Below are 57,261 nucleotides of genomic sequence, written 5' to 3' on the forward strand. Positions count from 1 at the left end.
TCCTCGTAGAGTTCGACCGGCTTCTCACGCGCAACGGCGTCGAAGTGGTCGTCAGGAACGTAGACGTCGTTTCCGTCGGGCGAGAGCGGGATATCCTCCCAATGGAGTGCATTCAGCAGCGTCTCATCGATTTGCTTGGTGACCGCGTGACGATCGGTCCACGCCCACGCCTCGCGGTCGTTCATCTTCTTGTTCACCAGCACCTCGACTTTCGGGTGATACGACGGGTGATCCTTTGAGACCGCGTCGGGATCCCTAAGCTGGTAGATTTCGAACTTTCGGCCGTAGGTGTGGCCAGGAAGCAACTCGCCGGCGGAAGCCGGATCCAGAAAGAGACGATTCTGGTGGTTCATCACCTCCTTGTTGTTGATGTGCAGCTCGGCTTTGACTCCCTCCTGGTCGGAGAGGAAGTGCGCAACCTTCTGGAGCACACCAGCTGACGAGAGTTTCCGTGCCCAGTTGCGCGTAATCCGAACGTAGCGCTCGTACGCCCACATTCGGCTTGCCTCGTGGGGTTCAGTCCGGAAATACTCGCGATGCACTCGCTCGTTAGCCTCCGCGAAAACGGCGGCGTAGAACTCCGGCAGTAACTCGAGAGCACGCTCGGGTTCGATGTTGCTGGTGTGAAACTCGACGTCGACACCGTCGACCTCGCCGACCTGATTTTCCCAGGGGAGCTGTAATTGTTCGCCGGTTTCCCAGTGGCGCATGTTCTGAAACCGCGGCGAAATGTTGTACGACGCCTTCTTCTCGCCGGGTCCGCGCCCGACCAGGTCCCACTCGTACAGCCGTTCGGCGTTGATCCCATCCGATAGGCGGGGAGCGAATCCGGACTTGCTGTACGTGACCTTCACGACCCATGGCTCGCCGTCGACGTCGACGTTCAACTCGAGGTAGCCCTCGAACGGCGGGCCGAGCATGATCGAGGAGAGCGCGTCGTACGGACCACGACCCCAGTCGGGCCACTTCCAGCGGCCCTCAACCTCGTGCGGGGTCGTCGCGACCTGGGTCATCGCAATCCCTCCCAGTCAGCAAAGCAGTCGGGACAGAGCGGAATGCCGTCCGCACCGCGGCACTTCACCTCGTAGCCGCCGTATTCGCAGTCGACACACTCGGACCAGACCGCGTCCGTCTCGGCTTCCTTGTCGTCAGTATCCGGGTCCTGCGGCTCGAGTCCGGGGGCGGTCAAATCCGCCATCAGGCACCTCCAGGGGCGAAGTCCGCAAGCGTCGCATCTGGTTCCCCTTCGGATTCATCGTCGAGCGGAATCGTCGATGGATCGGGATGGTGAACGACCTCGACGTCATCAAGTTCGGCGACGACGGCGTTCGCGAGCAACCGCCGGTGACACCACCGAGCGTCCTTCTCCCAGCAGACAAGCCAAATATCCTGCTCTCGAGCGCGTTCGGCCAGCTCACCAACGACTGTTTGCGGCCCTGCTTGCTCGAGGTGAGCGAGATACCGGCGTTCGTAATCGACCGAATCCCACGCGATCGCGGCAGGGTTCGGATCGCCGTTCTGCTCAGCGGTGTCCTCGACGGTCTTGAACGCCTCGAGTAGGTCCGCAGGCGGCGCGACAGCCGGGATGTTCCGATCCGTGAGTCGGGCCACGAAATCCTGCGGGAAGCGGACCACACCGAACACGGCGTCTTTCTCGGCTGGTTCGTAACTCGAGTTCAACCCGCCGAAGTAGGTCGTGCGGACGGTCATCGCGAATCGCCCTCCCAGCGGTCAGCGTCCGCGTGTAGTGACCGAAGGTCCGGCTCCAGAATTATGACCTTGACCTTAGTCGTCTCGTCGATTACGTCGTCGTAGTAGGCGTTCAGACGCTTCACGAGTTCGCCGGGCGTCTGAATACCGTACTCGGCCCACCATCCACGAACAACGTCGATTGCTCGACAAACCTCGACCGTATCCGTGTGCTTGACCGTCGCAGTGCCGATTCTATCGTCGGTGAGGGCAGACAGTAGGTCTACCTCGTCGCCTGCTTCGATCCCCTTCTCGTCGTCGTAGCGCACCGTCGCGGCGTTCTTGCTAGCACGTTGAGCAACAGCGAGCGTCGTTGACGGCCCGGAATCGAACTTGAGTGCCTTCCGATCAGTACTCCGCTCAGACATGCTGACCACCCACCGTTTCCGTCGGATCGACACCCGCTGGATCGATTACGTGCGACCAGGCGAGTTTTGCGACCTCGTTCTCCGAGCGTTTTCCGCCGACCTCGTACCATCGATCGGAGAGCAACTCATCGACGATCGTCGCCGGGACGATCGCGCGGGCGACCTGTGGGAGCCCCGGTCGGGGAAGGTAGACGACGAGCAGATACATCCCGCCAGCCTCGAGCAACCGGTCGTGGGCTCCACGTTTGACGTAGAACCGCCCGCGTGTCGACCGATTCCCGTTGCTCGTCTCGATCTGACAACCCTTGATTTCGATCGGGATATCCGGCTCAACCAGGACGATCCCGAAGAACGGCAACGACGTCGTCGGCTCGAGAAGCGTCGTCGTCCGGGCGTCGTGCCAGGTCGCCGTCCGATCACCGACGTACTCGAGTTCCTCGATCGACTGGATCAGGTGCGCCTCGAGCGCGTCTCCGCTCGCTTTCGAACTCTCAAGCGCGGACGTACGGGAACTCACAGCGGACCACCTCGAGCCCGCCGAACCTCTCGAGCGCACTCCGGACAAAGTCGCCGCGTTGCGGGAACCGACGCATCACACCGTTCGCACTCGTCGGATTCGACGAGACGGCTCACGCCGATTCACCTCGCTTCTCGAGTGCACAATGAACGTCGGTGTCGTCAGCCTGATGGGCTGGGTGGGCGATGGGCGTCCGACTCTCGACGTCGTACAGCCGACTCGCCGGGACGAACTCTCTCATCGTTCACCTCCCGAACTGTGAGCCGTTAGCGACTCTTTCGCACTCTGGATCCGCTGGAATCCATCCGTACTTCCGCCGTTGTCGGGGTGGGCTTCTTTGACCTTCTCGCGAAACGCACGCCGGACTTCAGAATCGCTCGCGTTGGGATCGACGTCAAGAATTTCGTGCGGTGGGACCTCGGCAGCGATCGGTTCCTCGTCCGCTGGCGGGAGCCTCGCGTTCGCGAACTCGGATTCCCCGGTGACGACCGGGCGCTGTTCCATCTTGCGCTTCTCGCGAACGTATAGCCCGACGGTGCGCACGTTATCACGGAGTCGCGAAAACTGGTCGCAGGCTACCGCATACTGCTCCCCGTCCATGCTCCAGCGCAGGACGAAACCAGGATCGTCCGGATTCGCACGCGCGTACGGCCGACGATCACGCTTCCGCTTCCGGGCGTCGAACGAGTATCGGAAATCGTCGACATCGAGTCTCGACAGTTCTCCCTCGAGATCGTCGAACGCCTTCGAAAGCGAGACGTCGAAGTTGTTGTTTCGGCTTCGTTCATCAGCCGGTGTCCGCTCGAATTCGTGCGGCCACTCGAGCCGGTTAGACATCCGCCTCACCCCCGTGCCTGCCCGGAGAGTTCTCAGGATCGGGAATTTGGATCTCTTTCCCAGCCGCGGACCCCCGACTCAGGCGGGCATAACTGTCGCACTCGCCGCAACGATGTGCGCGGTCGAGATCGTCGCCGAATACCCGGCAGAATTGGTCCGTGACGTGGGACCCACAGTGACGGCACGTCGAATTATCAACTGACGGCCACAGGGTGGCAGTCACGCAGACCACCCTCTACGAGAACTATGTCGAGAAGGCGAAAGGAGGCGATTCCCGCCTTTTATTTCAAATGGGGTCGGAGGGATTTGAACCCCCGATCGACTGATATCTCCGGTGCGCCTCGGAACTCCAGAGGGTCATCACACGGACACTGATCAGGTGTCCGATCAGTATATCAGTCTGGAGTGTCGTCCCGGGCGCGGTGCCTCTGGAGTCAGTCGCCATCCCTGGCTTGGCCACGACCCCTCGAGCGTTCGTAGGTGCATCCTGCCTAAAGTGGTTTCGATTCGAGCTACAGCCAGGGGGCACGGCCCTCGGTGTCGGTCGAATCGTCGCCGGGATAGGTTCCCTCTTCGTCGGGCTCGTCTTCGGAATCACTCGAGTCAGCCTCTCGGCCGGTAAGCCCGCCGTCGGGAAGCGGGCCCGTACCGACGGCCGGGAAGGTCCAGTCGTCGTCCGCATCATCACCGCGGTCGAACGAGAACTCGAGAGCGAACAGTGCGGCGACGGCGAGGGCGGCCAGTGGTGCCTGTCCGAAGGCGAAGCCAAGCAACGAGAGCGGCAGGAGGCCGAGTGCGACCGCGCTCCCGAACCGGAACCGGTCGATGTCCATATACTCACGGAGGTAGGGGCCGCTCAGGGCGACCGCCAGTGCGAAGGCGACGCCAACGACAGCCGCGAGGGTCGCGTTGGCGACGAGCGCCGGATTCTCCATCAGGGCAAACGAGGCGCCCTCGAGGTCGATGCTCGCTACCAGCCCCAGTCCGATGATGATCGCGGGGTTCGGGAGGTAGTCGCCAATGGTCGCGCTGGCGGTCCTGGCGGCGATGGCGAGGATCACGAGCGCGGCGAATCGTTCGATGATCGCGTCGTCGAGGACGCTTCCAATGGCGGGCGCGAGCGCCGCCTGCAAAGCGGCGAGTGCAATGAGCGGAATACCGACCAGCAGGACGATCTTCGCCTGCTCGCGTGGCGTTCCCGACATTTCGGCGAGGATCACCGCGACGGTGGCGCTCCCGCCGAAGATGAGCAGGCCAACCTGAATCGCGTTCACCGGGCTGTCGAGCGCACCGGCGAGAATCAACGCCGGGAAGACGCCGTCGATGAGCGGCAACATCATAACTAGCGCGAGCAGTCTGGTATCACCGCCGACGATCCGCTCTAAGCGGAGCGCGACAGGGTGTTGTGACGTACTCATCGGTCACGGACGATGGCCATGACCCGGGGCCGGTGGGCAACAGGGTGGACGATACCGTACCGACTCCTGAGGGAGCCGTTTCGCCCAATTGTGGCCTCGCGCTGTGAGTGTGAATTTCGGATTCCCGAATGTAAAGCTGGAGGCGGAGTCGAACGTCATCCGGCCACCGGTTCGGGAGTCGCTGGAACTCACAGCGTACATACTCCAATGGAAGGTCGGGATTGTCAATAAACGTTGTGTGAGAAGGCATTTCACGATCGGCTGAAATCCCGACACGCGTGTTCGAATCGATGCGTCGATGTACGGATCCGGTCGTTACCTCGACGAGAATAGCGTCATCCAGGTCGTCCCCACGGGCGAGTCAGAGCGGTCCTTCAGGCGAGAACTGTATTTCGTCGTTGTCTCTCACGCCGGGTTCCGTCTGGGCGAGCACGTAGCTGATTCGAAAGTCGGTTCTGAACGAAAACCCGGAGATATCCAGTTTCCGGTGGTTAGTGTGTATAATCGTGTTGCCAACGGGGTGGGCGTCGGCCTCGTAGTACGGGCCGATTCTCACGGTCGCGGTTTCACCGGGTTTGATACTCGCTTCGGTGTCTTTGGCGACGAGCATGACGTAAGCGCCGTTCGCGAAGGTATCGGACACCCTGCTCGTGTGGCCCCCATTCGACGGTGTGATTACGACCGTATCGTCGCCGTCCAGATTGTCGAGAGCGATCGTGTGGTAGTCGAGTTCCGCCAGTCGAAGGTACTGGATGATCGCCGTTCTGTCGTGGGTATTCGTTACTGAGAACTGATAGGAGTGTGCAGAATCCGTGAGTTCGGTATCCTCGTTGTACTCGAGGGTGCCGGTCTCGAGGGCACTCACGCCGGTTCCAAACAGCGAAAGCGCGCCGACGGTGGCGATTCCGGCCTTGAGCGCGGTTCGCCTGCTCGTCGTTTTTGCGGACGGACGGTCGGTCGTCGTTCGCCGTGACGTCGTCTCAGCTGTGGATCGGTCGTCGTGTGTCGGTGAATCGTTCATTGTCGGGTATTCGTCGTGGGTGGTGTTCGTTCGTCGGGTTCGCAGACCGGCTGATCGATGGGGACATCGGCGTCGTGGGGGCTCTTCAGGTCGTTCACAGTACCTCCTCGAGAAACGCCGTCGCGACCGTGGATGGATCCTCGCCCTCGTCGTCGACCCGTGCGATCAGTTCGCGCATAGTCTCCGTGGAGTCGAGATGGCTCGCGAGATCGTTCAGCGTCGCTTCGATCTCCGGGACGGCCTCGAGCGTCGGGCGATGAACGAGTGCAACCGGGTTGTAAGCGGGGAAGAACGAACGGTCGTCCTCGAGGGCGATTACATCGGCTCCGCCGAGTTCGGGATCTGTCGAAAATCCCATGACTACGTCGACCTCTCCCTCCTCGAGGAGACCGTACGTGTCTCCCGCGGGGACGACCACGGCTTCCGACGTGACCTCGTTTGCACGGTCGGCGTCGACGTCGTAAGCGTCGACGAACCCACGCCAGCCGTCGATACGGTGGACGAACTCGTCGCCGAGGCCGAGTCGGACATCACTGTTCTCGAGTTTATCGGCGAGATCGGTCAGCGTCTCGAGACCGTGCGTCGTCGCGAACGAGTCGGTCGTGACGAGTTCGTACGTGTTGTCGAAGCCGCCCGGTTCGAGGACGGCGACGTCGTCGTCCGCGGCGAGTTCTCGCACCTCCTCGAGCGTTTCCGGCGACTCGTGAGCGTAGTGGGACCGAAAGAGGGTTCCGGTGTACTCCCAGTAGTGGTCGAGACCACCGTACTCGGTGTCGACGAAGCTCTGGACGGTCGTTCGCTCCCCGATCGAATCGTCGAGGATCGACGCGACGCCGTCGACCTCGGAGAGGAGCGACGCCGACATCTCTCCGAGGAGGACGTTCTCGGTGAACCGTTTCGATCCGACTGCGACGTCGCGACCGTCGGAATCGACACCAATGTCGGCGGTCGTCGGTTCTTCGTCGGTTGCAGTCTGTTCTTCGTCGGAATGGGTCGCGTCGTCGTCCCCGTCCACCGGTTCAGACTCGGACGTCTCGTCGTCCGAACACCCGGCCACTGTGCCCAGCACGGCCACGCCGGCAGTCGTCAACACCCGTCGTCGCGTCTGTCCTCGTTCCATACGTTATCGTTCACTTTCGACGCAATCAGCAATCACAGATACCGCCCGTCTCGACGTGAGTTGGCGCGGATTGCGCGATAGTCGTGTTAAAAATGATTTGTAGAATATAAATAGCTTCCTACCGGTCCTCGTCGCTCGGACGGGGACACCGCCTCGAATCGGACGATTTAACCCGATGAGGTCGCAAGGTCAGGGTGCGTGCGAGGGTAGCCAAGCGGCCAACGGCGGCGGACTCAAGATCCGCTCGTGTAGACGTTCGTGGGTTCGATTCCCTCCCCTCGCATTGCAACGAGGCACACACCGTGCCGAGTGAAATGCAGGAGGTCCTACGCGGGATCTTCCCTCGCAAAGATTCTGACGGACTCTCTCGAGGAGTACCATCTCGAGTCGGGACAGTCGCGATCCTCTGTCACCGGGCGGAGCGCAAACGATCATCGGGTATCCGACAGCTTTTCACGACGGAGCGCGGACGAGAGGCAATGAGCGAACGCGAATCTATCGATCGGCGAGCCGAGGTGGCTCTGCAGGCGGCGAACGCGGGCGCGGACGTCGCGGCCGAATCGTTTCGGGCCGATCTCGAGGTCGAGTTCAAAGACGGGAAGACGGACGTCGTGACCCAGGCCGACAAGGACGCACAGGTGGCGGTCGTCGACGTCGTCTGCGAGGCGTTTCCGGACGATGCGATCGTCGGCGAGGAAAACGACGCGCTAAAACGGGTTCCCGAGGAGGGCCCCGCCTGGATCGTCGATCCGATCGACGGCACGAACAACTACGTCGACGGAAGCCGCGCGTTCGGAACTGCGGTCGCCGCGGTCGTCGACGGCGAACCGGTCGGCGCGGCGACGGTCTGCCCGGCGCTCTCCGATACGTACCGCGTCGGCCCCGACGGCCCGTTTCTGAACGGTGAGTCGCTGTCGGTCAGCGACCGAACGGACCCGGAGGCGTCGACGGTGTGTCCCACATTCTGGTGGGACTATCACCAGCGAGATCAGTACGCGGCGGCGGCCAAAGCGCTGGTGACTCGATTCGGGGACATCCGACGCCACGGCTGTGCCCAACTCGAGCTCGGGATGGTCGCCTCGGGTGCGCTCGAGGGCGTGGTGACGAACCTGCGGGCAAACCCCTGGGATACGGTCGCCGGCGTCGCCCTCGTTCGCGAGGCAGGTGGGGTCGTCACCGACCTCGAGGGCGACCGGTGGCGCCACGACAGCGAGGGGTTGGTCGCGTCGAACGGCGGGGTTCACGACGAGTTGCTCGAGGCCGCCGGGGAGATCACCGAGTGAGGAACCGAAACACGCGGCCGACAAAAGCAGGGGTGAACCGTCGCGGGAAATGCGAAAACCGGAAACGGTAAGCGCCCACCGCAACGGATATCGGATATGAACGAGTTCATCGAGCGGTACGGCCCGTTCAGGGTCTGGGCTGCGACCGTCTTCGTACTCGCCGCGGCGATTGTGGCGGCGGCGGTTGCCTTCCCCCAGCGGGTGTACGTCGACCTCATCTGGCAGTACTACTGGGGTCCCGTCGTGGCGGACGCTCACGGCTGGAACTGTATCGCGTGGGCCGGTGGGGAACAGGTCCACTGCAACGACGTTGGGCCGGATGCCGGACCGACCGCATCACCCGGTTACACGTTCGTCTCGTATGCCGGCTACATCCCGACGCTTATTCTGTTTCTGGTCGGGATCGTCCTGCTGGTCAGACGGTTGCATATCGAGCGCTACCGGGCGGGCTTTTACGCGCTGTTCCCGTTCATGCTCTTCGGCGGCGCCCTGCGGGTCGTCGAGGATGCGAACGTCGCCGCCTTCCGCGATACCGGCGACCTCGCGATCGAACTGCCGTGGTCGGGCTTTTTAATCAGTCCGCTGATCTACTTCACCGTCTTTCTCGTCACGCTCGCCGCGGTCGTGATCTCGGTCTGGTTGGACCGCAACGATTACGTCTCGGGCTACGAGTATCCGCTCGCTGGGATCGGGACAGTGTTGCTCACGGTCACCGTCGGTTACCTCGGGTGGCTCGCGGCGACGGAGCCGTACGCGACGTTTTACCCGCTGTTGCTCCTGACGACGCTCGTCGGGGCGACCGTCGCGACGGCCGTCGTCTGGTTCGCGATCGACCGATTCGCTCCCGAGATCAACAGCGGGACGATGTTCATGGGATTCGTCGTCATCTGGGCACACGCCGTCGACGGCGTCGCGAACGTCATCGGCTTAGACTGGGCAGTAGCGTTTGGCCACAGTCATAATCTGGTTCCGAAACACCCGGTCAACGAGGCGATCGTCAACGTAACCGGATCGATGCTCCCCGCGACGGTGGTCGACGTTACCGGCGCCGCGTGGCCGTTCTTGCTGGTCAAACTCGCGGCCGCGGTCGTCGTCATCTGGGTGTTCAACGAGGAGGTGTTCGAGGAGAGTCCGCGCTACGCGGTGTTGTTGATGATCACCGTCGTCGCGGTGGGGCTCGGTCCGGGTACTCGAGACATGCTCCGTGCGACCTTCGGCGTCTAGTGGCGTCCCAAGCCTGAACTGATGGTCGAAATCATGCGGGGTGTCGATCTCGTTTATCAATCGACGTGTGAGGGGGACTAGAAACGAACCACTAACCGCTAACAAATAGTTTAAGGGGAGTGTCCGACGTGGGTTACTGTACCGTCGACGAGAACACAACTATGAATGTGAAAATGATATATGGTCTATCTTCGCTTCCACTAATTACTGGGGTGTGTTATGGCTGATACCGAAGAAGAGCTCGCCAAGGACCTCGGGCTGATTTCGGCGCTGGCGATCGGGATCGGGACGATGATCGGCGCCGGGATCTTCGTTCTACCGGGGGTCGCCGCACAGGAAGCGGGGCCGGTCGTCGTCATCTCGTTTATCATCGGCGGCTGTATCGCGATGGTGAACGCCTTCTCGGTGAGTGAACTCGGGACGGCGATGCCGAAAGCCGGCGGAGCCTACTACTACATCAATCGCGCGCTCGGACCACTGGCTGGCTCGATCTCCGGAATGGGCGACTGGATCGGCCTCGCCTTCGCGAGCGCCTTTTACTGTATTGGCTTCGGTGGCTACCTCGCAGACTTACTCGACGGAACGACGATTTCGATTCCCCTCCTCGGAACGTTCACCCTCCTGCCGGTGATCGATCTGGGGACCATCGCACTCGGGACGATCGAAATCGGTCTCACGCTGAACGAGATCCAGATCGGCGCGATCATCGCGGGCCTCGTCTTCGTCGGCGTCAACTACATGGGCGCCAAAGAGACCGGCGGTATTCAGACCGCTATCGTCACGATCCTGCTCGGTATCCTCACGATCTTCGCCATCGTCGGCTTCTTCTCGTTCGACTGGGGGACCGTCGCCGTCGACGGCAGTTACACCCCCGAGGGAACGGCGGCGATCCTCCCCGGCGCCGCGCTCGTCTTCGTCTCCTACCTCGGCTACGCGAAGATCGCGACCGTCGGCGAGGAACTCAAAAACCCAGGTCGGAACCTTCCGATCGCCATCATCGGTAGCGTTGGAATCGTGATGGTGATTTACACCATCCTCGTCGGTCTCCTGATGGGACTGATCCCACACCAGGAGTTCTTCCTCGAGGAGGTCGAGAACGCGCCGATGTCTTATGCGGCCGAAGTCGTCTTCGACTACCAGCTTCCGGTCGCCGGCTTCGAGATACCCATCCTCGGTATCGGCGTCACCTCGATCACGCTCGCGGCGCTTCTCGCGACCGCCTCGAGCGCGAACGCCTCGATCCTCGCCTCCGCCCGGATCAACTTCGCGATGGGCCGAGACAAGATCGTCTCCGACAAACTCAACGAGATCCACCCCCGCTTTGCGACCCCCTACCGGTCGATCGCCGTCACCGGCTTCCTGATCATCGTCTTCATCATCGGTCTCGGCGAGACCGTCGAGATCCTCTCGAGTGCGGCGAGCGTCCTCCACCTCGTCGTCTACGCGCTGATCAACGCCTCGTTGATCGTCTTCCGCGAGACGAATCCGCCCGAGTACGATCCGGACTTCGAGGTGCCGTTCTATCCGTTCTTGCCGATCGCCGGCTTCGTCCTCTCGCTCGGGCTGATCTGGTTTATGGACCCGATTGCGACGTTGATCAGTATGGTGTTCGTCGTCTTCGCGATCGTCTGGTACTTCGGGTACGCGCGAACGAAGACGAGCCTCGAGGGACTGCTCGGGACGTACATTCTGGATCGATCCGCCGAAATGCCGGACGCCGCGGTGACCGCGGCGAGTGCGGTCCAGCCGTCCGGCGACGACGACGAGTACACCGTCGTCGTTCCGGTATCGAACCCCCGAACCGAGTCGAACCTACTCGAGTTGGCGAGCATCGTCGCGAAAGCCAACGACGGCGTCGTCCAGGCCGTCCACGTCGTTCAGGTGCCGGACCAGACACCACTCGAGGAAGGGTCCGAACACGTCAGACGGATCGACGAGGAGTCAGAGCAGTTGATGACCCAGGTGCGACAGAGCACGGAGACGCTCGACGTGCCGGTCGACGCCCGGACGGTCGTCTCTCACCGCTCGCTCGAGGAGGTGTTCGACGTCGCCCGACGCGAACGCGCGGATACGGTCGTGATGGGGTGGGGTCCCGGCCGGCCGTGGGCCGCGGGTCGAGCGGAGCGTCCGCTCGACGAACTCACACACGACCTTCCGTGTGATTTCCTCGTCTTCGACGATAGTTCGTCGGGCCTCGACCGGGTGTTGGTGCCGACTGCCGGCGGTCCGGACTCCGAACTGAGCGCAGAGATCGCTCGCTACCTCCGCGAACAGGTCGGCGCCGAGATCACGCTGTTGCACGTCGTCGACGACTCGGACCAACTGGCCGACGGCGAAGCGTTCCTCGAGGGGTGGGCGGTCGACCACGGTCTCGAGGACGCGACGACCAGGGTCGATACGTCCGGACGCGTCGAGGAGGCGATCGCGACGGCGGCACGCGATCACTCGGTGATCGTCCTCGGGGCGACCGGACGCGGCCTCTTCTCGCGTCTGCTTCGCGGCTCCGTCGCCTACGACGTCGTCACCGAGGTCGACTGTTCGGTGGTGCTCGCAGAGCGCCCGACTCCGCGCTCGCTCCGAGAACGGCTGTTCGGGAAGTAACCGTTTCTAGGGGGCTACACGCACAGTTTCTCCGTCGTTTTCCCGATCGAGCGGATGACGGGATCGAGCGATCGAGCGGATGACGGGAGCCCGTTTCGGGAACGCATATACGACGGCGGCGGCTACGACGAGGTATGAACGACAGCGCCCCCGACGACGGCGGATGGTTCTCCGGGGCTAACCCGGGAGAGCCCGAGTCGGCCGCCGCGGCGGTTCGGGACGGCTCGAGTGCGGCCCCTCGTGACTGGCCCGCCCTCGCCGTCGAGTCCGGGTTCGCCGATGATCGAGCGGAGTACTACGACGCGCTGAAGGAGGCGACGACGGCGGCGGCGCGATCGGCGATCGAGTCCCGCGAGCGGGCGGACGATCGCCAACTCGTCCACGCAATTCGAGCGATGGACGACTGTGAGCGGACGGCGAACGAACTCGCCGAACGGCTCGCAGAGTGGGCCGGAACCGTCGATCCCGACGCCGGAACCGGCCTCGAGTACGCCCGCGAACTGGCGAGCGGGGAACGTGAGGCGCTGGCGGACGAACCCGCGATCCGGTCGCTCGCCGAACGCGTGGCCGACCTCGGAGACGAGGCCGACGACCTCCGGGAGTTCGTCGAGCGCCGAGCGCCGACCGCCGCGCCGAACCTCTCTTCGCTCGCGGGTCCGATCCTCGCGGCCCGACTGGTCTCGCTCGCCGGCGGACTCGAGAGCCTGGCGAAAAAACCGAGCGGGACGATCCAGATCCTCGGCGCGGAGGACGCGCTGTTCGCCCACCTTCGCGGGCACGCCCCGTCGCCGAAACACGGGATCATCTACGTCCACGACGCGGTTCGTGGAACCCACCCCGACGACCGCGGATCGGCGGCGCGGGCACTCGCCGGGAAACTCGCCATCGCCGCCCGCGTCGATCACTACTCGGGCGAACGCAAACCCGAACTCGAGGCCGAGCTCGCCGAACGCATCGAGACGATTCAGGCGCGAAGCAACGACGCTGATGGCGAGAACGGTGCAACGGAAGCCGACGCTGACGGCCAGAGCGATGAAACGGAGGCCGACGCCGACAGCCAGCACGGAGGCACCCATGAGTGAGGACCTCCCCGCGGGTGTCGAACGCCACGCGTTCGACGGGACCGAGCGGCTGGCGACTCGCGGCGAGTCAGTCTACGGCGAGCCGACCGACGGCGAGTGGCGAGCCTGGAACCCGGCCCGGTCGAAACTCGGCGCGATGCTCGAACTCGAGGTGGAGACCGGCCTCGAGGGCGGGGAGACGGTGCTCTACCTGGGCGCCGCCAGCGGGACGACGGTGAGCCACGTCGCCGACTTCTCGGGGCCGACGTACGCCGTCGAGTTCGCCCCGCGACCGGCACGGGACTTACTCGAGGCGGCGGGCTCCCGTTCTCGTCTCTTTCCCCTCCTTGCGGACGCCCGGAAACCGGAGACGTACGCCCACGTCGTGGAAGGGGGCGTCGACGCCGTCGTCCAGGACGTCGCAACGCGTGGCCAGGCGCGAGTCGCCCTCGAGAATCGGCGGTTTCTCGCCGACGACGGTCGGCTCCTCCTGGCCGTCAAGGCCCGAAGCGAGGACGTCACCCGGGAGCCAGCCGACGTCTTCGCGGAGGTGTGTTCTGAACTCGAGGCGGGGTACGAGTTGCTCGAGCGACGTCGACTCGACGCCTACCACGACGATCACCTGGGCGTCGTCGCGCGACCACGGTGACGATGGACGTCACGTCGGGCGGCTCATCACCCAGCGTGACCCCGGGGTGTCGACGACCGCTCGAGAGCGATTACGGGAAACCTATATGGCTCCCTTACCGATAGTTCTGTATCCGAAATGAGACGTGTACGTGACCGACGTGGATTCCTTCGCGCCGGCGCGGTGGCCTGTCTCGCCGGTCTCGCCGGCTGTCTCGGTGGCTCCGACGACGAACCGACGGAGACGGAGGTCGACGTGGCGGCGGGCGACCCCGACGAGCGCGCGGACTGGCCGACGTTCCAGTTCGACGCCCGAAACACGGGCCACGCACCCGGACAGGGACCCACCGACGACGTCGAGGCCCGCTGGACGTTTTCGACCGGCGAGATGGTGTACAGCAGTCCGGCAGTCGTCGACGGGGTCGTCTACGTCGGCAGTCAGGACGGGAACCTCTACGCGGTCGGCGCGGACGACGGCGAGGAACGCTGGCGTTTCAGGACCGGTGACGCGGTGACGAGTTCCCCCGCAGTCGTCGACGGGGTCGTCTACGTCGGCAGTCAAGATGGGAACGTCTACGCGGTCGGGGCCGACGACGGCGAGGAACGTTGGCACTTCGAGACCGGCGAAATGGTCCCCGGGAGTCCGACGGTCGTCGACGGGGTCGTCTACGTCGGCAGTTCCGACAACCACCTCTACGCGCTCGACGCGGAGGAAGGGGACGAACGCGGGGCGTTCGAAACCGGCGGCACCATCCAGCGGGCGCCCGCCGTCGCCGACGGGACCGTCTACGTCGCGAGCGGCGACCAGTCGGTGTACGCCGTCGACGTCGAGGATCTCGAGGCCGAGGGTGACGACGAAGACGAGGGCGACGACGGCGACGACGAAGACGAGGCAGGTGTCGAGGCACGCTGGGAGGTCGCGACCGGCGACATGATTCAGAGCCGGCCGACGGTCGTCGACGGCGTCGTCTACGTCGGAAGCAACGACGACACCGTCTACGCGATCGACGCCGACTCGGGCGACGTTCGCTGGACGTTCCTGACGGAGGGATCGGTCGTCTCGAGTCCGGCGGTCGCCGACGGCGTCGTCTACGTCGGGAGCTTCGACACCAACCTCTATGCGCTCTCGACCGACCTCGAAGAAGCCGAAGCGGCGGACGAACCGGGTAATCCGGAGACGCACTACTGGTCCTCGAGCGGGTTCGGGCAGGTAAGATCCAGTCCGGCTCTCGTCGGCGATACGATCTACGTCGGCAACGAGGACAGCTACGTCTACGGCCTCTCGGCTCGAGACGGCGAGGTTCGGTGGCGGTACTCGACCGACGGCGGGGTCGCCAGTTCGCCCGCGGTCGTCGACGGCGTCGTCTACGTCGGCAGTACGGACGGGACTCTCTACGCACTCGAGGAGTCCTGACGGTGAAATCTGGCGCTTCAGAAATCCGGCCTCGCCCGTTCTCCGGCCGATAGCGCCGCCGGCCGGAGCGAACAAGTAGCCGTCACAACAACCGGCTACTCGAGATGGTATTCGGTCCCGCGATTCGGGAGCTGTCGGCGTCGGAGCGTTCGACGTTCGGTCCGACGTCGTTTCGCGACTACGTCGTCCGCCACGACGTCGACGCGGGTCCCCGGACGCCGCGGTACATTTCGGTCGATTCGCTCGAGGACCTTCCGCCGTCGCTCGCCGAAGCGGGCGCCATGGTGCTTCGAGTCGGATCGGCACCCGACGGGACGGGAACGGCGTTCGTGCTCGTAGATTCACCCGGCGGTGCCGGCGAGTTCTTCCTCCGGGACGAGTCCGTCTTTGCCGGTCAGCCCGTCGAGCGCGTCGAGGAGCCACCCGAGTCCGACCGACTCTCGAGTTATCGCGTGCTCCCGACGCTCTCGGAGACGTCGCTGGTCAATCTCGGGCTTGCCTCGGGAGTACTGGCCGACGCACTCGAGTTGGATACGTCGGGCCCGCTGGCGCCGCCCGCAACGGGTCGATCGACGTTCACGTTCGAGTTCAGACCGCACGGCGACTGCTCTGAGACGGTCACCCACCGTCACGGACAGGTCGAGATCGACACGCTGTTCGTCGAGCGCAGAGGCGGCGAGTCGACGCTGTTCGTCCTCGAGGCTAAGACGGGTCCGCGAGCCTCGCTCGCGAAGCACAAACTCGTCTACGCCCTTCTCGCGGTTGCCGACAGCGTCCCGGCAGAGATCGAACTCGTCCCGGTCTACTTGCGATGTCGACAAGCGGACGGCGTGATCGCGTTCGACGTCGCCGAGTGCGCCCTGCCGGATCCACGTGAGCGGATTCCGGGCGTGAACGAACTCGAGTCACGACGGAGTCGGGTGATCGAACTCGAACTCGAGTGACCAATGGTGGTTTCGGGGTTCGATCACGTTCTCGAGTCAGCTGGAACGAGAGTGGATGCGCCGAGAGGGGCCGGCCCGCCGACTCCCTTGGATGGCCGTCGTCGAGGGTTCGATCGGTCGCGAGGAAACCGAATAGTCATCGATGGCGACCAACCGATACAACAACTCTCGAGGACCATCTTTTTTCGATTCCGTCGGCGGGCCGGGCCACAGGAACGCGTCTCCACCGAACGCGGGGCACACAGCGTGCCGACTCCAAACCGTATTTACTGTCGCGCCCGAAACCCGGAGACGATGGAACGCGGGTCGCGAGAATCGTTTACGCGTATGGGCACGTTGGGGATCGAGGAGGAGTGTTTCGTCGTCGACGAGCGAGGCCGGCCGACGAGCGGGACCGACGACCTCGTCTACGAACACGACCCGCCCGAGATCCTGCGAGACCGACTCGATCACGAACTGTTCAAGTGCGTGATCGAAACCCAGACGCCGCTGATCGAAGAGCTCGCGGATGCCCGGAACTCGCTTCTCGAGATCCGTCGGGCGCTCGACGAGCACGCTCGCGCTCACGGCTACCGAATCGCCGCCGCAGGCCTCCACCCGCTCGCGAAGTGGCGCGAACTCGATCACGCCGAAAAACCGCGGTATCGGTCACAACTCGACCGGATTCAGTACCCACAACACCGGAACACGACGGCTGGCGTCCACGTCCACGTCGGCGTCGACGACGCCGACAAGGCGGTCTGGATCGCGAACGAACTCCGGTGGTACGTGCCGATCGTCCTCGCGCTCTCGGCGAACTCGCCGTACTGGAACGGGTTCGACACGGGACTGCAGTCCGCACGCGCTAAAATCTTCGAGGCGCTTCCGAATACGGGAATGCCGACGTACTTCTCGGACTTCGAGGCGTTCGACCGCTTCGAGCGGCGGATGCTCGAGACCGACTCGATCAACGATCGGGGCGAACTCTGGTACGACGTCCGTCCGCACACGGCCCACGGAACCGTCGAACTCCGAACGCCAGACGGGCAGGCCGATCCTGAGATCGTCCTCGCGTTCGTCGAGTACGCCCACGCGCTGGTCGAAGCGCTGGCCGAAGAGTACGAGGACGGCGCAAGTGGGATGGCGCCGGACCACCGGCGTGAACTCCTCGACGAGAACAAGTGGCGCGCGATTCGCCACGGCCACGACGCCTCGGTTATCGACCGCGACCTCGAGGGAACGGTCGACCTCGGGGAGGTCGTCGACCGCGAGTGCGAGCGCCTGGGGGTCGACGGAATCAAAGACGTCTACGAGCGCGACAGCGGCGCACGCCGACAGCGGCGACTGCTCGAGGAAGCGGGAGCCGACGCGCTGTGTGAATCGCTGTTGCTCGGGGTCGAGTGACGCCGGAAAGGGGGTACGCCGGCAGGGAGTCCGTGCGTGTATGGCGCAGGTGATGATGTGGCGCCCTGCCGTATCTGACGATACCACCCCGTCGGTAATATCGGTGGTGCCAACACACGTTGGTATCGGCTCCGATGGTCGTCTCGTCGCCGATTCTAGGCGATGTCCCGGCTGGTGTCGATCGCGACCTCCTCGGTCAGTTCGAGTTTGATCGTCTCGGTCGGCTGGCTCCCGTGGCGGAACTTCGGAATCGTGAGGTGATTCTCGAGTTCGGTGCCGGCGATCCGGGTTCGCAGGTCGAACACCGCATCGACCGCGTGGTTCGTCCGGGAACGGTTTTCCGGCTCGTTTTCCCCCGAGAGACAATGTAAGACCGCGATACTGTCGGTCTCGAGCATCCGGGTTTTCAACTCGTTCAGAAATGTCACGTACTCGTCGACGTCGCTTCGCTCTAAGACGTCCATCGTATCCACGATGAGGTTCGCGCCGTCGGGGAGCGCCTTGACGAACTGCGTCGCCTCTTCGAGTGGATCGTCCGACGTGATATGTCTGATCGTCGGATTGCCGACCGACGACGGCGAGCTTTCGATCGCCTCTTCGATAGCCGACTCCGAACGCTCCGTGGTCAGATACAGCGTCCCGCGAGCCGCCGTCAGTTCGTACAGTAGCAACTCGGACTGGCTGGCGGGGCTGGCGGTGAAAGCCACGACACACCCCGGAGGCAACCCCCCACCTAGTTTCCGATCCAGTACGTCGATTCCGGTCTCGAGCCGCCCTTCCATTCGATTGTGTCCATTTGAGACAGCGCCCGCATAATTCTTTGCCTTTGATTTCGGCCCAAAAGGAAATGGGGGAGAATCGAATGGTTGGATTGAAGGGGCACGCAAGAGCGTACACGAACGAATGCGCCACGATCACCTCATCACGAGCAAACAACTCTCGCGGGCGGACGTCGAGACGGTACTCGACCGGGCTGCGGAGATCGACGCCGATCCGACCGCCGTCGAGGACCGACACGCGGGGTCGTTGCTCGGCTTGCTCTTTTTCGAGCCGAGTACGCGGACGAAGATGAGCTTCGAAACCGCGATGAAACGTCTGGGAGGCGACGTCGTCGACATGGGATCGATCGAATCCTCGAGCGTCAAGAAAGGTGAGACGCTCGCCGACACGGTCCGCGTCATCGAGGGGTACGCGGACGCGCTCGTGCTCCGCCATCCGAAACAGGGCGCGGCCACGATGGCCAGCGAGTTCGTCGACGTCCCGCTGTTGAACGCGGGTGACGGCGCGGGCCACCATCCGACGCAGACGCTCCTCGACCTCTATACGATTCGCCAGAACGCGGGGTTGGAGGACCTGACGATCGGCATCATGGGCGATCTGAAGTACGGCCGGACGGTTCACTCGCTCGCGTACGCGCTGACGAACTTCGACGCGCGCCAGCACTTCGTCAGCCCCGAGAGCCTGCGCTTGCCCCGCGAAGTCGTCTACGATCTCCACCAGGCGGGAAACGGCGCGGGCATCCGCGAACACGAGTCACTCGAGGAGGTGTTGCCGTCGCTCGACGTCCTCTACGTCACCCGGATTCAGCGCGAACGGTTCCCCGACGAAAACGAGTACCAGAAGGTCGCAGGCGAGTATCAGATCGACCTCGAGACGCTCGAGGCGGCCGACGACGACCTGACGGTGATGCATCCGCTTCCACGCGTCGACGAAATCGCGCCCGAGATCGACGACACCGAGTACGCGGCGTACTTCGAGCAGGCGCACAACGGGGTGCCGGTTCGGATGGCGTTGCTCGATCTCTTGTTGTCGAACGGAGGTGACGACGATGAGTGAGGATCACCAGCTTCGGGTGAGCAAGATCAAAAGCGGGACCGTCATCGATCACGTCGTCGGCGGGCAGGCGCTCAACGTTCTCGCGATCCTCGGGATCGACGGGAGCGAGGGTGAGGAGGTCTCAGTCGGGATAAACGTCCCCTCGGATCGACTGGCGCGAAAGGACATCGTCAAGGTCGAAAGCCGGGAACTCAGCCAGGACGAGGTCGACGTCCTCTCGTTGATCGCGCCGGATGCGACGATCAACATCGTCCGCGATTACGACGTCATCGAGAAACACCGAGTCGATCGCCCCGACGTCGTCGAGGACGTCCTCTCCTGTCCGAACCCGGACTGTATTACGGCCGGTGGCGAGCCGGTCACCTCGCGGTTCGAGGTTCTCGAGGACGGCGTTCGGTGTTCGTACTGCGGTACGATCGTCCGCGAGTCGATCGCTGACCTCATCGACACCTGAGACGGATTGCTGTACCGACGTCCCGGCGGTGAGTCGAACCGTGTGAGACGAGTCTCGGTGGAGGAGTGCAGCGAGTCCACCGTTGCAACCGCCGCGCGGGTCGCGGTTGGGCCGGAACTGACTGACAGTAACCCGTCTGAAACGGCCTCCGCTTGTCAGTTCATCGTGGTCGCGCGCCGTCTAGTGAATTTCCCGATCGATCGGGACGACAGTCCGTCCGAGCTGACTCATCTTCGTTTCTAGAGATATATCCAGAATATCTAAGTGGTAACCAGTCCTAGGGACAGTCGTATATGTCCCGTATTGTCAAGATACTGGTCGCCCTGGTCGTTATCGCCGTTCTCGTGAAGGTCGCGATGAGCCTCACGTCGGACGTCGAGGAGATCGAGTACGAACCGGTGCAATAGCACAGTCAACCGAACGTCTTACGGCGGCGGCGTCGTACCCCAAGCTATGTACGGCGTCGTCACGCGCAACGAAGAAGAGGTCCGATGGCCGGAGTTCGACCGCGGATTCTACGAAGTCAAGGACGTGACCGGGCGGTCCGCCGAACCGATCGACGATGGAGTGAACATGGTCTCGTGTTTCGGCGACAATGCCGCCTCCGACGCCGACCCGTCGCTCGTCCCCGTCGACGATCTCGGACGGCCCGCGACGCGTGATCGGTCGTACTTCGACTGGGATTACGTCTGTCCCTCCCGGATGGACTACCGCGAGGGCTTGCTCGAGGTGATCGACGACTGCGCCGCCGCGAACGAGGACGTCCGACTCGACGACGTCGGGTTCCCGCGAGCCGAGTACTGTCACTGTGGGATCTGCGAGCGGTCGTTCGAAGAAAGCGAGTACGACGACCGCTTCGAGTGGCGCGCGAGCGTCATCACGGAGTTCGTCGCCGAGGCCGCCGATCGAATCCCCGGTCGCGTCTACCTCACGCTGTATCCCGATCCCTATCCCGGCCACCTCTACGAGCGAGCCGGGATCGATCTCGAGGCGATCTCCGAGTACGTCGACGAGTTCGTCGTTCCCCTGTACGATACGGCCTACGGGACGACCTACTGGCTCGAGACGATCGCCAGGGGATTCGAGAGCGCACTCGACACGCCGTTCAGCATCGAGTTGTACGCGGTGAACGTGGACGTCGACGATCTGATTCACGCACTCGAGGTCGCGGGAGCGTACGGGAACGGTGTCTTCTTCGGATACGACGCGTCCAACGCTCGCGCGGCGATTCGGCGAAAACGGGCCGACGAACGGGAGGGAGTCACCCACGGCGAGCCGGATTCTCAATCCTAACCGGAGCTTTCTCTGGCGTTCGACCGATTTGTGTGTGATTACTTCTGGTCGAGACGCTGTTCGTGACGTCCCAACGACCGGTATTTCGACTGCCCGAACCGTTTCAGTCGGTTGGTTGCGTGCTTCCGATCGCAACCGACGACGGCCTTTATTGCGCTCTCGGTTCCCGACGACGACGGCGGTTCGTACTCGAGCCGGAGCGGTCATCGGCGACGTCGATGGCCGGTCTCTCGAACGAGATACACAATGACAGACCAGTACTCGGAGACGGATTCGACCGAACGGATGCAACGAACGACCATGAACCAGGGTCAGCAGGCGATCTCACAACTCCTCGACGTCCAGCGAAACATGGCGGAGATGACTCTCAGCGCGATGAAGTGGCAAGATACCGCACAGCGCCAGGGAGTGGAGATGACGAGATCCATGATGGGGACGTTCCCGGGCCAGCAGTTCACCCAGTCGATGCTCGAGACCTATCTCGAAGGGATGCAGGCGATGGTCCCCGAGATGGAGCGAGCGATGGAAGAGGGGATGCAGGCCGCCACCCAATCCGGCCAGCAGTCGGGAATGCAACGCGGTCAGCGGATGGGGGCGACCGACCAGCGGTCAGGACCGCGCCAATCGCAGGGACGCCGATCTTCCGCCAAACAGGGCGGTCGCCGACGGGAGATGACCGATCGATCGACGCCGGAACGGGAACGGACGGCGCCTCGAGCGGGACGTTCTGCGCCGCCACAGAGCCGACAACAGTACCGGGATGACGAACCGATGGCCCCACAGCACGCCAGGGGCGGCGAAGATCCGATGCCGGCGAACGAGAGCGGCCGACGACGATCCACGGAGCGACGGGGGCCGCCTCGAGAGGCAGAATCCGACCGATCGGACCGTGGTGGGTACGAGCACCGAGGCGGAGGTGAGTATCCCCAGACCGGCGAGTGGATCGACCGACAGGAACGCGTCGATGCAGACGACGGCGGGCCATCGGATCGTCCGGGACGTGCGGAGGGAAGGCGGCGGGAACGCGACACTCGAGATCCATCACAACAGTCGCGCCGTCGCCAACCTGAACGGTCCGAACGGGAACAGTACTCCGGTCGCGGGGGCCAACGCGGACGGGAGCCACCCCAGGTAGCCGAAGGAGCTGACCGGCGTCGAGAGTACGAAGGAAACCGGGAGGACCGCGACGAGCCGAGGTCCGAAGACGAACCGGGAGAACAACGAGACGAACGCCGCGACCACGAGACGGAAGAGCCTACCGCCGAAGATCGGGAGTAGCCGCCTGGGGCCACCGGAGAATACGGGTCGACCACGATTGTCGTCTCGAGCGACCGACCCTTTGTGCGGCGACGAACTCGGTTTCGCACAATCGTCTTCCTCGAACGACGACTCCGTACTCGAGAACGAGCGACGGCGTGCACTCTCCGGAGAACTGAAAAGCCATAGCGGACGGTGACAGAACGCGATTTTCGTTCGGTCGGGACGACTCGAGGGAGCCTCCAGCAGTCGTTATCGGGTGTCGTCGCCGATTATTTCGTCATCATCGTCGTCATCGTCGCTCATCAGCCCCTCGTCGTCGTCGTCACCGATGAGGTCGTCGTCATCGTCGCCCATCAGTCCGTCGTCGTCATCGTCACCGATGAGATCGTCGTCATCGTCGCCCATCATCCCCTCGTCGTCATCGATGTCGGTCCCGTGGTCACGGTCGCGTGCTCGGCCCGGATCGTCCCCGCCGATCATGTCGTGATCGTCGTCGTCACCGATGAGATCGTCGTCATCGTCGCCCATCAGTCCCTCGTCGTCGTGCATTTCGGATTCGCGACCTGTGTCGGTCGTTCCAGCGGTGCCCGCACCGACGTCCGTCGTCCGGTCGTGTGATCCGGCCCCGCCGCCGGGACCGGAGAGTTCGCTCTCGAGGCGGACTTCGTCCGTGGTCACTTCCGCCACGGATTCCTCCTGAAGTGGATAGGCGTCGTCGTCGGTTCCACCCCATCCGAGTTTCGCCTTGATCGTATCCGTCAGCCCGGGATTGGGTTCGACGTGTGCCGTTCCGTGTTCGACGTTCGCGACGATCCCGACTTCTTCTCCTTCGGCGTTGATCACGGTCTTGCCGATGTCGTCGTCGGTAAACTGTGGAGACATTACGCTATCACCGACGGCAAAGACGACCAAGACGGTGGTGCTTGCGCAGGCTTGCGGGCGTTTCGACACCGAGGGGTTCGCGATCTCAGTACGACGTCGTGTGGATTGAACTCGAGTTGATTATCCGGACGGCGACGGCGGTTCCCGAAAGTGCCTCGAGCGACTCGAGTAGTCGATCGCGGCGTAGAATGCGCTCGGAGTCGAGACGGAAGACGTCGTGATCGTGAGGCCGTCGGAGAACGGGTCGCGAATCGCGGGCGCGTCGAAAAACAGGTCGCGGATCATCGTCGACCGACCCAGCGGAAACCGCCGCGCTAGTCAGAGGGCAATGGCGGAGCAGTGGCTTCTTCCTCGGTCACGTTGAGTTCCGACGTGACGAGCGCTCGGTACGCACGTCGAAGACGCTCGGACAGCGCCTGATGGGAGATATCGAGTTCGTCGGAGAGTTCCTGCATCGAGACCTCCCGGGGAATCTCGAAGTAGCCGTGGTCGATCGCGGCGACCAGCGTCTCGTACTGACGCGTGGTGAGTCCACACTGCGTTCGACTCTCCTCGGCGAGGCCGAACAGCCGGACGATCGTCGGTGATACGTCGTCGTCCACAAGTCGATCGTACAGCGTACTCACGTTCTCGCGGTCGATCACGCGAACGCTCAACAGCCACGACCCGTTGGATGCGGACGCGCTCAACACCGTTCCACCCTCCTCGAGGACGACCTCGAAGGGGTCGACCGTCTCCGGATCGAATTCGATATCGTAGAGGTGGCGTTCCTCCTCGCTCGTGATACACGAGTACGACCCGATCGCGGACGTCTCCGTTAGCGCGTCTTCGATCTCCGACCGGGTCGCTCCCGACAACCACAGCCCGTGTCCGCTCGAGGCGATCACGCGTTCCATCTCACACGTCAGCGAGGGAATCGCCTCGAACAGCTCGCCCAATCCGGTTCCGTCGGCCGGGATCTCGATGTCTGCGATGGATGTCATGATTTCGATACACGCTACAGCAAGGACGGCAATAACCCCACTTCCAAAGAGATTAGCGACGCCGATAGCGACTATCGACTCACTAGAACAGTTAGTTCTTTCGACCAGTCAAGATTGAGTTATTGTCCGGACTGATACAGTTTGACAGTAGACTGTTTGAAACGATCGAAACACTGACCGCACGATAGCTGTGCGATCGAGTGCGAAGTCCAGTAGCGACGACACTGTCACCGACCGGCGGGTCGCCAGACGAGTAGCTGTACGACGGCGACGACCGCAACGGTGATCCCGACGAGCGTGAGCGTCGCCGGGACGATCGCCTCCGTGCCACGGGAGACGAACGTAACCCAGATTCGCGTCGGCACGGTCCGCGGATTGTACGCTATCATCATCGTCGCTCCGAACTCGCCGACCGCTCTGACGAAGGTGAGGACGATTCCGGCGGCGATCGCGTTTCGAGCGAGCGGTAACGAGACCCGTCGCGCCGTCTCGAGCGGACCGTATCCCATCGTTCGGGCGGCTTCCTCCAGGCGCCGGTCGACGTCGTCGAACCCTGCTCTCGCCGTGATGACGAGAAACGGTGCCGCGACGAACGTCTGGGCGAGGATCACGCCGAGTCGGCTGTCGGTGAGCGACACTCCGAGCATCGCGGCCGCCGCGCCGATCGGCGTGAACCGACCGACGACGGTCAACAACACGGCGCCACCGACGATCGGCGGCAACACGAGCGGGATCAAGACGGCCGCTTCGACCAGGCGCTTGCCACGGAACCGGCGCCGGGAGAGTACGTAGGCGAGTGGCACCCCGAACACCGTCGCGATCGCGGTCGAAACCGGTGCCGTCAGGAGCGACGTCGCGATGGCATCCCGCATCGCCGGCTTCCCGAGTTCGCCGAGTACGTCGGCCGATCCCGCCTGAGCGAGGAAGACGACGAACGGAACGACGAAGTACGCGAGCAACACCGCTCCCAGGAGTGCCGGTATCACGGTCCCTGCCCGCCGCGAGCGACCGCCCCGCTCGAGCGCGGAGATGGCCCGGCTCACGGAACGATCCCCTCCGGAACCGCACCGTAACGTCGTGGGATCGGAGCCGGGACGCGAAACCCTGCCTCCTCGAGTAACGCCGTCCGCTCGAGTAAAAACGAGACGAAGCGTTCACCGATCTCCACCGCGTCGGCGCCGGTCGGGACCGTGGCGTTGTAGACGACCGGGGATCCAGGAATTGTCCGTCCCGTCGAAGTCGTATGCGTCGCGCGTGCGTATTCGTCCTCGTACGCTGGGTTTCCGAAGCTGTAGACGTCTGGAAGCGACAGCGACGGGAGCCCGCGATCGGCGGCCATATTTCGGTAGGCGATCGCGCAGGCTCTAGCACCGGCGTCGACGCCGCCGAGTAGCTGTCCGTCCCCGCCGTCGACCCGGACGCGTTCGGTCATCGTCTCGAGAAATCCGGGGACGTCGTGTTCGCGTTCGGCGAGTTCGAACAGGTGAAGCGCCCGATAGCCGAGCGGGCTCCGGTCTGGGTCGCCGATTCCGACCGCGCCCGCATCGGCGTCCCGGAGGACCTCATACCAGCGATCACCGGCCTCGAGGCGCGTCCCGAGTTCGGTATCTAGAGCGTAGACGATCACGAGTTCGTTCGTCGCGAACTCGACGTCCCAGCCGATGCGGTCGGGCGAAAGTCGATCGCGTACGAGCCCAGGGTCGACGCCGATCACGACGTCCGGGTGTATTCGCCCTTCCTCGACCATCCGGGTCAACGCGTTCGTCCCGTGGTACTCGCCGTCGACCCGGATCCCCGTTTCCGACTCGAACGCCGGACCGATCTGTTCCTCGAGGGCGACGGTGAGACTCGTCGCCGCGAGCACCTGGATCCGCTCTCTGCCCGAGAGACAGCCCGCTATCCCCGACAGCCCCGCGGCCGACCCGGCGATCGCTCCGAGAACCGATCGTCGGCCACGATGGGACGACCCACCTTCGCTCATTGGTTGCTCTTCGAACTCGGGGGTAATATAACTACTTTCGGTTCCAAATTCCAAGATGAGTAATCTATATTGGTTTCTAAAAGCCACTGATCGTCCGATTCGCTTCCGTCTACGAATCGGCGTAATCGAACGCGGTTTCGCTCCCGACACCGTCGTTCGCGCCCCTTCCGCCCTCGAGTGTGCGGATCGCCTCGACCAGTTCGTCGACGCCGTCTTCCGCGTAACCGAGGATCTGCCCGTCGACGTCGGAGGGGGTGCGGTCGTCGACGACGATCGTCGGAAGCGCGAGTTCGGCGAACCCTTCGACGACGACCGTGTCGTAGCCCCGTCGCTCCAGACGGTCGAGCGTGCGTTCGAGCGCTCGTCGTTCGCGATCGTCCACACCCGGGTCGCGTTCCACGCTCGAGGGACCGATTCCGTCCACGCTCGAGGCATTCGACCTGCCGCTCGAGTTACCCGGACGCGGTGGCAGATCTCGCTTTCCGCGCGTGCTGACGTCGAACGTCAACTCGGGGGTGATCCCGACGACGGTTTCAGCGCCGGCGGCCCGATGCCGATAGGTGTCGGTCCCCGGGGTATCGATCTCGACGTCGTGGTGGATCGATTTGACGGTCGCGACGCGGTCATCACGCTCCGTGAGCCGCGGGACCAGCGATTCGACGAGCGTGGTCTTGCCGGAGTCGCTCGAGCCGACGAGTCGAACGACTTTCATCCGTCGGGTCGTGGTGCATTCGGGATGGTCGACGGCTCCTGTCCCGGCATCGATGAGATACCACAGCCGTTACAGCGGAAGTCACCTTCCTCGTCGCCGCCGAGAAACTGTTCCGTCGGTGCCGGAGGCGTCTCGGGAAACACCGACGGCTCGACGTCGAAGCGCTTCGCGTCGGCCGCGACCAGTTCGTCGACGGTCGCGGCGAGTTCCCGGTAGAACCCCCCAGCTACGCCGTCGTCGACCGTTTCACGGAATCTCGGAACCCAGCGACCGAGGTGATCCTCGAGAAAACTCGCCTGAGCCGACTCGAGGACGTCGATCCCCGTTTCGTCTTCCGTTTCGTACAGGTACGCCGTCTGCAACGCGAGGTGCGAGCAGAACTCGAGTTCGAGACAGAGGTGGTCCGACCGGTCCCGGTACCCGTCTCGCTTCTCGAGGCCGAACGCACCGTAGAATCCGGAGAGGTCGGCCAGCGTATCCGTGCTGGTCAACACCGTTCCCGGACTGTACTCGATCTCGTACAGTGAGATCTCTCCCCCGTTCTCGAAGCCAAAACGGGCCGCGTACTCGTCGGTAAGCGAGTCAATCTCCTCGCTGTCGGACGGACATCGGTCCGCGACGGCCTCGGCGCGTTCGACCAGCCGGGATCGATCGGATGGCTCGGTTCCGGCGGTGCCGTCAGCCGCTTCGGTCTCGAGGGCGCGGGCCGACTCGAGCAGTTGCCGTTCGAACTCGCCGCACTCGAAGGCCTCGATCAGTTGCTCGTCGGGTCGATCGAAGCCGAGTGACGCGAGTTTGTACAGCCGTGCGCGGTGAACGTGTTCGGTTTTTATCATCGATCTCTCCTCTTAGGTGACGTCGAGTCGGTAGACGTCGTTCGCCGCGTCGAACGTGTCGCGTTCGTATTGCGGTTCCTCCATCGGGACGCGAGCGACGGTCGAGCCACTTTCGTCGTAGCCGATCGCCTCCTCGTCGGTCACTTCGAACTCCTCGATGCGCCACTCGGTCGATCCCATCAGGTGCAACAGCCCGCGAAGATCGCGGTGTTCCTCGCGGCCCTGCATCGCCTCGCGGTACGTTTCGACGGCCTCCTCGACGCCGGGACCGAACATCTGGAACAGATAGTCCGTCGGGACGTTGATCGGCGGCACGTAGTAGACGTTCGGCTCTAAGCCGAGTTGCGGATACAGCGGCAGTGCGACCCGCTTTTCGTGGACGAGAAAGTCGACCGGGTTCGTGGGGTCGTAGTCGTCCCGTGGGTTGATCCAGCCGTGCTGGCGGATCTTGCCGAGACAGTTCTCGAAACACTGGGGAACGAGCCCTTCCTCGATTTTGGGGTAACAGCCGACGCACTTCTGGGACTGTTGTTCGACGGGGTTGTAGACGGACTTTCCGTACGGACAGGCCCGGACACACTCCTGAAGCGCCTCACAGCTGTCCTCGTCGATGAGGACGATGCCGTCCTCGGAGCGCTTGTAGACCGCTTGGACCGGACAGCCACCGGCACAGGCCGCGAACGTACAGTGGTTGCAGATGCGGGGAAGGTAGAAAAACCACATCGGATGCGGGTTCTCCTCGAAGTGCGTATCGGCTTCGAGATCTTCGCCGGCAGGCTCGTCCTCCCCGAGGTTCGGGTACGCCCAGTCCTCGCTATCGGGGTTGTAGCCCTCGATGTCCTCGCCGTGGAAGTTCTGTGGGTCGTCGTCGATCAGCATGTCCTCCCAGTCGGCGTCGTTGGCCTCGAAGATGGTGTCGCCTTCGTAGACCGGTTCGCCGTCGTCCTCGCCCCACTCCTGGTAGCCGAGTCGCTCGAGGATCTCGACGTCCCAGCCGACGGGGTGAGAGCCGTAGGGTTTGGTCTCGACGTTGTTCCAGAACATGTGCTCTTGGCCCTCGCCGTGGGTCCACGTGGTCTTACACGAGAGCGTACACGTCTGGCACGCGATACACTTGTTGATGTCGAACACTGCACCCCACTGCCGGTCCGGTCGGGACTCGGCGTAGGGGAACTCCATCTCTCGGCCGATCTGCCAGTTGTAAACTTCTGCCATTGGTTGTCACCTGGTGTGTCGTCGTTAGTCGTCGGATTCGCTCACAAAGCCGCCGCTCAGGTACTCGTCCATGCGGTCGTCCTCCCCGCTCGGTCGCAACCCTTTTCGGTCCGGCATCCACCGTTCTTCGTCCTCGTCGTGGGCCGCATCTTCGGCCTTCTCGATCTTGACGAACGATTCCTTGGGCGCACCGTTGGCGACGTGGACGTCGGCTTCGAACCCGACGTCGATGTTCTGGCCACCGTAGTTTTTGCGCGCCATGTCGTCGGTCAGCAGGGTCGGTCGGAACCACGTCCGCGTGGCGCTTTGGTGGCTCCCCTGGCGGTACAGTGACGCGTAATCGGTGTCCTCGTTGACCGCCAGCCCGTCGCCATCTTCGCCGTCCGGGTCGTGTGCCTCGACGGTGCCGTGAGAGGCCCCATTTAAGTTCATCCAGCTCCGGGTGACGCCGCGTGGCATCGACGGCTGATAGCGCACGCGCATCTTCGCCCGCGCGTAGTTGTCTTCGTCCTCCGAGTCCGCCCCGCGGTAGGGCCGATCCTGTGGATCGGCGTCGACCCAGACGTAGTCACCGTCGTTCAGCCCCTCCTCACGAGCGTCGGCAGGATTCATCTCGATGTACCCCTCACCGTAGTACGGCGAGCGCTCGTCGTGGCGCTCCATGTCGCCGAATGGCCCCCACCAGACCGCGATGTTCGGCAGGGAGTTGGCGAACGTGTGGGTCCCGTGGCGGTACTTCGGCGTCATATAACTGTAGTCGTAGCCCGCATCCAACGCCTTGAGCGGGTGTTCGGTGTCGGTCAACTCCTTGGGCGTGTAGATCTGATTGCGAACCTGCCGGGCCTCGCTGTCTGCGCCACTGATGTTGTCCTCGTCTTCCCACTCGAGGTCCTCGGGCGTCGCCGGATCTATCACCGGGTGATCGTCACCGGAGACGATGGCGTTCGGCTCGTAGAACGTGCCATCCATGGGCTCACGGTGAAGCGGGATGTTCTCTCCTGCTTCCGCGAACATATCCTCCTCGCGGTAGAACTCCATTCGACCGGTCTTGGTGTACCACGGGTCCCCGTCCTCGGCCTGACGACCGCCGACTTTCTTCGGGTAGGTCTGGGTCTGGATGATCTTCGGGATCCCCTCCTCGGCCTCCGCTAACATCTCGTCGATGTCGTAGCCTTTGACCGTGTTCGAGTGGTCGACGATCCGCTGGAGGTAGGTTCGGGCCGCATCCTCTTCGTTGATGAACTCCCAGTACTCCGAGAACCGGTCGTCGCCGGTGATTTCGGCGAGTTTGTCGGCGACACCGGCGTAGATTTCGGCGTCGTTTCGAGTATCGTAGATCCGATCGATCTCGGTGGTCGGCATCGCCATCACGAACGGGTTCGTCACCGCGGCCGTGATGTCGTTCATGTGGTGTTCGGCCCACGAATCGGCCGGGAAGACGATATCGGAGTACTCACAGGTCCCCGTCCACCACCACTCGTTGGTGAAGAAGGCCTCGATCCGACCGTTCCGGAGCATGTTCTCGATGATGTCGTAGCTCCCTTTCGCGTTGCCAAGAATCGAGTTCGAGCCACAGACCCACAGCGCCTTCGTCGGGGTGAACATGTGCGAATCGCCCATGTGATACTCGCCTTCGACCTTCAGCGGCCGGTCGCCGTGAGAGTACCAGTGAGCCGACTGCATCGTCTTCGTGTTCTTGACGTTCGCCGGTTCGTCCGGATCGAGTTCGATATCGAACGGATCCTCCGAAGACCACTGCCCCCGGCCGTTGAAATACGCGCCACGGTAGTTGCCCGCGTAACTGCCGACGTTGCCGCTGTGTCGACCGACGTTCTTCGTCAGTGACGCGAGCAGGAAGACCGCACGGTCTTTCTGATCCTGGTTCGTGTAGTGGTTTGGCCCCATCCCGGTGAGGATGAGCGTCTGCTCCTGATTGTCCGCGACGTCGCGGGCCAGGTTCTCGACGGCTTCCGGCGAACTCCCGGTAACTTCGGCGACCGAGTCGGCATCCCAGGTGTCGATTAGGTGTTGCTTGATCAGATCGAACACCGGGCGAACCTCTACCGTCTCGCCGTCGACCGTCTCCACGTCGAAGCGTCCCTCGAGACTCGCGGGGACGCCGAAATCGTCGCCGATCTCGTCACGGGAGACGGGCTCGAGTTCGCCCGTCTCGGCGTCGTGGACCACGAAGTCGCCCCACCCGTCGCGAAGGTCCTCGGTGAGGATGTTCTCCCAGACGTCGGTCGTGTGTTCGGGCGGACGCTCGTCGTCGTCGCCGACGACCATCGTCTTCTCTAACTCCGCGGGCTCGTATCCCTCGACGACGTCGCTCGCTCGCAGGAGCTTGTTGTCGTCCATGCGAACGAGCATCGGGAGGTCCGTAAAGCGACGGACGTAGTCCGCGTCGTAGCACTCTTCTTCCACGATGATCTTCGCGGCACCGAGAAAGAGCGCGGAGTCGGTCGCCGGGCGAAGGATGACCAGTTCGTCACACTTCGAGGCGGTTGCGTTGTAGTCCGTGAAGACGCCGGTGACCTTCGTGCCCTTCAGCCTGGCTTCGGTTAGCCAGTGGCAGTCGGCCATCTTCGTCGTCAGGTAGTTGATCCCCGCGAGTACCACGTGGTCGGCGTACTCGACGTTTACGAGGTCGAAGTCGACCGTTTGTTGGCCCGTGACCATCGTATGACCCGGCGGCAGGTCGGTGTGCCAGGAGTAGTTATCGAGGCCGACACCGCCGACCGCCTCGTCGTCGCTCACCCCGCGGATGTGCTGGTCGAGCAACGCCATCTGGTTCGCGACGCGGTACATTCCCTGCAAGCGAATCATGCCGAGCAGGGGCATCCCACCGCGGAACTTCAGCGTCTGCGTGCCGATCCCGCCAGTTTCCTCGACGACCCGCTCGTCGTACTCCTGTGCGAGGAGGTCCTGCAGGCCGCCGTCGCCGGTATAGTGGTCTGCAATGTTGTACATCGCCTGTGCGGCGAGTTCGTACGCGTCGTCGAACGCCATCTCGAGCCAGTTATCTTCGCCCCGATTGGCGTACTCCGCGGGCATCGAGCCGTCGTCGTCGCGCGGGAAGCCGTCTTCGACCCAGTCGCGGAATCCTTCGCGGACCATCGGTGCCTGGACGCGTTGATCGCTGTAGAAGCGCTCGATCATCGCCAGACCCTTGTTACAGACCCGCGGGTCCCAGCGCTGAGTCGCCTGCTCGCCCTCGAGACCCTCGGCCTCGCCGTAGTTCATCGACGGGCCGAGGCGAGTGACCTCGCCGTTTTTGACCGACGCCTCGAGATAGCAGTTGTGGGTGTCGTTGGGCGTACACGTAAGGATGTACGAATCGTCACGGTCCCACACGTCCCGGTAGCGTTCTTCCCAGTCCTCGTTGGGATACTCCTCGAAGGGGTTCATCGGAGTGTCCTCGCCCCCGTTTCCGCCGGCCGTCTCCCGGCCGAGTCGTCGGTACCCCAACAACCCGAGACCGGAGACGCCGGCGATTCCGGCCGCGGCCGCCCCGAGTTCGCGCCGTGATAGCTCGAGGCCGGCGTCGTCTTCGCTCATCGAACCACCTCACGCCGTACGCGCATCTCGCGTTCGGTTCCCGGTCGGCCGATCGACCGCAGTGGGTCCGACCAGTGCGGATTCCGTCGCGGAGATGTGGGTCGTCCCTGTACCATACGTACTCCGAACTGGACGTCCCATCCATATACCCCGCCAGGAGAGTTCCCACGCGTTGGGGAGCGTGAACCGATTTCCCTGCGAATAGTGGTCATTTATACGGGGAGAAGAAACCGCGATCGACGTCCCAGCTGGGCGCGACGAAAGGCGGCCCGTGACCTCGCACAGACTGCCCTACACGGCCGACTCCGATTCGGACGCACGCCGCGGCGACACGTCCGCCTCGAGTTCGACCAGACAGCCGTTCCGACCTAGATCAGTCATCGAGACGCTTACCTCTCGGTCATCACGCGCCAGGCTCCGTCGGACCACCGACCCGAGTTCGCGGGGATCGTCCCGTGTGAGGACGGCCACCGACTCGTCGTGATCGAACTCAGTGATCGCCTGCTGGTGGGCCGTCGAGGGGGGCAGGCCGCGGACGTCGACGGCGTCTGCGGGCGGCTCCGGGTCCGCCGTCGCCTCACAGAACGCCGCGAGCGCGTCCGCGACCGACGCGACCGCCGCTTCGCCGTCGGTCCCGGGATCGGTAAACGACCGCTCGAGCGGCGCTCGAAGCGCCGGATCGAACGGAATCGGCTCGAGGTCGGCGTCCGTCGTCTCCCGAATTTCGCCACGCAGGTCCGCGGCGTCGACGTTGTCGTCGAACGGTCCGTCCGCCCCGACCATGTTCGGGACGACGCCGACCGTCTCCACGTCGTTTGCGGTGAACAGCGCACCGGTGCGTTCGGTTGCTCGAACGCCGGCATCGGTCGGCGTACTGACGAGAAGCGCGCCGTCGACCGGCGCCTGCTGGACGAGCGTGTAGACCGCATCGCCGATCCCCGGTGGCAGATCCACGAGCACAACGTCGCGGTCGTCCCACGCGGCGTTGCCGAGCAGGTCCGTCACCACGTCGTGAACCATGGCACCACGCCAGGCGACCGGCCCGTCGTCGGCGATCAACTCGATACTGACGACCTCGATCCCGTCGGCATCGACCGGCTTCGGGCGACCCGACGGCGTCTGGTGAACCGGCCCCTCCGCACCCAGCAGATCCGGTGCGTCGGGGGCGTGAACGTTCGCGTCGAAGACACCGACCGAACGTCCCGCTTCGTGGAGCGCCCGCGCGAGCGCGGCGGTAACCGTCGTCTTCCCGACGCCGCCTTTCGAACTGGCGACCGCGATCAGCGAGTCGACGCCGGAGACGGAGAGTCCCGACTCCGCGCCGTCAGCCGTCGTCTCGATGCGGACGTGGTCGACCCCGTCGACCGCGAGTCCCGCGCCGCGGAGTTGGTCCGCGATACGGACGGTCAGCGTCCGGTCCAGCCGATCGGTGACGACGGTGAACGTGACGACGCCGTCCGCGACGTCGACCTCCTCGAGTAACTCCTCGCCGATCGGATCGCCGCCGGGAACCTGTACCTCGCGGACTCGATCGACGACCGCACGCCTGATCTCGTCGTCGGTCTGCGGTGAATCGGCCATGCCCGTGCGTAGGAGCGGGGTCGGTATGTGGGCCGATGGGAGTTCCCAGCCCCTGGGAAGACGACCCGGATATAGCGTGTCGTCCGTCGGTTGCGATCATCGCAGACTCGATAAGGCGGGACGAGAGGGTCCCTTACGAGATGGTGAGACGACGGCACTCCCTTGCGAAATGGCGGATCGACGGCCATCTCGTAGGGTTCGGTGTACATCGTCGCCAGTACAATCGCGATCCGCCCGCGAATACACCGCAAATCGGTACACGCCCCTCTCATACGGTTTACTGTCAGTCAGTTCCGGCGCAACCGCCGCCCGGGTCGCGGTTGCAACGGTGGACTCGCTGCACTCCTCCACCGAGACTCGTCTCACACGGTTCGACTCACCGCCGGTAAATCGTTACAGTACATCCGTATCAGAAGGCTTCGACCGAGATCCCGTCGGCCTCGAGGTCGTCCGTAAACGCTTCGACGTCCGTTTCGATCGCCTCGAACGTGTCGTAGTGGACCGGGAGCACGAGATCCGGCCCGACGCTCCGTGAAAACGCCGCCGCCTCGTTTCGATCCATCGTGTAGTGGCCGCCGATCGGCGGGACGAACACGTCCGCCGAGATCGACTCGTGGTGGTCGAGAAAGTCCGTATCCGACGGATAGTAGACTTCAACCCCCTCGAGGGCCAGGACGAGTCCGATCACTTCTCGCTCGTCGTGGAACGGATCGCCGTCGTCGTCGACGTGTGTTCCCGTGGGTTCGTTGAACGCGGGAACGGTCCGCACGTCGATGCCGTCGACCGTCCGCTCACCGTCGTAAGGAAGGTCGACGACGTCTCGATCGAGATCCGACGTGTCGACGGCCTCGTAGACCGCGATCGTCGCACCCGTCGAGGCGACCGCCTCGATCCCGTCGGGATCGTAGTGGTCGAAATCGTCGTGGGTCACGAAGACCACGTCGGCGTCGCTCGGTTCTCCCTCGAGCAGTTCACTCCACGGATCGACGTAGACGACCGTTCCGTCCTCGGTTTCGATCCGTACTGTCGCGTGTCCCGGCCGCTCGAACCTGAGTCCTGCGTACTCGACTGACATGGCATTCGGAGATACGTCAAAGAGTGGCATATAACTCGAGGGCCGGCGCTCTCGGTCCGTTCCTCGCATACGCGGCGAGTCGGCGAGAGATCACGGACGTGCGTTCATCTGTCCGCCCCATCGGCTCCGGTCTGTGGTGTGGGTCTCCGAACCGTCGGGTAGCGGACAACCCGTCTCCCTCGAGTGGGCACCGGAAACCAGATACGCAGAAAGCTAACTTTGGTTAATAGACAGACTCCAAACTATATTTGTGAATTGACTATACGAGGAAAAAGAAAATACGGTAATGTATCTGTCGAACTCACTCTGGTTGGTGAGGAAAAGAGCGCACGCGTCGGCGCGTTCGTACACTCGAGTTGGCCCTCAGACCTGTGGCGGTAACGGACTCTCCGGACGGTAACAGGTGCAGGGTCCGATTTTCGCGCCATGGGTGTCCACTCGCTCGAGGACGAGAGCCGGTGTCGAAGCTGGACTGATACTGGTGGACAGTACGAACGGATCGGCTCTGAAACCGAAGCGAAGGGCTGAAACGGCTACCACGCTCGCACAGCTGTCGTTCGATCTGGTCAGCAATAGCGTCCGTCGCGATCGGCGCATCTCCCGATGTCGAGTGAGGACCGACTGAAGACGGTGAAAACGCCAACTCGAACGGGTGGCTCGGACGGGCTCGAGACCGACACTCGAGCAGTCCATCTCGAGGGTGAATGAGGCCCACCAGATCGCAGTATTGACAGATAATATGGTGTATTTTGAATTTGAAAGCTTCGAAGTATAATAGAGATAAGTATGTTTTGAAGACGCCGTCGGTCGACGCCGAATCACCGACTTCTCGAGGTGCGAACTCGGCCGGTCATCGCGAACGCACTCTCACTCGAGGCCGTCGAACGACTCCTCGAGGTAGTTCGTCGTGTGTCTGTTCTCCCGGAACTCGTTGTCTTCCAGGACGGCGAGGTGAAACGGAACGGTCGTCGAGATTCCGTCGATCTCGACCGCCCGAAGAACGCGCCGGCTCCGGGCGAGGACCTCATCCCGATCCTCGCCGGAGACGATGTACTTCCCGACGAGCGAGTCGTAGAACGGGCTGACTGCGTCCCCCTGATCGATGCCGTCGTCGACGCGGACGCCGATTCCGGTCGGCGGACGATAGGTGCTTACGGTGCCCGGCGTCGGGGCGAAATCCTCGGACGGATCCTCGGCGTTGATTCGAAACTCCATCGCCGCGCGATCGAGTGAAACGTCGTCTTGTGAGAAGGTCACGGGTTCGCCGGCGGCGATCCGAAACTGCTGTTTGACGACGTCGATGCCGGTTGCGACTTCGGTGACGGTGTGTTCGACTTGAATCCGTGCGTTGACCTCGAGGAAGTAGAAGTTGCCGTCGTCACCGCCCTCGTAGAGGAACTCCACCGTGCCGGCGTTGCGGTAGCCGGCCTCCGCGACGCCCGTTCGAGCGGTCTCACAGAGTTCGTTTCGCTCGTCGTCGGTGAGCGACGGCGACGGCGTCTCCTCGATGAGTTTTTGCTGGCGACGCTGGACCGAGCAGTCGCGCTCGTAGAGGTGGCGTGCGTTCCCGTGTTCGTCGACCAGAACCTGCACTTCGACGTGGCGTGGATCCTCGAGGAACTTCTCGACGTAGACGTCGGGGTTGTCGAAGTAGGCGTCGCCTTCCCGCCGGGCCTCCTCGAACGCTGATTCGATCCCGCTTTCGTTCTCGACGACTCTCAGTCCGCGGCCGCCGCCGCCGCCGTCGGCCTTGATCGCAATGGGGTAGCCGTGTTCGTCGGCGAACTCCGTGACCGCCGCCGGAGAATCGACGGTGTCGCTCGTTCCGGGAACGATCGGAACCCCCGCCTCTGCCATGATCGCTCTGGCTTTCGTCTTCTCGCCGAAGTCCGCCATCACGTCCGCCGGGGGGCCGATCCAGACGAACTCGGATTCACCGACCCGCCGGGCGAACTCCTCGTTTTCGGCGAGAAAGCCGTAGCCCGGATGGATGGCGTCAGCGTCGGCTTTGCGGGCGGCCTCGAGGATCGCATCGGCGTCGAGGTAGCTCTCTCTCGCAACCGACGAACCGACGTGGTAGGCGACGTCGGCTCGACGGACGTGTTTGGCGGATTCATCTGCGTCGCTGTATATCGCCGCCGCTTCGACTCCGAGTTCCTGTGCCGCCTGTATTACTCTGATCGCGATCTCCCCCCGATTCGCGACGAGCACTGTCTCGAACATCGGTTGAGTATCGTGCGGAGTGCACTTAATCTATCGCCTCAGTCGGACCAATCGGCGTCACTGCGTGGGCGATGGGTGCGGATCGAAGTCGGCCCACGGCCTACCTCGGACCCGACAGATCGCGTCCGAGTACGATGTCGGTCTGGCGCGGTTTCGACGGGAAGGGAGGACGGTAACCGTCTCACGAAAGCGCCGCGAGGGCGGACTTGTTCGCCTCCACGATGGTATCGACGTCCGCGTCCGTGTGCGCCGTCGTCAGATACCACGCGCTCGTCTTCGGCGGCGGGAGAATCCCCGCCTCGAGGGCGGCGAACCAGTACTGTATCGCGGTGTCGAATCGCTGTCCGCTCCCCGTCCGGTAATCCGTAACGTCGGTGTCGATCCCGAAGTGGACGTATCCGACCGACGGCAGGTGTTGGACGGTCGCCGTGATCCCCTCGTCCCGGAGGACGTCCTCGAACGACGCCGCGATGCGCTCGGAGTGTGCCTCGAGTCGATCGTACGCCTCGGGAGTGAGTTCTTCGAGGACCGCCGACCCGGCGCTGACGAGCAACGGATTGGCGTTGTACGTTCCGACGTTTTCGGTGTTCCCCCGACCTCGACCCTGAAAGCTCATCTCGCGCATGATCTCCGCGTCGCCGCCGAAGGCGCCGGCCGGGAGCCCGCCGCCGATCGCCTTTCCGAGCGTAACGAGGTCGGGCTCGAGATCGTAGTACTCACAGGCGCCGCCGTAGGCGATCCGACAGCCAGTCTTCACCTCGTCGACGACGAACACCGCACCGTGTTCTGCGGCGAGTGAGCTGACGTCCTGGAGATAGCCGTCCCGCGGCTCGACGAGCGTCGCGTACATCGGAACCGGTTCGACGATGATCGCCGCAATCTCTCCCTCGTGGGCGTGGAGGATGGATTCCAGTGCCTCCGGATCGTTGAACGGGGCGACTATCGTTTCCTCCAAAACACTATCGGGAACGCCCGCACCGTTCGGCCGCGGGGTCGGCGCCTCTCGAGTGCCGGCGTCGTCGACTGTGGGCATCGTACTGACGAACACGTCGTCGAAGCTCCCGTGGTAGGTCCCCTCGATCTTGACGATCTTGCTCCGGCCCGTGTAGCTTCGCGCCAGGCGAATCGCGTTCATGTTCGCCTCCGTTCCGGAATTCGCGAGCCGTAGACGGTCGATCATCGGGTATCGGTCGGTCAGCGCGTTCGTATACTCGAGTTGTTTCGGGTACGGATGGCCGTACACCAGCCCCTCCTCGAGTTGGCTACCGACCGCGTTCCTGACGGCCTTCGGGGCGTGGCCCAGCATGGGGACGCCGCCGAAGCAGTTGAACACGTCGACGTACTCGTTGCCGTCGACGTCGCGGATCGTCGACCCGCTCGCGCTCTCGATCGCGAGCGGGTAGGGTTCCACGTAGCGCGGTTGGCTGCCGACGCCGTCGACCAGCCCGTTTCGATTCTCCTCCCAGATCGCCTTCGACCCCGGCGTTCGCTCCCGGTAGTCCGCTTTGAGTTCCTCGAGTACGTTCTGATCCGACATAGATGTGATACCAGAACGGGACGGAACGTAATGATTTGGTCCGATCGGGCGTTCGAGTCGGGTGTGCGGAGCAATCTTCGGACGGTTCGGGCCCTCCCGTCGCTCGCCGCGTGTTCAGAACGCTCGAGAGTGCTCAGAACGGCCGGTCCCCTCAAAACGCCCGTGTGAGCGTCTCGAGTTCCCACTCGGTTGCTTTTCCGGTGTACTCGTTCCACTGACTTCGTTTGACGTCGACGTAGGACTCGAACAACGACGCACCGAGTGCGTCGGCCAGAACCTCGTTCTCCTCGAGCGCCGCGAGCGCTTCGCCGAACGTTTCGGGAAGCCGTTCGATGTCGCGCTCGCTGCGTTCTTCCTCGTCTAAGGCCTCGGGGTTGGTGTCGAGTGGCTCGCCGGGATCGAGTTCGCGTTCGATGCCGTCGTAGCCGGCCGCGAGCAATCCGAGAAGTGCGAGGTAGGGGTTGGCCGTGTTGTCCGCTGGTTTGAACTCGAATCTCGTCGCCGCTTCCGGATCCTCGACGCCCGTAAACGGAACCCTGACCATCGCTTCGCGGTTGTCGATCCCCCAACAGGTGTACGCCGACGCCCACGTGTGCGGCCGGAGGCGCTTGTACGAGAGGGTGGTGGGTGCGGTGAGCGCCATCAACGCCGGAGCGTGTTCCAGAAGTCCGCCGATAAACTGACGGGCCGTCTCGCTCAACGGATAGGACTGATCGTCGGCATCCGGATCGTAGAACTGATTCGCGCCGTCGTCCCACAGCGAGAGGTGAATGTGACAGCCGCTGCCGGCCGCATCCTCGAACGGTTTCGGAACGAACGTCGCTCGGTAGCCCCGGTTCGATGCCACACCCTTGACGGTCTGTTTGAACAGCACGTGGTTGTCCGCCGCCCGAACGCCCTCGTCGTGTTTGACGACGAACTCCTGTTGGCCCGGCCCGTACTCGGGGTAGTAGGTGACGAACTCCATGCCCTGGGATTCGAGTGCCCCCTTCAGATCGAGCACGAACTCGTTCATCGTCTGCATGCCGTTTGGCGAGAAACAGACGCTTTCCTCGAGCGGTTCGAGCCCATCCTCGGTGTGCTCGATCAAGTAAAACTCGCTTTCGAACGCCGCACTCGGCACCGCGTCGATCGTTTCGAGGAACTCAAGGAGCGCCGACCGGGGGTCTGCCTCCCAGACCTCCCCTTCGATCGTTTCCATCGTACAGAGCATCACCGCCGACCGATCGGCGTACGGAAGCTCCCTGAACGTCGTCGGATCCGGTATCAATCGAACCGAGCCGACGGCGCCGAACGGACCGGACGGGGAGAGGTGATCCAAGGCGTTGAACGACTGCATTCCCTTGGTCAGGTTCATCCCGTCGACGAACGTGGATTCGACGTTTTCGGCATCGACGACGTATCCGCGAGGGACGCCGTCGTTGCCGACGTACAGCAGTCGTACGAGTTCGATATCGCCCTCCGTGCACCGCGTTACCACGTCTGCTCTCGAAGGCATGGGGGATAAATTCCGTCCCGTTTATAAAAAGGTTGCTCCGGTTGGCTCGGGAGTAGGTCGGAAAACGACGAACCAGGCGACGGGTTCGTCGCCTCGAGAGGCTGTGTCGGCGACAACTATAATAGATCATCCACTCACTAGCCAACGAGATGGCACCAGAGCGAATCGAACGTCGAACGCTCCCGACTCCAGACTACGAGTACGGCGGTGACGACCACGTCTTCGTCGAACTCGACCGGGAGATGAGCTTCGACGCCAACTTCAAAGCGATGGCGATCACCCAGCAACTTCGCGGGGACGACCCCGACGGCGTCGTCGAGATCTGTCCGGCGAACGCGTCGTACATGATCCGGTTCGATCCGGCCGTAATCGGACCCGACGAACTGATCGACCGTCTCGAGAGCTTAGACGAGGAGATCGACATCGAAGACTACGAGTGGGACGCGCGCGTCATCGACTTCCCGGTGTTGTACGACGACCCGTGGACCCACGAGACGCTGATGCGGTTTCGCGACCGCCATCAGGACCCCGACGCGACGGATCTCGAGTACTCCGCGCGGATCAACGACTTCGACGGACCCGACGCGTTCATCGAGGCCCACGCAGGAGCCCCGCATATGGTGACGATGATCGGGTTCGTCCCGGGTCTGGCGTGGTGTCATCAGATGGTTCCCCGCGAGGAGCAGATCGAGGTCCCGAAGTACGTCCGTCCGCGAACTGACACGCCCGGACGGGCGATCGGCTACGGCGGCGCGTTCACGACGCCGTATCCGGTCCAGGGGGCCGGCGGTTACCAGCTGTTCGGACGGACGCCAGTGGAGGTACTCGACGTCGATCAGGAGCTTCCCGACTTTCAGGAGTCGATCGTGTTCCCGAACCCGGGAGACATCTTCAACTTCCGGCGGATCGACCGCGAGGAGTACGATCGCATCCGTGAGGACGTCGAAGACGGAACGTTCAGACACACCTACGAACGTGTCGAGTTCGCTCCCGACGACTTTTTCGCCGATCCACACGGCTACAACGAACGGCTCGTGGAGGTGGTCGAATGAGCCTCGAGATCGTCGGCCCCGGGCTCTCGACGACGGTACAGGACGACGGCCGATTCGGTCACTACCACATCGGAATGCCCCCCTCCGGCGCGATGGACGGCTTCTCTCACGCCGTCGCGAACTATCTGGTCGGCAACGACGAGACCGCCGCGACGCTGGAAATGACGTACAACGGCGCCGACGTCCGGTTCGAAGCCGACACGACGATCGCCATCGCCGGCGCGGGGATGTCGCCCGAACTCGACGGCGAGGCGATCCCTTCCTGGGAGTCCGTCGCCGTCGAAGCCGGACAGCTCCTCACCACGTCGTTCGCCGAGAACGGCGTTCGATCGTACCTCGCGGTCGCCGGCGGCGTCGATACCGAACCGCGGATGGGGAGTCGCTCGACGTACGAACTGATCGGCCTCGGCGGTCACGAGGGCCGATCGCTCCAGGAGGGGGACGTGCTCCCGATCGGAGACGCAGATAACGAGGTTCGAGCAGGTAGATCGGTTCCCGACGCCGACGTCCCGGCGTACGACGACGGGAAGACCCTCCGAGTCATCATGGGGCTCTGTGAGTATCGGCTCACCGAGGAGAGCAAGGCCGAGTTTCTGTCGGCCGAGTGGACGGTGACGCCGGAAGCCGATCGAATCGGCTGTCGCTTCGACGGGCCGGACATCGAGTTCGTCGAACGCGAACAGCCCTTCGGCGCGGGCACCGACCCCTCGAACGTCGTCGACGTCGGCTACCCCGTCGGCTCGATCCAGGTTCCCGAACAGCCGATCGTCCTCACGAACGACGCCGTCACCGGTGGCGGCTACGCCACCATCGGCACGGTCATCAGTCCCGACCGGGATCTGCTGGCTCAGTGTCGGACCCACGAGTCGGTCGGCTTCGAGTCGGTGTCCATCGAAGCCGCCCTCGAGGCGAGAGAGACCCATCAGCAGACACTCGAGCGGATTCGCGACTCGCTTTGAGACGATCTACTGTAAGCCATTTTCGGTGCGACCGCGACCCGTCGTGCGGTCGCACCGGTAAATCGTTACAGCAAACCGTATGAGACGGTCCGCTGTCCGTCGGTACCAGTGAATCACGACCTCGCTATGATTTTACCGGGAAACTGTTACAGCAATCCGTATGAGCCGGGCCGAGACGGCTCGAATTTATACCGTTGAACGCACATGGGTCATGTAGACACATGACAAGCGACGACGACCCAACTGCGTCGAGCGAAGACGAATCGGCCGCGACGAGTGAAGCCGAGTGGCTCCGCCGAGACGCCGACGCGATCGCCGAAACGATGAAGATCCGGTTCTTCCCGTTCGCACTCGAGAGCCAGGAGGGAAGCGTTCTGACCGGCGTCGACGGTGACGGCTGTATCGACTTCAGCGCGGCCTGGGCGGTGGCGAACACGGGCTATCGACACCCGACGGTTCTCGAGGAGGTTCGCGAACAGCTCGAGTCGGCTTCGACGAACTCGCCGCTCTCGATTCCCCACCCTCCGCTGGTCGAACTCGCCGAGCGACTCGTCGAACGCGTCCCCGGCGAGTTCGAGAAGAAAGCGTGGTTCGGCCACTCCGGTTCCGAAGCCGGCGATCTGATCTGGAAGCTACTCGCCGACGCCGACCGCGGCGACACCGTGCTCACGTTCGGCGGGAGCTACCACGGACAGACGATGGGGGCCGCGACGCTCTCCGGCCACGCCGCGACCGGCGACGACGCGTCCGACGACGTGGCCATTTGCGACTTTCCGGGGACGAAGCCGGGAATCGACGCGGAAACCGCACTCGAGGGGGTCGACCGAGCGTTCGACGAGAACGACGTCGCCGGCGTGATCACCGAACCGATCCAGAGCGATGGCGGGATCTACGATCCGCCACAGGGATTCCTCGCCGCCCTCGAGGAGCGCTGTCGCCGCCAGGACGCCTACTTCGTCGTCGACGAGACGAAAGCGGGCCTCGGCCGAACGGGGACGTTCTTCGCGTTCGAGCGCGACGGCGTCACTCCCGACGCGGTGATGATCGGAAAGCCACTGGGCTCCGGGCTCCCGATCAGCGCCGTCGTCGGCCGGGAAACGCTTCTCGACGCGCTCCCGGCCGGCCACCTGATGACGACCGCCGGGAACCCGCTCTCGGCGGCCGCCGGGCTGGGAACGCTCGACGCCCTCGAGTCGGACGGTCTGGTCGATCGAGCCGCGACGATGGGTGATCGACTCCGGGCGTTGCTCGACGAACGCGTGGGCGATCACGAGTGCGTCGCGGACGTCCGGGGACGCGGACTAATGCAGGGCGTCGAACTTCGCGACCCAAGGGGCGACGATCCGGCAGGCGTCACCGCCAAAACGGTGTACAGGGCGCGCGAGCGGGGACTGATCGTCTTCTACGTCGGCCTCGAGTCGAACGTTCTGGAGATTACGCCGCCGTTGACGATCGAGGAATCGGAGCTCGAACGCGGCGTCGATCGGCTTGCGGCGGCCATCGACGACGTTCGCGACGGCGCGGTCGACGACGAGACGATCGCCCCGTATGCGGGTTGGTAAGGTCGTGTTGTATGCGGGATGGGAAGACCACGCCGTTTGCCGGTTGGGTCGCCCCGCCGTATTTTGCCGCCGAGATTCCGTCGTGTGTCGACCGGTCCGGTCTCCCGGTCAGCGGGCCAACGACGGTGACGATACCGATTTCGTCGGTTTGACCACCGCAACCTTTACTTTCGGCCGACCGGAATCTGTAGAAGAATGACCGACCCGGAACTGTCGGAGCGGCTCGTCCGCGAAGGGGTCGTCGAACTCGGGGATCTCTGTGCGTCGAGTCTGGGCCCGTTCGGCGGGGAGACGTTGCTCGAGACCGACGAGGAAACGCTCGTCACGAAGGATATTCACCGGCTGATCGATCACCTCGAACTCACGAACCCCGGCGCGCGACTCGTCGCGAGCGGCGCCGTCGAACAGAAAGAGCGAATCGGGGACGGATCGCTCACCCTGATCGTCCTCGCCGCGGGGCTGATCGAGCGAGCCGGGGACCTCCTCGAGGACGGGTTCAGTCGGAGAACGATCGAACAGGGCTATCACCGGGCGGGTCGGGCGGCCGTCGACGTGCTCCCGAAACACGCCCGTCCGGTCGACGGCGGAATCGAGGACCCCCGGATCGAGGGCGCGATTCGGGCGGCGTTCGCCCGCCGGCTCGCAACCGACGACTCGCTCGTCGACGCGGTTCGAGACGCCGCAGATCTCGTCTCGAGCGAGCGACGCGACAGGAACCGAAACGGCTTCGAGGATCTGATCTTCGAGGTGAATCCGGAACGCGGTGGGCCGCCGGTCGAACTCGTCCGCGGGGTGGTGCTCGAACGGGAGCCGGTCGATCCCGAGATGGCGACGACAATCGACGCGCCCCGGATCGCGGTCGTCGGCGGCGGGAAGAAGGCGGGGACGGGCATCGAGACACGAGACCCGCGTCGGGCCGGCGGCCGATCCGGCAAGGGTCGGACGTCCGTCTCGTACGACCCGGACACTCCAGCGGCCCTCGAGACGTTCAGCGAACGCGAGTCCGCGGACGTCGCTCGACAGGTGCGAGCGCTCGAAGCGGCGGACGTCGACGCGGTCTTCTGTACGATGGGCATCAACGACGAGGCGAAGTCACAGCTCCAGGCCGCGGGGATCACCGCGTTCCGCCGGCTCACTTCGGGCATGGCGACGCATCTGGCAAACGCTGTCGGGGGATCGATCGCGATGGAGGTTCGACTGCTCGAGCCCGAGATGGTCGGGACGGCCGGTCGACTCCGGACGTTCGAGGAAGACGGCGACACGTACGTTCGCGTCGACGGCTGTCGGGACGGCGTGGTCGGCACCCTCCTGTTTTCGAACTCGATCGGCGAGATCTCCGCTGAGGTCGAACGCGACGTTCGAACCGCGATCGTCGCCGCGCTCGGTCTCGTCGACGGCGGGAGCGTGGTTCCCGGCGGCGGCGGGATCGAAACCCGCCTCGCCGCGGCCGTCCGTGACGACGCGCGCGGAACCGACGACCGGCAGGCGATCGCGATGGCGGCGTTCGCGGACACCCTCGAGGACGTCCCGCGGGCGCTGATCGATAACGCGGGGAAGGATTCGCTCGACGAACTGACCGCGCTCCGGGCGGCCGGGGGGTCGAGTGGTTTCGACTGTTTCGCCGGGGAAATCGTCGACACCGATCCGAACGGACCGTTGCTTCCCGAACGCGTGGTCAGGACGGTCGTCGAATCGGCGACGGAGGTCGCCTGCACGCTCGTTCGCGTCGACGACGTGCTCCCCGCGAATCGACCGGAGGAGTCGGCCGTCGACGAAATCGATACGACACCGGATCCGGAACGCGATTTCGCGTGGCGGCGGTCGTAACTTCGACTCCGCGAGATCGGTCTCCTCAGCGAAGGCCGGTCGGAGAAAACCCGTTGCAGACGGACTATCGCAACAGTTTTGCAGTGGATGGTTCGAACCCGACCGTGACGCTCGAGCCCTCCTCGATCAACGTCTCGCCGGTCGTCTCGTGAGCGTGGAGCTGTGAGCCGTTCTCGAGTTCGAGGACGTACTGCGTGTGTGGACCCTTGAAGACGGTGTCGGCGACGACGGCTTCGTTCGCGTTCGCGGCCTCCGCCCCGATCACGACCTGCTCGTTCGGGACGAAAAAGCCGATTTCCTCGCCCTCTGCGGGGACGTCGGCGATGCCGGCGGTCGAAACTCGGTACGTGATTCCCTCGCTCTCGATTACGAGGTGTTGGTCACTCACATCCGTGACGGTGCCGCTGATGATGTTCGAGACGCCGAGGAAATCCGCGACGAACTCGCTGTTCGGGTTCTTGTAGATGTCGAGCGGTTTGCCGACCTGTGCGACGTCTCCGTCGTGCATGATCGCGATGCGATCGCTCATCGTAAACGCCTCCTCCTGGCTGTGCGTGACGAACAGGAACGTCTTGTCGACGGTCTGTTGGAGGTTCTTCAGTTCGATCTGCATCTCCTTCGAGAGCTTCTCGTCGAGCGCACCGAGGACTTCGTCGAGCAACAGGACGTCCGGCTCGACCACGAGACTTCGAGCCGTCGCGACGCGCTGGCGCTCACCGCCGGATAGCTCCGTGACTTGCCTGTCTTCTTTGCCGGCCAGACCCATCATCTCGAACATCTCGCCGGCGCGCTCGGCACGCGTCTGCTCGTCGACTCCACGGAGCATCAGGCCGTACTCGACGTTCTCCTGGGCGGTCATGTGCGGAAACAGCGCGTACTCCTGGAACACCATACTCGTGTTGCGATTGTACGCTTTCACGTCGTTGACCCGCTCCCCTCTGATCCGGAGTTCGCCGCTCGTCGGCGTCTCGATGCCGGCGATCAGCTGTAACAGCGTCGACTTGCCGCTTCCGGACGGGCCGAGAAGCGTAAAGAACTCACCCTCACGAATGTGCAGGTCCACGTCGTCGACGGCGACGACTCCCGGATACTCCTTTCGAAGATCCTCGAGTTCGATAATGTCGACCGTACTGGACGCACTCGACGCCCCGGTAACCGGTTCTGAACTCATCGATACGCATAGAACGTCCGTGTGACGTAATAACGTTTTCCCTGGTAACAACTGACAATTGGCCTGAGAGCCGGCCGACCCGTCACAGATACCGCCGGACGGGCCGACTCGAGGATCGGTCGCTCGACTGTCCGTCGTCGGGAGGGACGCTCTCGCGGTCAGGTTGTCGTCGAGTTCCAGCGGAGACGAGAGATTGAAACCGTTGGACCGAAAGAGAGAGGTATGACTCGACAGTTATCGCAATCCGAGCGAACGGTTCTCGATGCGGGTACGGAATGGCTCGACGCACACGAGGAGGCGTTGGTCGACCTCCTGACCGAACTCGTCGCTCGGCCGAGCATTACGGGACGAGAGGGGAGACGCGACGACCCGGCGTCCACTGTTGGACACCTGGTGGCCGCCCTCGAGGAGCAGGTCGACCGAACCGACGTCGTCACCGAGCGCTTGCCCGACGAGTGGGAGTACCGCGATGGGGCACACCGCGAGAATGTCTACACCGTTCTCCAGGGCGGCGACGACGGCGCGCTCGTCTGTACGAGCCATACGGACGTGGTCTCCGCTGGAGCGCCGGATAGCTGGCCCGACGACGACCCGTACTCGATTCAGCGGGGGACGGTCACGCGCGTCGGCGAGACGACGATCGAACTCGATGTCGCTGGCGACCGGTTCGAACGCGAGGTCCGTGCGGAACTCGCCCGGTCGTGGGATCGCCGTGGCGTCGGCGACGGTCGGTCGCTCGAGGCGTTGGTCGGGCGGGGCGTCTACGACAACAAGGCGTCGATCGTCTGTCTCGTCGGCTCGCTTCTGGCACTCGAGGCGGCGCTGGACGACTCCCAGACCCTGGGTGGCGACCTCGTCCACGGACACCTCGTCGACGAGGAAGTTTACCAGGTGGGTGCAAAGCGGATGGTCGGCTGGGACGGACGCGAGGGATGGCTCGACGAGCAATACGACGGCTACGACGACTTTCGAGCCGTCGTCCTCGAGGGATCGTACGGGTTCGCCCCCGTTATCGGACACCGTGGACTCGTCTGGCTCGAACTCGAGGCGACCGGCGAGGCGGCCCACGCGTCGACCCCGGATCTGGGACGAAACGCAGTGGTGGGGATGGCGAAGGCACTCGCAGATGCGGACGACCCAGCGTACGCGAACGCGGTCGCCGAGCAGTTCGTCGAGGATCGGTTACTCGGCGAGACGACGGTCGCCCCGGGGACGACGGTCGTCGGTGGAGACGTTCGAGCCGTCGAGGACGGATACGTCGATCGAGGCGGTCTCAACGCGATTCCGGAGTGGTGTGAGGCGACGTTCGACGTCCGAATCCCACGATGGGAGGGGTTCCCCGACGGGGTCGACGAGGTCCAGGCGGCGTTGTGTGAGACGGTCGAGCGACGAGCGAGGGCCGCGGGCGGCGTCGAGTTCTCCGCGAGGATCCCCGAACACGGGTTCTTCCCGCCGGTCGCGCTGGCGGACGACCGCGAGGAGGCTGGATCCCACCCGCTCGTCGAGACAGCTATCGCCGCGGCGACGGCGACTGCCGGTTACGAGCCGGCGATCGAAGTCGCCCCCGGCGCGACCGACGCCGCGTTCGTCTATCACGGTACGCACGCCCCGACGCTCGTCGAGTACGGACCCGCGGGAGCCCTCTCACACGAACCCCTCGAGTTCGTCGAGCGCGAGCACGTACTCACCGGGGCCAAGGCGATGCTCGAGTTCGCCGTTCGCGAACTCGGGGTCCTCGAGTGAGCGGCCGAGACGAGAGGGATGGATTGGCGGAAGTCCTCGGTCTCGGACGTTTCGAAGGGGGAAATTAGTGCAAAAGAGGAATTGGTGGAAAGGAGAACGTTCACTGGGCGTGATAGAGGTAGAACGAGCCGATTCCGATGAGCAACAGCGAGAACATGACCGTGGCGCCGGAGAGCGCGAACAGTTCCGGTGACTCGGTCACCTGAATCTGGGCCCAGACGTACGTCGGGATGGTGGTGAGTCGACCCTGTAGGTAGAAGGTTCGTGCGAACTCGTTGAACGAGAGCACGAAGCTGAAGATCACCGCGCTGATCAACCCCGGTTTGAGTTGCGGATAGACGACGTACCGGAAGGTCTCGAACTCGTTTGCACCCAGGTCGGAACTGGCGAGCAGGTTATCCTCCGAGATACTCGACATCGTCGTCAACAGCACCAGAAACGCGAACGGAAGCGCCCAGATGATGTGTCCGATCGCCTCCCTGGCGAAGGCGTAATCGAAGTTGATCTGCTGGAAGATAATCATGAGACTCACACCCTGGACGATTCCGGGGAGGAAAAGTGGCAGGACCAACGCCGCGATTATCAGCCGCTTTCGCTCCGAGCGCCGGTACGTGAGAACGGCACAGAGAGCCAAAATCGGCGTGACGATCGACGTGATCACGGCGAGAACGATCGTCCGACGGATCGCACCGAGAAGCTCTCCACTGGCGAACATCGCCTCGTACTTCATGAGCGAGAACGATTGTGGGATCCGGATGAACGAGGCCCCGTCGAACGAGATCAACACCAGAAGCACTGGTGGTGCCAGAATGTAGAGGACCCAGAACGCGACGAACCCTTTCCAGAACCAGTCTTTCCACCGGTCTCGTTGGACGGACAGGACGTCGAATCGACTCACGCCATCCTGCTCGAGCGGCCGTGCAGTACGTTCATCACCCGCCATCAGATCTCACCAACGATTTTCAGGCCGAATATTCGCTCCCAGATCGCCAGTACGAGCAACGCCATCAACAACATGACGGTGCTGATCGCGCTGGCCAACGGGAGATTGAGCGAGTTGACCGCGTTGTCGATCACGGAGGAGACGAACCCGACGTTGCCGCCACCCAGTATCACCGGCGTCGCGCTCTCACCGAGGACGCCGACGAAGACGAAGACGGCACCGATGACGATTCCGGGCATCGAGAGCGGGAGAACGACGTGGCGGATCGTCTGTATCGGCGTCGCTCCCAGATCGGCACTGGCCGAAAGCGTCTCGTCGCCGATTCGCGCCATCGCGAGCCACGCCGGAAACACGACGAACGGAATGTACGACGCGGGAAGACTCACGTGAACCGCAAACTGTGAGTACAGGAACCAGCCGATCGGTCCGTCCGTAATTCCGAGCGTCATGAGGGCGCTGTTGAACACCCCCTGGTTGCCAAGAAAGCCGATCCACGCCATCGCCCGAAGGATGTAGCTCACGAAAAAGGGAACTGCAAACAACAGCAACAGCGGAAACGCGTACTTCGAGCCTCGCATACGGATACCCGTATAGTACGCGATCGGGAAGCCGAACGCGACGGCGATGACGACCTGAAACGCCGCCGCCGCGACCGTCTGGAAGAAGACTCCAAGTTGATACGACGTGAAGAACTCCACGTAGTTCTCCAGCGTAAACGAGTACTCGACGCCGAACAACGTCTGCGTCATGAAACTCCAGATCACGACCGCCAGAAGCGGAAGAAAGACGAAAGCTAGCAGAACCCCGACCCAGGGCGCAACCAGAACCGACTGCCGGAGTCGGTCGTTTCGGAGAAACGGTCGTATCGGTGCCGGTGCTCGATCCACCGCGGACGCGGATCTGTCGGTTACTTTCGTGGACATAAATCGTACGTTTGAGACCACTTACGTGGTCAGCCGGTCCCATTCGGTGTTGACGTAGTTGAAGATCTCCACCGACGGGAAGTTGTCGCTGAAGACGCTGTTCTCGTGGCGAAGCCGATTCTCGAGGACGTCCTCGTGGACGGATTCGATCGCGTCGGCATCGTACTCCTCGCTCTCTTCGGCGTACTCGATCGCGCGTGGCGTCGCCGTGAGATAGCCCGTTTCGGCGGTGACGTCCGCGCCGTAGAACCCGTCCATCAGCCAGCTGACGAACTCCTCGACGGCGCCTTCTTTCTCGACACCCGCAGTCGTCATCCACGGTCCGTGGCTCCAGACCGCATACCCCTCGTCGGGCTCGAGGTAGTAGGCATCCATTCCCTCGTTACGGAGGGCGAAGACGACCGGCTCCCACGTGTCCATCGCGTACACTTCCTCGGAAGCGAGCAGATTGACCGCCGACTCCCAGCCGCTCCAGAACGTTCGGAACTGCCCCTCGTCGTGTTGCTCCTCGAGGAAGCCGATGACGGTGTCGATCGTCTCTTCGTCGGGCTGTTTGATCTGTTCGACCGTAATGTCGGCCATATCGTTGAACGCCAGATACTGTGCGGTCTTGGGAAACGGCATCGACCAGCCGGCTTCGAGCGCGGTCTGTCCCGCGAACTCGTCGTCGAAGAGTATGCCGTAGGACGTTACCTCGTTCGGTCCGCCGACGTGCTCTTCCAGGCAGACGACCGAGTCGCCGTTCATCAGACTCGTCAGCGCGAACTGTTCGCCGTCGATTTCGGTGTACTCGTTCTCCTGGACCTCGGGATACGCTTCCTCCCAGAGTTCCAGGCTCTCGAGGTCGGTTCGATGAATCGCATCCTGTTCGGCGACGGTCGAGGTCAACGTCGAATCCATCTGGACGATATCGTAGTCCTGATCACCACCACCCGACACGAGGCGGTTCATCACTTGCCCCTGACGCCACGGGGCCGAGGATGCTTCGACCGAGATACCACTCCCGTCCTCGAAGTCGTCCCAGCCACTCGGCGGAAACGCGGTGTCGATTCCCCAGTAGATGAGGTTGTCCGCCATTGGCTTTTCGTCGTCTCCGGTCTCTCCGGTTTCGTCACTGCCGTTACCGTCGCCGTTGCCCGCGCCGTTCCCATCGTCTTCTTCCCCTAAACACCCGGCCAGGCCACCGACCATGCTCGCGCCGGCGAGCGTGCCGGCACCCTTGAGAACCGAGCGTCGCGGTCGTGAATCGTTCCCCTCACTGTCTGAACCCGTTGTTGGAGACCTGCTCATTGTCACGGTGTCACAAAGCATAAACACCTCTACTAAGACAAATAGCTTTCGGGAAATGGGATCTGATTGCCAGGAACCGGCGGACGGATCTCGATACTGGGACAATCCTCGAAAACGAAGTCGGAAATCGACGATACGACAGTAATACTATCCTGTATATATACTTCTGCACCATACACCGGAGTATGTTGGAGATGGTGGATAAAATTCGGAGAATGTTGGATACCGTCCACGAGATTGGTCCGTAATGGGATCTTCTACAACGGCCCGCTTCACGTTATATGTGATCACACACCACATCGGATCTGATACTAAATTACGAGAGTACATCTGTAATTTCTCGTCCGAATCATTCTGGCGGTTACCGGTCGCTTCCTCTCAGGATAGTGTGAACGATTCTCTCCCGCCGTCACGGAGGTCCTCGAGCCGTCGGGTGGTCTCCGATTACTCGTCACAACAGCCCACGAGAATGTCCACACGCCGTGGTGTCTTCGGCGTTAGCGCAACGACTCGAGGGAATAGTCGTTGAGCGGGTTCGGTTCGTCCTTTATCGTCATGATGACGAACTTGGAACTCACGCGACTCACCTCGGGGATCGACTCGAAGTCGTTGACGAGACGATGGACCATGTCCCGGTTGGTCAGGTGAGCGATGAGGACGAAGTCGACGTCGCCGAGGGTAAAGTACACCTTGTTGACACCCTCGATGTTCGCGAGTTTCTCGCCGACCTGCCCCTCGGTTAACTCGCCGTACTCGGCGACCACGTCGGAGATCAACGTTAGTTTCAGTCCGGCCTTTTGGATGTCGATATCCAGGAGATCGTTCCTGATGATGCCATTTTCTTTGAGCTTCTCGATCCGGTAGTGGATCGTCGAGGTCGGAATACCCGTCTCCTCGTGAAGCTCTTTGACGTTCCCAGTTCCCAGAGAAGCGATCGCCATGAGTATCCGCAGATCACGTTCGTCCATGTCGGTCGTGTGTTGTTGGTCCATGAGTACTGCTGAATCGTCCGTATTAGGAAACTCCCTGAAAAATATGTTTCGCCCACGCTGGGGATGTGGTCCGGTCAGCAAGCCGAACTTCTCGAACTCGAGTAGTAAATCTCCACTCCTCGTGGTCTCAGACGGACTGCTGTCACCGTTTACCGGCGCGGCCCTAAGACGGGGCGCGGTCGGACAGAAGCTGGACGGCAGACGTGGTCACACCGGAACCGACGGATGGCAGATTGTCACACGCGTTACACCCAACAGTCAACAGTTTGGCCGGTCGGCCAGCCGTTTCTCCGTAACATTCAATAGCTCCTGTGAATAGGTACCATACGGACACCGAGTGGTAGATAATGGCATACAGTGACTACGCAGAGAGCGGAACCAAGTGTGCGTTGTGCGGGAAGAAAACGTTCGGGCAAACCATCTCGGTCGACGGCGAGGAGGTCTGCTCGAGTTGGTGTGAGACGGAGTACGAACGGCGTTCCGGGGAGGGGTCGTGATCGTGACGACGGACGGGCGCATCCCGGATCCGAACCCCGTTTTCAGCACGGAGGGGCGTTCGGATGTATAGAGTCGGAATCGACACGGGTGGGACGTTCACCGACTTCGTCTCGGTCGACGAGGAGTCGGGCGAACTCGCCGTCACGAAGACGTCGTCGACGCCGGAGAATCCGATCGAAGGGGTCGTCGACAGCATCGACCAGTCGGCCGTCGCCGACGGCGGGGAAATCGCCCAGTTGATACACGGAACGACGGTGACGACGAACGCGCTGATCGAGCGCCACGGCGCCGAAGTGGGATACATCACCACCGATGGATTCGTCGACGTTCCGTTTATTCAGCGGATCAACCGGAAGGGTCACTACGATCTGAGCTGGGACAAACCCGAACCACTCGTCGAGCGAAAGAACTGTTACGGCGTCCCCGAACGGATCGACTACACGGGCGCCGAGGTCGAATCGCTCGACGAGGAGGTACTCCGGAACGTCGTCGGCGAGTTGATGGACGACGGCATCGACACGTATGCCGTAATGTTCCTGTTTTCTTACGTCGATCCGAGTCACGAACGACGCGCAGAAGAGATCATTCTCGAGGAGAATCCCGACGCGAACGTCTCGCTGTCTCACCAGGTGTACTCGAAGTGGCGTGAGTACGAGCGAGGGAGCACGACGCTTGCCGACAGCTACCTCAAACCCGACATGCAACGGTACGTCGACGAGTTCGTCGCCCGCATGGACGAACGCGACGTCGACAACACCGCGATCATGAAATCCAACGGCGGAGTCGTGCGCCCGGACGCGGCAAAAGACAATCCGGTCCACACGATCACTTCCGGCCCGGCCGGCGGCGTGATCAGCGCACTGCAGTTCGGATCCAGATTCGGTTTCGACGACCTCGTGAGCCTCGATATGGGCGGAACCAGCTGTGACATCTCGGTGATCACCGACGGCGAGCAAAACTACACGACCAACTTCGAACTCGAGTTCGGACTGCCGATCAACGTCCCGATGATCGACATCGAGACGATCGGCGCCGGCGGCGGGTCGATCGCCTGGGTCGACGAGGGGGGGCTACTCACCGTCGGTCCACGAAGCGCCGGCGCACAGCCGGGACCGGTCTGTTACGGCCGCGGCGGGACGGAACCAACCGTCACCGACGCACACCTCGTCCTGGGCCGGCTCAACCCCGAGTTCTTCCTCGGCGGAAAGATCGACCTCGAGGAACAGAAGGCCTACGATGCCCTCGAGTCCCTCGGCGAACAGGTCGGTATGGACGCCTACGAGGCGGCGGCGAGCATCGTCCAGATCGCCAACAACAACATGCAAAACGCGCTGTCGGCCGAACTCGTCGAACGCGGCTACGATCCCGATCGGTTCGCCATGGTCAGTTTCGGCGGCGCGGGGCCGCTACACGCGGCAGAACTGGCGAAAAAAGCCGGCATCGAACAGGTGGTCGTTCCGATCCACCCCGGCGTGGCGAGCGCGACGGGGCTCGTCATGGCCGACGGCCGCGTCGATTACGAACAGACGATGGCGATGCGGTCGGACGGGTACGACGTCGCACAGATCGAGACGCTGTTCGAGTCGCTGACCGAACGTGCCGTGACCGACCTCGAACACGAGGGCTTTACGGACGAAGTGACCGTCTCGACGGCGATGGGAATGCGATATCTCGGCCAGAACTACGAGATCGAAGTTCCGATCGCCTTCGACGCCGTAACCGAGGAGAACGTCGAAGGCCTCTTCGACCGGTTTCACGACCTCCACGAGAACCTCTATGGCTTTGCGAACCCGGAGGAGGTCATCGAGATCATCTCGTTTAAGATCACAGCCCATCAGCCACGGGAGACGCCGCCGCTCGAGGAACTGGCCCCGTCTGCGGGCGAACCGAAGTCGACGAGGGAGGTGTACTTCGAGGGGCGCGGAACCGTCGAAACGTCGATATACGAACGAGCGGACCTCGGACCGAACGCGGAGGTGACCGGGCCCGCAATTATCGAAGACACCGACGCCACCACGTCGGTCCCGCCGGACGCAACGCTCGAGACCGACGAGTTCGGCAATATGCTGATCACGCTGAACGACTAACATGTCAGGAACAGATACCGGGCCGACCGTCGACGAGGAATCGACCGAACGCGAGATTACGACCGATCAGGTGACCCTGAATACGGTCTCGAAGAACCTCGTCTCGATCTGTCGAGAGATGGGGATCAACCTAAAGAATACGGCGTACTCACCGATCTTCAACGAGGGGCTCGACTTCTCGTGTGCGATCTTCGACGCCGACGCCGAAATGATCGGTCAGGCAGAGTTCTGCCCGGCACAGATCGGTGCGATGCCGTTCATCGTTGAGTGGTGTGTCGAAGAACTCGGGAAAGACGCGTTCGAACCGGGCGACGTGGTCTTACACAACGACCCCTATCGGGGCGGCTGTCACATTCCCGAACACTTCGTGATGAAACCCGCCTTCGTCGACGACGAACTCGTCGGATTCGCCGCCAGCATCGGCCACATGGCCGAAATCGGCGGGAAGACGCCCGGCGGCTTCGCCGCGGACGCGACGGAGGTCTTCCAGGAAGGGTACCGGTTGCCGCCGGTCAAGATCGTCGAGGGCGGCGACGACGTCGAGGCCATCTGGAAGATCATTCTGAACAACGTTCGCACCCCCCGGGTGAGCTACGGCGACCTCCGCGCGTTGATCAGTAGCGTCGACCTCGGACAGGAACGCCTCGAGGAACTGACCGAACGCTACGGAATCCAGGAGTTCGGTCGGATCGTCGAGGACGTCCAGACGTACTCCGAGCGACGGATGCGGTCGTTCATCGACTCGATTCCCAACGGCACGTACGAGGGCGAAGACTACATGGACGACGACGGCATCGACGACGGTCCGTTCAAACTCCACGTCTCGATCGAAGTCCGGGACGACGAGATCGTCGCCGACTGGAGCGCAACAGACGATCAGACCGACGGTCCGATCAACGCGACGTTCGGCGTCACGAGTTCCGCGACCTGGAACGCACTCTTACAGCTGTACGAAGGCGATATGCCGGTGAATAAGGGTTCGTACGAGCCGATTCACGTCATCGCGCGGCCGGGTTCGATCGCGAACGTCGACTATCCGAAACCCGAGGTCGGCGGAAACACGGAGACGCACCCCCGGATGGTCAACACCGTCTATCGGGCCATGGCCGAACCGCTCCCGGAGCAGGTTACGGCCGCAGACGGATCGACGTGCATGAACTTCCTGTTCGGCGGCACTCACCCCGAGACAGGCGAACCGTACGTCAACTACCACCTCGAGGGAATGGGCTGGGGCGGTCGACCCGACGGCGACGGCAACGATTCGGTGATCGTCGTCAACGGAAACTGCCGGAACACGCCCGTCGAGGTGTTCGAAACCCGGTACCCCTGGCTGACGGAGAACTACGAACTTCGCCAGGACTCTGGCGGTGCCGGGAGACATCGCGGCGGACTGGGCATCGAGCGCGTCATCGAATCCCGCGCCCCGGAGATCACCGTTTCCGCCCTGTTCGACCGGATGAAAAACGCTCCCTGGGGACACAGAGGCGGAAACGAGGGTGCAAAGAGTTCTATCACGGTCGAACGAGCCGACCGCGACGGGTTCGAGACGTTCGTCGACGCCTTCGGGACGGCGTCTCCGAGCAAGTTCGCGGACGTCAAAATCAGCGAGGGCGACCGAATCCGAATCCGGAGCCCCGGCGGCGGCGGATACGGCGATCCGACGGAGCGTCCCGACGAGAACGTCCGGGAAGACGTCCGTGAGGGGTTCGTCTCCGAAGCGTCG

51 protein-coding genes and 2 tRNA genes (1 of these 53 only partly in view) are annotated in these 57,261 nt (G+C 63.1%); 21 read left to right on the forward strand and 32 right to left on the reverse strand.

What is annotated here, in order from left to right; translation table 11 throughout:
* The 12 genes from AB7C87_RS10170 to AB7C87_RS10225 form a co-directional block, all read right to left on the reverse strand.
* On the reverse strand, window positions 1–1,013 hold a 1,013-nt coding region (locus tag AB7C87_RS10170), incomplete at its 3' end, for a DUF7845 domain-containing protein (protein ID WP_440590509.1).
* Complete coding sequence (locus AB7C87_RS10175) at window positions 1,010–1,198, reverse strand: hypothetical protein (protein ID WP_369729335.1); 189 nt, start codon at window positions 1,196–1,198, stop codon at window positions 1,010–1,012. The genes AB7C87_RS10175 and AB7C87_RS10170, both read right to left, overlap by 4 nt.
* Window positions 1,198–1,710, reverse strand: a complete 513-nt coding sequence (locus tag AB7C87_RS10180) for a DUF488 family protein, N3 subclade (protein WP_369729336.1) — start codon at window positions 1,708–1,710, stop codon at window positions 1,198–1,200. Before AB7C87_RS10180 ends, AB7C87_RS10175 begins: the two co-directional genes overlap by 1 nt.
* Complete coding sequence (locus tag AB7C87_RS10185; protein WP_369729337.1) at window positions 1,707–2,018, reverse strand: hypothetical protein; 312 nt, start codon at window positions 2,016–2,018, stop codon at window positions 1,707–1,709. The genes AB7C87_RS10180 and AB7C87_RS10185 overlap by 4 nt, the downstream gene beginning before the upstream one ends.
* A gap of 91 nt (window positions 2,019–2,109) precedes the next feature.
* Entirely contained in the window at window positions 2,110–2,634 is a 525-nt protein-coding gene (locus AB7C87_RS10190; protein ID WP_369729338.1) for a PD-(D/E)XK family putative nuclease, read from the reverse strand.
* A gap of 112 nt (window positions 2,635–2,746) precedes the next feature.
* Window positions 2,747–2,875 (reverse strand): hypothetical protein, encoded by a 129-nt coding sequence (locus AB7C87_RS10195; RefSeq protein WP_369729339.1) that lies wholly within the window; start codon window positions 2,873–2,875, stop codon window positions 2,747–2,749.
* Window positions 2,872–3,471: a J domain-containing protein gene (locus AB7C87_RS10200; protein WP_369729340.1), complete on the reverse strand. Its 600-nt coding sequence runs from the start codon at window positions 3,469–3,471 to the stop codon at window positions 2,872–2,874. The genes AB7C87_RS10195 and AB7C87_RS10200 overlap by 4 nt, the downstream gene beginning before the upstream one ends.
* Window positions 3,464–3,703, reverse strand: a complete 240-nt coding sequence (locus tag AB7C87_RS10205) for a DUF7563 family protein (protein ID WP_369729341.1) — start codon at window positions 3,701–3,703, stop codon at window positions 3,464–3,466. Before AB7C87_RS10205 ends, AB7C87_RS10200 begins: the two co-directional genes overlap by 8 nt.
* A 59-nt stretch (window positions 3,704–3,762) precedes the next feature.
* A tRNA-Trp gene (locus tag AB7C87_RS10210) sits at window positions 3,763–3,937 on the reverse strand.
* Between the two features lie 46 nt (window positions 3,938–3,983).
* Window positions 3,984–4,889 carry a DUF5794 domain-containing protein gene (locus AB7C87_RS10215; protein ID WP_369729342.1) on the reverse strand — a complete coding sequence of 302 codons (906 nt, stop codon included), beginning with the start codon at window positions 4,887–4,889 and terminating at the stop codon, window positions 3,984–3,986.
* 361 nt (window positions 4,890–5,250) lie between these two features.
* Entirely contained in the window at window positions 5,251–5,910 is a 660-nt protein-coding gene (locus AB7C87_RS10220; protein ID WP_369729343.1) for a hypothetical protein, read from the reverse strand.
* A 94-nt stretch (window positions 5,911–6,004) separates the two neighbouring features.
* Window positions 6,005–7,030 (reverse strand): ABC transporter substrate-binding protein, encoded by a 1,026-nt coding sequence (locus AB7C87_RS10225; RefSeq protein WP_369729344.1) that lies wholly within the window; start codon window positions 7,028–7,030, stop codon window positions 6,005–6,007.
* 200 nt (window positions 7,031–7,230) lie between these two features.
* Between AB7C87_RS10225 and AB7C87_RS10230 the strand changes: the two genes are divergently transcribed.
* The 9 genes from AB7C87_RS10230 to AB7C87_RS10270 all read left to right on the forward strand — a co-directional run bounded on the left by AB7C87_RS10230 (window position 7,231) and on the right by AB7C87_RS10270 (window position 17,567).
* Window positions 7,231–7,313 (forward strand) — tRNA-Leu (locus AB7C87_RS10230).
* A gap of 196 nt (window positions 7,314–7,509) precedes the next feature.
* Window positions 7,510–8,313 carry an inositol monophosphatase family protein gene (locus AB7C87_RS10235; RefSeq protein ID WP_369729345.1) on the forward strand — a complete coding sequence of 268 codons (804 nt, stop codon included), beginning with the start codon at window positions 7,510–7,512 and terminating at the stop codon, window positions 8,311–8,313.
* A 96-nt stretch (window positions 8,314–8,409) separates the two neighbouring features.
* Window positions 8,410–9,537, forward strand: a complete 1,128-nt coding sequence (locus AB7C87_RS10240) for a DUF63 family protein (protein ID WP_369729346.1) — start codon at window positions 8,410–8,412, stop codon at window positions 9,535–9,537.
* Window positions 9,538–9,756: 219 nt separating this feature from the next.
* Window positions 9,757–12,138, forward strand: a complete 2,382-nt coding sequence (locus AB7C87_RS10245) for an amino acid permease (RefSeq protein ID WP_369729347.1) — start codon at window positions 9,757–9,759, stop codon at window positions 12,136–12,138.
* A 134-nt stretch (window positions 12,139–12,272) separates the two neighbouring features.
* A complete protein-coding gene (locus tag AB7C87_RS10250) occupies window positions 12,273–13,220 on the forward strand; it encodes an NOP5/NOP56 family protein (RefSeq protein ID WP_369729348.1) in 948 nt (315 codons plus the stop codon).
* Window positions 13,213–13,848 carry a fibrillarin-like rRNA/tRNA 2'-O-methyltransferase gene (locus AB7C87_RS10255; RefSeq protein ID WP_369729349.1) on the forward strand — a complete coding sequence of 212 codons (636 nt, stop codon included), beginning with the start codon at window positions 13,213–13,215 and terminating at the stop codon, window positions 13,846–13,848. Before AB7C87_RS10250 ends, AB7C87_RS10255 begins: the two co-directional genes overlap by 8 nt.
* A 117-nt stretch (window positions 13,849–13,965) precedes the next feature.
* The gene (locus AB7C87_RS10260) at window positions 13,966–15,240 is read left to right on the forward strand and encodes an outer membrane protein assembly factor BamB family protein (RefSeq protein ID WP_369729350.1); all 1,275 of its coding nucleotides are present in this window, start codon (window positions 13,966–13,968) and stop codon (window positions 15,238–15,240) included.
* Window positions 15,241–15,344: 104 nt separating this feature from the next.
* A complete protein-coding gene (locus AB7C87_RS10265; RefSeq protein ID WP_369729351.1) occupies window positions 15,345–16,184 on the forward strand; it encodes a DUF6997 domain-containing protein in 840 nt (279 codons plus the stop codon).
* A 294-nt stretch (window positions 16,185–16,478) separates the two neighbouring features.
* Window positions 16,479–17,567 (forward strand): glutamate--cysteine ligase, encoded by a 1,089-nt coding sequence (locus AB7C87_RS10270; protein WP_369729352.1) that lies wholly within the window; start codon window positions 16,479–16,481, stop codon window positions 17,565–17,567.
* A gap of 155 nt (window positions 17,568–17,722) precedes the next feature.
* Here AB7C87_RS10270 and AB7C87_RS10275 read toward each other — a convergent pair whose 3' ends face one another.
* A complete protein-coding gene (locus tag AB7C87_RS10275) occupies window positions 17,723–18,349 on the reverse strand; it encodes an RAD55 family ATPase (protein WP_369729353.1) in 627 nt (208 codons plus the stop codon).
* A gap of 121 nt (window positions 18,350–18,470) precedes the next feature.
* Here AB7C87_RS10275 and pyrB point away from each other — a divergent pair, with 121 nt between their 5' ends.
* The 4 genes from pyrB (at window position 18,471) to AB7C87_RS10295 (ending at window position 22,428) form a co-directional block, all read left to right on the forward strand.
* Window positions 18,471–19,403 carry an aspartate carbamoyltransferase gene (gene pyrB, locus AB7C87_RS10280; RefSeq protein WP_369729354.1) on the forward strand — a complete coding sequence of 311 codons (933 nt, stop codon included), beginning with the start codon at window positions 18,471–18,473 and terminating at the stop codon, window positions 19,401–19,403.
* The gene (gene pyrI / locus AB7C87_RS10285) at window positions 19,396–19,857 is read left to right on the forward strand and encodes an aspartate carbamoyltransferase regulatory subunit (RefSeq protein WP_369729355.1); all 462 of its coding nucleotides are present in this window, start codon (window positions 19,396–19,398) and stop codon (window positions 19,855–19,857) included. The genes pyrB and pyrI overlap by 8 nt, the downstream gene beginning before the upstream one ends.
* A 453-nt stretch (window positions 19,858–20,310) precedes the next feature.
* Window positions 20,311–21,150 carry a hypothetical protein gene (locus AB7C87_RS10290; protein ID WP_369729356.1) on the forward strand — a complete coding sequence of 280 codons (840 nt, stop codon included), beginning with the start codon at window positions 20,311–20,313 and terminating at the stop codon, window positions 21,148–21,150.
* A 246-nt stretch (window positions 21,151–21,396) separates the two neighbouring features.
* On the forward strand, window positions 21,397–22,428 hold the full coding sequence (locus AB7C87_RS10295) for a hypothetical protein (RefSeq protein ID WP_369729357.1): 1,032 nt from the start codon (window positions 21,397–21,399) through the stop codon (window positions 22,426–22,428).
* A 231-nt stretch (window positions 22,429–22,659) separates the two neighbouring features.
* Here AB7C87_RS10295 and AB7C87_RS10300 read toward each other — a convergent pair whose 3' ends face one another.
* The 14 genes from AB7C87_RS10300 to glnA2 all read right to left on the reverse strand — a co-directional run bounded on the left by AB7C87_RS10300 (window position 22,660) and on the right by glnA2 (window position 40,491).
* Window positions 22,660–23,292 carry a DUF8593 domain-containing protein gene (locus AB7C87_RS10300; protein WP_369729358.1) on the reverse strand — a complete coding sequence of 211 codons (633 nt, stop codon included), beginning with the start codon at window positions 23,290–23,292 and terminating at the stop codon, window positions 22,660–22,662.
* A 120-nt stretch (window positions 23,293–23,412) separates the two neighbouring features.
* Window positions 23,413–23,577 (reverse strand): hypothetical protein, encoded by a 165-nt coding sequence (locus AB7C87_RS10305; protein ID WP_369729359.1) that lies wholly within the window; start codon window positions 23,575–23,577, stop codon window positions 23,413–23,415.
* A gap of 29 nt (window positions 23,578–23,606) precedes the next feature.
* On the reverse strand, window positions 23,607–24,275 hold the full coding sequence (locus AB7C87_RS10310) for a helix-turn-helix domain-containing protein (RefSeq protein WP_369729360.1): 669 nt from the start codon (window positions 24,273–24,275) through the stop codon (window positions 23,607–23,609).
* A 227-nt stretch (window positions 24,276–24,502) separates the two neighbouring features.
* Window positions 24,503–25,318: an ABC transporter permease gene (locus tag AB7C87_RS10315; protein WP_369729361.1), complete on the reverse strand. Its 816-nt coding sequence runs from the start codon at window positions 25,316–25,318 to the stop codon at window positions 24,503–24,505.
* Window positions 25,315–26,256, reverse strand: a complete 942-nt coding sequence (locus AB7C87_RS10320) for an extracellular solute-binding protein (protein ID WP_369729362.1) — start codon at window positions 26,254–26,256, stop codon at window positions 25,315–25,317. The genes AB7C87_RS10315 and AB7C87_RS10320 overlap by 4 nt, the downstream gene beginning before the upstream one ends.
* Window positions 26,257–26,365: 109 nt before the next feature.
* Complete coding sequence (mobB, locus tag AB7C87_RS10325) at window positions 26,366–26,968, reverse strand: molybdopterin-guanine dinucleotide biosynthesis protein B (RefSeq protein ID WP_369729363.1); 603 nt, start codon at window positions 26,966–26,968, stop codon at window positions 26,366–26,368.
* A complete protein-coding gene (locus AB7C87_RS10330; protein ID WP_369729364.1) occupies window positions 26,965–27,804 on the reverse strand; it encodes a TorD/DmsD family molecular chaperone in 840 nt (279 codons plus the stop codon). The genes mobB and AB7C87_RS10330 overlap by 4 nt, the downstream gene beginning before the upstream one ends.
* 12 nt (window positions 27,805–27,816) lie before the next feature.
* A complete protein-coding gene (locus tag AB7C87_RS10335; RefSeq protein WP_369729365.1) occupies window positions 27,817–29,019 on the reverse strand; it encodes a 4Fe-4S dicluster domain-containing protein in 1,203 nt (400 codons plus the stop codon).
* Between the two features lie 24 nt (window positions 29,020–29,043).
* Window positions 29,044–32,577, reverse strand: coding sequence for a molybdopterin-dependent oxidoreductase (locus AB7C87_RS10340; protein WP_369729366.1), 3,534 nt, complete (start codon window positions 32,575–32,577; stop codon window positions 29,044–29,046).
* Window positions 32,578–32,868: 291 nt separating this feature from the next.
* Entirely contained in the window at window positions 32,869–34,158 is a 1,290-nt protein-coding gene (locus tag AB7C87_RS10345) for a P-loop NTPase (RefSeq protein WP_369729367.1), read from the reverse strand.
* A 409-nt stretch (window positions 34,159–34,567) separates the two neighbouring features.
* On the reverse strand, window positions 34,568–35,233 hold the full coding sequence (locus tag AB7C87_RS10350; protein WP_369729368.1) for an MBL fold metallo-hydrolase: 666 nt from the start codon (window positions 35,231–35,233) through the stop codon (window positions 34,568–34,570).
* Window positions 35,234–36,100: 867 nt separating this feature from the next.
* Window positions 36,101–37,456, reverse strand: a complete 1,356-nt coding sequence (locus AB7C87_RS10355; protein ID WP_369729369.1) for an acetyl-CoA carboxylase biotin carboxylase subunit — start codon at window positions 37,454–37,456, stop codon at window positions 36,101–36,103.
* 181 nt (window positions 37,457–37,637) lie between these two features.
* Window positions 37,638–38,993 (reverse strand): aspartate aminotransferase family protein, encoded by a 1,356-nt coding sequence (locus tag AB7C87_RS10360; protein WP_369729370.1) that lies wholly within the window; start codon window positions 38,991–38,993, stop codon window positions 37,638–37,640.
* 151 nt (window positions 38,994–39,144) lie between these two features.
* Window positions 39,145–40,491 carry a gamma-glutamylputrescine synthetase gene (gene glnA2 / locus AB7C87_RS10365; protein WP_369729371.1) on the reverse strand — a complete coding sequence of 449 codons (1,347 nt, stop codon included), beginning with the start codon at window positions 40,489–40,491 and terminating at the stop codon, window positions 39,145–39,147.
* 149 nt (window positions 40,492–40,640) lie between these two features.
* On the opposite strand from glnA2, the gene AB7C87_RS10370 reads away from it, so the two are divergent.
* The 4 genes from AB7C87_RS10370 to AB7C87_RS10385 all read left to right on the forward strand — a co-directional run bounded on the left by AB7C87_RS10370 (window position 40,641) and on the right by AB7C87_RS10385 (window position 45,891).
* Window positions 40,641–41,543 carry a 5-oxoprolinase subunit B family protein gene (locus AB7C87_RS10370; RefSeq protein ID WP_369729372.1) on the forward strand — a complete coding sequence of 301 codons (903 nt, stop codon included), beginning with the start codon at window positions 40,641–40,643 and terminating at the stop codon, window positions 41,541–41,543.
* Complete coding sequence (locus AB7C87_RS10375) at window positions 41,540–42,502, forward strand: 5-oxoprolinase subunit C family protein (protein WP_369729373.1); 963 nt, start codon at window positions 41,540–41,542, stop codon at window positions 42,500–42,502. The genes AB7C87_RS10370 and AB7C87_RS10375 overlap by 4 nt, the downstream gene beginning before the upstream one ends.
* Window positions 42,503–42,723: 221 nt before the next feature.
* Window positions 42,724–44,064 (forward strand): aspartate aminotransferase family protein, encoded by a 1,341-nt coding sequence (locus AB7C87_RS10380; RefSeq protein ID WP_369729374.1) that lies wholly within the window; start codon window positions 42,724–42,726, stop codon window positions 44,062–44,064.
* Window positions 44,065–44,259: 195 nt separating this feature from the next.
* Complete coding sequence (locus AB7C87_RS10385) at window positions 44,260–45,891, forward strand: TCP-1/cpn60 chaperonin family protein (protein ID WP_369729375.1); 1,632 nt, start codon at window positions 44,260–44,262, stop codon at window positions 45,889–45,891.
* A gap of 64 nt (window positions 45,892–45,955) precedes the next feature.
* Here the strand turns inward: AB7C87_RS10385 and AB7C87_RS10390 are convergent, their stop codons facing one another.
* Window positions 45,956–47,062, reverse strand: coding sequence for an ABC transporter ATP-binding protein (locus AB7C87_RS10390; RefSeq protein ID WP_369729376.1), 1,107 nt, complete (start codon window positions 47,060–47,062; stop codon window positions 45,956–45,958).
* Between the two features lie 222 nt (window positions 47,063–47,284).
* Here AB7C87_RS10390 and AB7C87_RS10395 point away from each other — a divergent pair, with 222 nt between their 5' ends.
* Window positions 47,285–48,805: a M20 family metallopeptidase gene (locus tag AB7C87_RS10395; protein WP_369729377.1), complete on the forward strand. Its 1,521-nt coding sequence runs from the start codon at window positions 47,285–47,287 to the stop codon at window positions 48,803–48,805.
* Window positions 48,806–48,905: 100 nt separating this feature from the next.
* Here AB7C87_RS10395 and AB7C87_RS10400 read toward each other — a convergent pair whose 3' ends face one another.
* From AB7C87_RS10400 to AB7C87_RS10415, 4 genes are all read right to left on the reverse strand, one after another.
* On the reverse strand, window positions 48,906–49,748 hold the full coding sequence (locus AB7C87_RS10400; RefSeq protein WP_369729378.1) for an ABC transporter permease: 843 nt from the start codon (window positions 49,746–49,748) through the stop codon (window positions 48,906–48,908).
* The gene (locus tag AB7C87_RS10405; RefSeq protein WP_369729379.1) at window positions 49,748–50,497 is read right to left on the reverse strand and encodes an ABC transporter permease; all 750 of its coding nucleotides are present in this window, start codon (window positions 50,495–50,497) and stop codon (window positions 49,748–49,750) included. Before AB7C87_RS10405 ends, AB7C87_RS10400 begins: the two co-directional genes overlap by 1 nt.
* A 195-nt stretch (window positions 50,498–50,692) precedes the next feature.
* Window positions 50,693–51,961: an ABC transporter substrate-binding protein gene (locus tag AB7C87_RS10410; RefSeq protein ID WP_369729380.1), complete on the reverse strand. Its 1,269-nt coding sequence runs from the start codon at window positions 51,959–51,961 to the stop codon at window positions 50,693–50,695.
* A 497-nt stretch (window positions 51,962–52,458) separates the two neighbouring features.
* On the reverse strand, window positions 52,459–52,929 hold the full coding sequence (locus tag AB7C87_RS10415; RefSeq protein WP_369729727.1) for an Lrp/AsnC family transcriptional regulator: 471 nt from the start codon (window positions 52,927–52,929) through the stop codon (window positions 52,459–52,461).
* Window positions 52,930–53,300: 371 nt separating this feature from the next.
* Between AB7C87_RS10415 and AB7C87_RS10420 the strand changes: the two genes are divergently transcribed.
* The 3 genes from AB7C87_RS10420 to AB7C87_RS10430 form a co-directional block, all read left to right on the forward strand.
* Window positions 53,301–53,450 carry a hypothetical protein gene (locus tag AB7C87_RS10420; RefSeq protein WP_369729381.1) on the forward strand — a complete coding sequence of 50 codons (150 nt, stop codon included), beginning with the start codon at window positions 53,301–53,303 and terminating at the stop codon, window positions 53,448–53,450.
* Between the two features lie 63 nt (window positions 53,451–53,513).
* On the forward strand, window positions 53,514–55,538 hold the full coding sequence (locus AB7C87_RS10425; protein ID WP_369729382.1) for a hydantoinase/oxoprolinase family protein: 2,025 nt from the start codon (window positions 53,514–53,516) through the stop codon (window positions 55,536–55,538).
* A 1-nt stretch (window position 55,539) separates the two neighbouring features.
* Window positions 55,540–57,261, forward strand: partial view of a hydantoinase B/oxoprolinase family protein gene (locus AB7C87_RS10430; RefSeq protein ID WP_369729383.1) — the 5' portion only. 63 nt of this gene lie beyond the right edge of the window; 1,722 of the gene's 1,785 nt are visible here — the first part of the coding sequence; the start codon lies at window positions 55,540–55,542; its stop codon lies off the right edge, out of view.

The sequence above is a fragment of the Natrarchaeobius versutus genome (assembly GCF_041205745.1).
Taxonomy (GTDB): Archaea; Halobacteriota; Halobacteria; order Halobacteriales; family Natrialbaceae; genus Natrarchaeobius; species Natrarchaeobius versutus.

What these genes read in the sequence shown, in the direction of transcription:
- AB7C87_RS10305 (WP_369729359.1), bottom strand. Translation starts at nt 23,577, where the DNA reads ATGATCCGCGACCTGTTTTTCGACGCGCCCGCGATTCGCGACCCGTTC.
- AB7C87_RS10240 (WP_369729346.1), top strand. Translation starts at nt 8,410, where the DNA reads ATGAACGAGTTCATCGAGCGGTACGGCCCGTTCAGGGTCTGGGCTGCG.
- AB7C87_RS10220 (WP_369729343.1), bottom strand. Translation starts at nt 5,910, where the DNA reads ATGAACGATTCACCGACACACGACGACCGATCCACAGCTGAGACGACG.
- AB7C87_RS10395 (WP_369729377.1), top strand. Translation starts at nt 47,285, where the DNA reads ATGACTCGACAGTTATCGCAATCCGAGCGAACGGTTCTCGATGCGGGT.
- AB7C87_RS10390 (WP_369729376.1), bottom strand. Translation starts at nt 47,062, where the DNA reads ATGAGTTCAGAACCGGTTACCGGGGCGTCGAGTGCGTCCAGTACGGTC.
- AB7C87_RS10195 (WP_369729339.1), bottom strand. Translation starts at nt 2,875, where the DNA reads ATGAGAGAGTTCGTCCCGGCGAGTCGGCTGTACGACGTCGAGAGTCGG.
- AB7C87_RS10215 (WP_369729342.1), bottom strand. Translation starts at nt 4,889, where the DNA reads ATGAGTACGTCACAACACCCTGTCGCGCTCCGCTTAGAGCGGATCGTC.
- AB7C87_RS10260 (WP_369729350.1), top strand. Translation starts at nt 13,966, where the DNA reads ATGAGACGTGTACGTGACCGACGTGGATTCCTTCGCGCCGGCGCGGTG.
- AB7C87_RS10290 (WP_369729356.1), top strand. Translation starts at nt 20,311, where the DNA reads ATGTACGGCGTCGTCACGCGCAACGAAGAAGAGGTCCGATGGCCGGAG.
- AB7C87_RS10200 (WP_369729340.1), bottom strand. Translation starts at nt 3,471, where the DNA reads ATGTCTAACCGGCTCGAGTGGCCGCACGAATTCGAGCGGACACCGGCT.
- pyrB (WP_369729354.1), top strand. Translation starts at nt 18,471, where the DNA reads ATGCGCCACGATCACCTCATCACGAGCAAACAACTCTCGCGGGCGGAC.
- AB7C87_RS10225 (WP_369729344.1), bottom strand. Translation starts at nt 7,030, where the DNA reads ATGGAACGAGGACAGACGCGACGACGGGTGTTGACGACTGCCGGCGTG.
- AB7C87_RS10310 (WP_369729360.1), bottom strand. Translation starts at nt 24,275, where the DNA reads ATGACATCCATCGCAGACATCGAGATCCCGGCCGACGGAACCGGATTG.
- AB7C87_RS10320 (WP_369729362.1), bottom strand. Translation starts at nt 26,256, where the DNA reads ATGAGCGAAGGTGGGTCGTCCCATCGTGGCCGACGATCGGTTCTCGGA.
- AB7C87_RS10270 (WP_369729352.1), top strand. Translation starts at nt 16,479, where the DNA reads ATGGAACGCGGGTCGCGAGAATCGTTTACGCGTATGGGCACGTTGGGG.
- AB7C87_RS10400 (WP_369729378.1), bottom strand. Translation starts at nt 49,748, where the DNA reads ATGGCGGGTGATGAACGTACTGCACGGCCGCTCGAGCAGGATGGCGTG.
- AB7C87_RS10410 (WP_369729380.1), bottom strand. Translation starts at nt 51,961, where the DNA reads ATGAGCAGGTCTCCAACAACGGGTTCAGACAGTGAGGGGAACGATTCA.
- glnA2 (WP_369729371.1), bottom strand. Translation starts at nt 40,491, where the DNA reads ATGCCTTCGAGAGCAGACGTGGTAACGCGGTGCACGGAGGGCGATATC.
- AB7C87_RS10405 (WP_369729379.1), bottom strand. Translation starts at nt 50,497, where the DNA reads ATGACGCAGACGTTGTTCGGCGTCGAGTACTCGTTTACGCTGGAGAAC.
- AB7C87_RS10350 (WP_369729368.1), bottom strand. Translation starts at nt 35,233, where the DNA reads ATGTCAGTCGAGTACGCAGGACTCAGGTTCGAGCGGCCGGGACACGCG.
- AB7C87_RS10370 (WP_369729372.1), top strand. Translation starts at nt 40,641, where the DNA reads ATGGCACCAGAGCGAATCGAACGTCGAACGCTCCCGACTCCAGACTAC.
- AB7C87_RS10265 (WP_369729351.1), top strand. Translation starts at nt 15,345, where the DNA reads ATGGTATTCGGTCCCGCGATTCGGGAGCTGTCGGCGTCGGAGCGTTCG.
- AB7C87_RS10180 (WP_369729336.1), bottom strand. Translation starts at nt 1,710, where the DNA reads ATGACCGTCCGCACGACCTACTTCGGCGGGTTGAACTCGAGTTACGAA.
- AB7C87_RS10235 (WP_369729345.1), top strand. Translation starts at nt 7,510, where the DNA reads ATGAGCGAACGCGAATCTATCGATCGGCGAGCCGAGGTGGCTCTGCAG.
- AB7C87_RS10335 (WP_369729365.1), bottom strand. Translation starts at nt 29,019, where the DNA reads ATGGCAGAAGTTTACAACTGGCAGATCGGCCGAGAGATGGAGTTCCCC.
- AB7C87_RS10375 (WP_369729373.1), top strand. Translation starts at nt 41,540, where the DNA reads ATGAGCCTCGAGATCGTCGGCCCCGGGCTCTCGACGACGGTACAGGAC.
- AB7C87_RS10175 (WP_369729335.1), bottom strand. Translation starts at nt 1,198, where the DNA reads ATGGCGGATTTGACCGCCCCCGGACTCGAGCCGCAGGACCCGGATACT.
- AB7C87_RS10275 (WP_369729353.1), bottom strand. Translation starts at nt 18,349, where the DNA reads ATGGAAGGGCGGCTCGAGACCGGAATCGACGTACTGGATCGGAAACTA.
- AB7C87_RS10360 (WP_369729370.1), bottom strand. Translation starts at nt 38,993, where the DNA reads ATGTCGGATCAGAACGTACTCGAGGAACTCAAAGCGGACTACCGGGAG.
- AB7C87_RS10255 (WP_369729349.1), top strand. Translation starts at nt 13,213, where the DNA reads ATGAGTGAGGACCTCCCCGCGGGTGTCGAACGCCACGCGTTCGACGGG.
- AB7C87_RS10295 (WP_369729357.1), top strand. Translation starts at nt 21,397, where the DNA reads ATGACAGACCAGTACTCGGAGACGGATTCGACCGAACGGATGCAACGA.
- AB7C87_RS10380 (WP_369729374.1), top strand. Translation starts at nt 42,724, where the DNA reads ATGACAAGCGACGACGACCCAACTGCGTCGAGCGAAGACGAATCGGCC.
- AB7C87_RS10345 (WP_369729367.1), bottom strand. Translation starts at nt 34,158, where the DNA reads ATGGCCGATTCACCGCAGACCGACGACGAGATCAGGCGTGCGGTCGTC.
- AB7C87_RS10385 (WP_369729375.1), top strand. Translation starts at nt 44,260, where the DNA reads ATGACCGACCCGGAACTGTCGGAGCGGCTCGTCCGCGAAGGGGTCGTC.
- AB7C87_RS10425 (WP_369729382.1), top strand. Translation starts at nt 53,514, where the DNA reads ATGTATAGAGTCGGAATCGACACGGGTGGGACGTTCACCGACTTCGTC.
- AB7C87_RS10250 (WP_369729348.1), top strand. Translation starts at nt 12,273, where the DNA reads ATGAACGACAGCGCCCCCGACGACGGCGGATGGTTCTCCGGGGCTAAC.
- AB7C87_RS10355 (WP_369729369.1), bottom strand. Translation starts at nt 37,456, where the DNA reads ATGTTCGAGACAGTGCTCGTCGCGAATCGGGGGGAGATCGCGATCAGA.
- AB7C87_RS10330 (WP_369729364.1), bottom strand. Translation starts at nt 27,804, where the DNA reads ATGATAAAAACCGAACACGTTCACCGCGCACGGCTGTACAAACTCGCG.
- AB7C87_RS10300 (WP_369729358.1), bottom strand. Translation starts at nt 23,292, where the DNA reads ATGTCTCCACAGTTTACCGACGACGACATCGGCAAGACCGTGATCAAC.
- AB7C87_RS10245 (WP_369729347.1), top strand. Translation starts at nt 9,757, where the DNA reads ATGGCTGATACCGAAGAAGAGCTCGCCAAGGACCTCGGGCTGATTTCG.
- AB7C87_RS10420 (WP_369729381.1), top strand. Translation starts at nt 53,301, where the DNA reads ATGGCATACAGTGACTACGCAGAGAGCGGAACCAAGTGTGCGTTGTGC.
- pyrI (WP_369729355.1), top strand. Translation starts at nt 19,396, where the DNA reads ATGAGTGAGGATCACCAGCTTCGGGTGAGCAAGATCAAAAGCGGGACC.
- AB7C87_RS10415 (WP_369729727.1), bottom strand. Translation starts at nt 52,929, where the DNA reads ATGGACGAACGTGATCTGCGGATACTCATGGCGATCGCTTCTCTGGGA.
- AB7C87_RS10340 (WP_369729366.1), bottom strand. Translation starts at nt 32,577, where the DNA reads ATGAGCGAAGACGACGCCGGCCTCGAGCTATCACGGCGCGAACTCGGG.
- mobB (WP_369729363.1), bottom strand. Translation starts at nt 26,968, where the DNA reads ATGAAAGTCGTTCGACTCGTCGGCTCGAGCGACTCCGGCAAGACCACG.